The sequence below is a fragment of the Actinomycetota bacterium genome, assembly GCA_030019255.1.
Lineage (GTDB): Bacteria > Actinomycetota > Geothermincolia > Geothermincolales > RBG-13-55-18 > Solincola_A.
Map to the genome: position 1 here is coordinate 1 of JASEFK010000016.1, position 50,288 is coordinate 50,288.

At 64.7% G+C, this 50,288-nt stretch carries 47 protein-coding genes and 2 tRNA genes; 44 read left to right on the top strand and 5 right to left on the bottom strand.

From position 1 onward, the window contains the following. The 21 genes from QME84_11190 to QME84_11290 all read left to right on the top strand — a co-directional run. Window positions 1-790, top strand: a 790-nt coding sequence (locus tag QME84_11190; GenBank protein MDI6874828.1) for an AMP-binding protein, incomplete at its 5' end; no start/stop codon positions are given. A gap of 144 nt (window positions 791-934) precedes the next feature. Continuing rightward, on the top strand, window positions 935-1,564 hold the full coding sequence (locus tag QME84_11195; protein MDI6874829.1) for a DedA family protein: 630 nt from the start codon (window positions 935-937) through the stop codon (window positions 1,562-1,564). Between the two features lie 412 nt (window positions 1,565-1,976). Beyond that, window positions 1,977-2,516: a Na+/H+ antiporter subunit E gene (locus QME84_11200; GenBank protein ID MDI6874830.1), complete on the top strand. Its 540-nt coding sequence runs from the start codon at window positions 1,977-1,979 to the stop codon at window positions 2,514-2,516. Beyond that, on the top strand, window positions 2,509-2,781 hold the full coding sequence (locus tag QME84_11205; protein ID MDI6874831.1) for a monovalent cation/H+ antiporter complex subunit F: 273 nt from the start codon (window positions 2,509-2,511) through the stop codon (window positions 2,779-2,781). The genes QME84_11200 and QME84_11205 overlap by 8 nt, the downstream gene beginning before the upstream one ends. Before the next feature lie 2 nt (window positions 2,782-2,783). Continuing rightward, complete coding sequence (mnhG, locus tag QME84_11210) at window positions 2,784-3,110, top strand: monovalent cation/H(+) antiporter subunit G (GenBank protein ID MDI6874832.1); 327 nt, start codon at window positions 2,784-2,786, stop codon at window positions 3,108-3,110. Further along, window positions 3,094-3,339, top strand: a complete 246-nt coding sequence (locus QME84_11215; GenBank protein MDI6874833.1) for a DUF4040 domain-containing protein — start codon at window positions 3,094-3,096, stop codon at window positions 3,337-3,339. The genes mnhG and QME84_11215 overlap by 17 nt, the downstream gene beginning before the upstream one ends. Then, window positions 3,336-4,085 carry an MnhB domain-containing protein gene (locus QME84_11220; GenBank protein ID MDI6874834.1) on the top strand — a complete coding sequence of 250 codons (750 nt, stop codon included), beginning with the start codon at window positions 3,336-3,338 and terminating at the stop codon, window positions 4,083-4,085. The genes QME84_11215 and QME84_11220 overlap by 4 nt, the downstream gene beginning before the upstream one ends. Next, a complete protein-coding gene (locus QME84_11225) occupies window positions 4,069-4,452 on the top strand; it encodes a cation:proton antiporter subunit C (protein MDI6874835.1) in 384 nt (127 codons plus the stop codon). The genes QME84_11220 and QME84_11225 overlap by 17 nt, the downstream gene beginning before the upstream one ends. Before the next feature lies 1 nt (window position 4,453). After that, entirely contained in the window at window positions 4,454-5,938 is a 1,485-nt protein-coding gene (locus QME84_11230) for a monovalent cation/H+ antiporter subunit D family protein (GenBank protein MDI6874836.1), read from the top strand. Between the two features lie 19 nt (window positions 5,939-5,957). Beyond that, window positions 5,958-7,472 (top strand): proton-conducting transporter membrane subunit, encoded by a 1,515-nt coding sequence (locus QME84_11235; protein MDI6874837.1) that lies wholly within the window; start codon window positions 5,958-5,960, stop codon window positions 7,470-7,472. A 91-nt stretch (window positions 7,473-7,563) separates the two neighbouring features. Next, window positions 7,564-9,708: a complex I subunit 5 family protein gene (locus QME84_11240; protein ID MDI6874838.1), complete on the top strand. Its 2,145-nt coding sequence runs from the start codon at window positions 7,564-7,566 to the stop codon at window positions 9,706-9,708. Between the two features lie 4 nt (window positions 9,709-9,712). Then, a complete protein-coding gene (locus tag QME84_11245) occupies window positions 9,713-10,153 on the top strand; it encodes a hypothetical protein (GenBank protein MDI6874839.1) in 441 nt (146 codons plus the stop codon). A 124-nt stretch (window positions 10,154-10,277) separates the two neighbouring features. Beyond that, window positions 10,278-10,511, top strand: coding sequence for a hypothetical protein (locus QME84_11250; GenBank protein ID MDI6874840.1), 234 nt, complete (start codon window positions 10,278-10,280; stop codon window positions 10,509-10,511). 154 nt (window positions 10,512-10,665) lie between these two features. After that, window positions 10,666-11,094: a hypothetical protein gene (locus tag QME84_11255; GenBank protein ID MDI6874841.1), complete on the top strand. Its 429-nt coding sequence runs from the start codon at window positions 10,666-10,668 to the stop codon at window positions 11,092-11,094. A 26-nt stretch (window positions 11,095-11,120) separates the two neighbouring features. After that, complete coding sequence (locus QME84_11260; GenBank protein ID MDI6874842.1) at window positions 11,121-11,855, top strand: UPF0280 family protein; 735 nt, start codon at window positions 11,121-11,123, stop codon at window positions 11,853-11,855. Window positions 11,856-12,193: 338 nt separating this feature from the next. Beyond that, entirely contained in the window at window positions 12,194-14,194 is a 2,001-nt protein-coding gene (gene ligA / locus QME84_11265) for an NAD-dependent DNA ligase LigA (GenBank protein ID MDI6874843.1), read from the top strand. Between the two features lie 96 nt (window positions 14,195-14,290). After that, window positions 14,291-14,572, top strand: a complete 282-nt coding sequence (gatC, locus tag QME84_11270; GenBank protein ID MDI6874844.1) for an Asp-tRNA(Asn)/Glu-tRNA(Gln) amidotransferase subunit GatC — start codon at window positions 14,291-14,293, stop codon at window positions 14,570-14,572. Beyond that, on the top strand, window positions 14,565-15,284 hold the full coding sequence (locus QME84_11275) for a hypothetical protein (protein ID MDI6874845.1): 720 nt from the start codon (window positions 14,565-14,567) through the stop codon (window positions 15,282-15,284). The genes gatC and QME84_11275 overlap by 8 nt, the downstream gene beginning before the upstream one ends. Before the next feature lie 147 nt (window positions 15,285-15,431). Then, window positions 15,432-16,901: an Asp-tRNA(Asn)/Glu-tRNA(Gln) amidotransferase subunit GatA gene (gatA, locus tag QME84_11280; GenBank protein ID MDI6874846.1), complete on the top strand. Its 1,470-nt coding sequence runs from the start codon at window positions 15,432-15,434 to the stop codon at window positions 16,899-16,901. After that, window positions 16,901-18,358 (top strand): Asp-tRNA(Asn)/Glu-tRNA(Gln) amidotransferase subunit GatB, encoded by a 1,458-nt coding sequence (gene gatB, locus QME84_11285; GenBank protein MDI6874847.1) that lies wholly within the window; start codon window positions 16,901-16,903, stop codon window positions 18,356-18,358. The genes gatA and gatB overlap by 1 nt, the downstream gene beginning before the upstream one ends. Before the next feature lie 17 nt (window positions 18,359-18,375). Further along, entirely contained in the window at window positions 18,376-19,281 is a 906-nt protein-coding gene (locus QME84_11290) for a zinc ribbon domain-containing protein (protein ID MDI6874848.1), read from the top strand. A 381-nt stretch (window positions 19,282-19,662) separates the two neighbouring features. On the opposite strand, the gene gcvH is transcribed toward QME84_11290, so the two are convergent. Both gcvH and lpdA read right to left on the bottom strand, forming a co-directional pair. After that, window positions 19,663-20,046 (bottom strand): glycine cleavage system protein GcvH, encoded by a 384-nt coding sequence (gene gcvH, locus QME84_11295; GenBank protein MDI6874849.1) that lies wholly within the window; start codon window positions 20,044-20,046, stop codon window positions 19,663-19,665. Between the two features lie 166 nt (window positions 20,047-20,212). Then, on the bottom strand, window positions 20,213-21,622 hold the full coding sequence (lpdA, locus tag QME84_11300) for a dihydrolipoyl dehydrogenase (protein MDI6874850.1): 1,410 nt from the start codon (window positions 21,620-21,622) through the stop codon (window positions 20,213-20,215). 269 nt (window positions 21,623-21,891) lie between these two features. Here lpdA and QME84_11305 point away from each other — a divergent pair, with 269 nt between their 5' ends. From QME84_11305 to QME84_11410, 22 genes are all read left to right on the top strand, one after another. After that, window positions 21,892-23,145, top strand: coding sequence for a 3-isopropylmalate dehydratase large subunit (locus QME84_11305; GenBank protein MDI6874851.1), 1,254 nt, complete (start codon window positions 21,892-21,894; stop codon window positions 23,143-23,145). Between the two features lie 34 nt (window positions 23,146-23,179). Beyond that, a complete protein-coding gene (locus tag QME84_11310; protein MDI6874852.1) occupies window positions 23,180-23,677 on the top strand; it encodes a 3-isopropylmalate dehydratase small subunit in 498 nt (165 codons plus the stop codon). Window positions 23,678-23,775: 98 nt separating this feature from the next. Then, complete coding sequence (locus QME84_11315) at window positions 23,776-24,774, top strand: isocitrate/isopropylmalate dehydrogenase family protein (GenBank protein ID MDI6874853.1); 999 nt, start codon at window positions 23,776-23,778, stop codon at window positions 24,772-24,774. 194 nt (window positions 24,775-24,968) lie between these two features. Then, window positions 24,969-26,645, top strand: a complete 1,677-nt coding sequence (ilvD, locus tag QME84_11320; GenBank protein ID MDI6874854.1) for a dihydroxy-acid dehydratase — start codon at window positions 24,969-24,971, stop codon at window positions 26,643-26,645. A 192-nt stretch (window positions 26,646-26,837) separates the two neighbouring features. After that, complete coding sequence (ilvB, locus tag QME84_11325; GenBank protein MDI6874855.1) at window positions 26,838-28,592, top strand: biosynthetic-type acetolactate synthase large subunit; 1,755 nt, start codon at window positions 26,838-26,840, stop codon at window positions 28,590-28,592. Between the two features lie 24 nt (window positions 28,593-28,616). Continuing rightward, a complete protein-coding gene (ilvN, locus tag QME84_11330; GenBank protein MDI6874856.1) occupies window positions 28,617-29,093 on the top strand; it encodes an acetolactate synthase small subunit in 477 nt (158 codons plus the stop codon). Window positions 29,094-29,133: 40 nt separating this feature from the next. Continuing rightward, entirely contained in the window at window positions 29,134-30,129 is a 996-nt protein-coding gene (gene ilvC, locus QME84_11335; GenBank protein ID MDI6874857.1) for a ketol-acid reductoisomerase, read from the top strand. A gap of 177 nt (window positions 30,130-30,306) precedes the next feature. Next, window positions 30,307-31,482 (top strand): alanine--glyoxylate aminotransferase family protein, encoded by a 1,176-nt coding sequence (locus tag QME84_11340; GenBank protein MDI6874858.1) that lies wholly within the window; start codon window positions 30,307-30,309, stop codon window positions 31,480-31,482. 158 nt (window positions 31,483-31,640) lie between these two features. Then, complete coding sequence (serA, locus tag QME84_11345) at window positions 31,641-33,230, top strand: phosphoglycerate dehydrogenase (protein MDI6874859.1); 1,590 nt, start codon at window positions 31,641-31,643, stop codon at window positions 33,228-33,230. A gap of 19 nt (window positions 33,231-33,249) precedes the next feature. Then, entirely contained in the window at window positions 33,250-34,836 is a 1,587-nt protein-coding gene (locus QME84_11350; protein ID MDI6874860.1) for a 2-isopropylmalate synthase, read from the top strand. Window positions 34,837-34,868: 32 nt separating this feature from the next. Further along, window positions 34,869-36,134: a 3-isopropylmalate dehydratase large subunit gene (leuC, locus tag QME84_11355; GenBank protein ID MDI6874861.1), complete on the top strand. Its 1,266-nt coding sequence runs from the start codon at window positions 34,869-34,871 to the stop codon at window positions 36,132-36,134. Window positions 36,135-36,142: 8 nt separating this feature from the next. Then, a complete protein-coding gene (locus QME84_11360; protein ID MDI6874862.1) occupies window positions 36,143-36,655 on the top strand; it encodes a 3-isopropylmalate dehydratase small subunit in 513 nt (170 codons plus the stop codon). Window positions 36,656-36,773: 118 nt separating this feature from the next. After that, the gene (locus QME84_11365) at window positions 36,774-37,832 is read left to right on the top strand and encodes a 3-isopropylmalate dehydrogenase (GenBank protein MDI6874863.1); all 1,059 of its coding nucleotides are present in this window, start codon (window positions 36,774-36,776) and stop codon (window positions 37,830-37,832) included. Window positions 37,833-37,943: 111 nt separating this feature from the next. Further along, window positions 37,944-38,861, top strand: a complete 918-nt coding sequence (locus QME84_11370; protein MDI6874864.1) for a branched-chain amino acid transaminase — start codon at window positions 37,944-37,946, stop codon at window positions 38,859-38,861. 115 nt (window positions 38,862-38,976) lie between these two features. Further along, window positions 38,977-40,551, top strand: a complete 1,575-nt coding sequence (gene cimA, locus QME84_11375) for a citramalate synthase (GenBank protein ID MDI6874865.1) — start codon at window positions 38,977-38,979, stop codon at window positions 40,549-40,551. Then, window positions 40,548-41,318 (top strand): fumarylacetoacetate hydrolase family protein, encoded by a 771-nt coding sequence (locus QME84_11380; protein ID MDI6874866.1) that lies wholly within the window; start codon window positions 40,548-40,550, stop codon window positions 41,316-41,318. The genes cimA and QME84_11380 overlap by 4 nt, the downstream gene beginning before the upstream one ends. Before the next feature lie 516 nt (window positions 41,319-41,834). Next, window positions 41,835-43,073, top strand: a complete 1,239-nt coding sequence (locus QME84_11385; protein ID MDI6874867.1) for a hypothetical protein — start codon at window positions 41,835-41,837, stop codon at window positions 43,071-43,073. Between the two features lie 55 nt (window positions 43,074-43,128). After that, the gene (gene gltX / locus QME84_11390; GenBank protein ID MDI6874868.1) at window positions 43,129-44,568 is read left to right on the top strand and encodes a glutamate--tRNA ligase; all 1,440 of its coding nucleotides are present in this window, start codon (window positions 43,129-43,131) and stop codon (window positions 44,566-44,568) included. Between the two features lie 147 nt (window positions 44,569-44,715). Then, window positions 44,716-45,477: an MBL fold metallo-hydrolase gene (locus tag QME84_11395; GenBank protein ID MDI6874869.1), complete on the top strand. Its 762-nt coding sequence runs from the start codon at window positions 44,716-44,718 to the stop codon at window positions 45,475-45,477. A 221-nt stretch (window positions 45,478-45,698) separates the two neighbouring features. After that, a complete protein-coding gene (locus tag QME84_11400) occupies window positions 45,699-46,712 on the top strand; it encodes a YhdH/YhfP family quinone oxidoreductase (GenBank protein ID MDI6874870.1) in 1,014 nt (337 codons plus the stop codon). A 163-nt stretch (window positions 46,713-46,875) separates the two neighbouring features. Then, a tRNA-Gln gene (locus QME84_11405) sits at window positions 46,876-46,949 on the top strand. A gap of 20 nt (window positions 46,950-46,969) precedes the next feature. Further along, window positions 46,970-47,047 (top strand) — tRNA-Glu (locus QME84_11410). Between the two features lie 258 nt (window positions 47,048-47,305). Here QME84_11410 and QME84_11415 read toward each other — a convergent pair. Further along, a complete protein-coding gene (locus QME84_11415) occupies window positions 47,306-48,274 on the bottom strand; it encodes a carbon-nitrogen hydrolase family protein (protein ID MDI6874871.1) in 969 nt (322 codons plus the stop codon). Between the two features lie 128 nt (window positions 48,275-48,402). Between QME84_11415 and QME84_11420 the strand changes: the two genes are divergently transcribed. Then, window positions 48,403-48,585 carry a hypothetical protein gene (locus QME84_11420; GenBank protein ID MDI6874872.1) on the top strand — a complete coding sequence of 61 codons (183 nt, stop codon included), beginning with the start codon at window positions 48,403-48,405 and terminating at the stop codon, window positions 48,583-48,585. Between the two features lie 18 nt (window positions 48,586-48,603). Here QME84_11420 and QME84_11425 read toward each other — a convergent pair whose 3' ends face one another. Together QME84_11425 and QME84_11430 are read right to left on the bottom strand one after the other, a co-directional pair. Continuing rightward, window positions 48,604-49,347, bottom strand: coding sequence for a 3-oxoacyl-ACP reductase family protein (locus QME84_11425; protein ID MDI6874873.1), 744 nt, complete (start codon window positions 49,345-49,347; stop codon window positions 48,604-48,606). A gap of 40 nt (window positions 49,348-49,387) precedes the next feature. Next, window positions 49,388-50,134: a methyltransferase domain-containing protein gene (locus QME84_11430; GenBank protein ID MDI6874874.1), complete on the bottom strand. Its 747-nt coding sequence runs from the start codon at window positions 50,132-50,134 to the stop codon at window positions 49,388-49,390. Between the last annotated feature and the right edge of the window lie 154 nt (window positions 50,135-50,288).

A 50,288-nucleotide genomic window follows, 5' to 3' on the forward strand; every position in this document is an offset into this window, starting at 1 on the left:
CAAGTCCCTTCAGCACGAACAGGTCACCGTGTTCATGGGCGTTCCCACCATGTACGTCTATATCCTCAACCACCCCCTCATCTACCAGTACGACCTGAGCTCGGTGAGGCTGTGGACCTGCGGCGGTGCGCCTTTCCCGCGTGACGTCATGGAGCGCTGGAATAACGAGCTGGGGAGCCGCATCTATGAGGGGTACGGGCTGACCGAGACCGCTCCCCTGGTGACCATGCAGCCCCTGGAGGGGACCTACAAGCTGGGTTCCATAGGGGTGCCCCCGGAGGACGTCGAGGTGAAGGTGGTCGACGAGGAGGGTAGAGAGCTGGAGAGAGGAGAGGTCGGGGAGATCATCGTCCGCGGCCCCAACGTGATGAAAGGCTATTACAACAAGCCGGAGGAGACGGCCAAGGTCCTGAAGGACGGCTGGCTGTACACCGGGGACATGGCCTACATGGACAGCGACGGGTATCTGTTCATCGTGGGGCGCAAGAAAGACCTCATCATTCGCGGAGGCTTCAACATCTACCCGCGGGAGATCGAGGAGGTCCTCGTCTCTCATCCCCTCATCTCCGAGGCCGCGGTGGTGGGTGTGCCCAACAAGTACCTGGGCGAGGAGGTCAAGGCCTACGTAAAGCTCAAGCCCGGGTCCAACCTCACCGAGGAACAGGTCCTTGAATACTGCGAAGAGAAATTGCCCTATTACAAGACCCCCAAGTTCGTGGTCTTCGTCAAGTCCTTCAAGAAGGACCCCTCGGGACAGATCCTCAAGGACCTCATCGAGGAGGAGGGCTGAAAAGACGCCACGGGGATAGGTGCATAGCCCCTCTGTAAATCGCCGGGATGCTCGAGGCCTCTTCCAGTTCACGCCGGCAACGACGAAGGCCCTGAGGAGCTTCCCGGAAGGCCCCTTCCAGCGGATACCGTGTATAATGGGGGCATGCAAGGCTCCCTCGTCGACCGGATACTGGATTTTTTCATGCCCCTTTTCTCCTACTGGGGTTACGCCATCGTCTTCGGAGGGGTGTTTCTGGAGAGCCTCTTTCTCACTGGGTGGATCGCTCCCGGTACCATGGTACTCCTCCTGGCCGGCTTCTACGCCGCTCACGGGGAATTAAATCCGCTCATGGTCACCGCCACCGCCGTGGTGGCTGCCCTGCTGGGGGACCTGATAGGTTTCTTTATTGGGCGCCGCCTGGGACGGGGCCTCATATCCAGGTACCGGGACCGGCCCCGGGTAATGCTGGGCTTGGACAGGGGCCAGAGGTATTTCCGCCGCTATGGGGGCCTGACCGTTATCCTGGGCAGGATGCTCTCCGGGGTGGATGCCTTCATCCCGGTCACCGCGGGCATCAACCGGATGTCCCTCGGAGCCTATCTGGGTTTCGATATACCGGGCATCATCCTCTGGAGCGCCCTCTTCACCTGCCTGGGATATTTCCTGGGAACCCAATGGAGGACCATAGACCGCATCTTTGACGCCCTGGGCTGGGGCCTCCTGGCCCTCCTGGCCATGGTCGCCGCCGCCTGGTACCTGGCCCGGCGCCGGGCGGAACGGCTGACGGAGTAAACCGTCCCGCCGGACATCCTCCCGCGGGTCCTCCCGCGGGGCGGTATGCCCGGATGATTTCCGCGGAGGAAACCTGTCCCGCCTAGCGTCGTGAGCGGGCAAGAAGGGAAGAGGGGTTCCATTACCGCCCGTTCCGTTTATTCGCTGAGTATCCGTGGAGTGATCGCGCACGATAAGAAGGGGAAAGGTGAAGAAAGGTACCCTTGCTGAAGGTGTTGTCGGAAGGTATCCGCTACGGGTATTTACTGGTGCGCGCGTCTCTTCGTGGACGGGCGAGAAGGGAAACGGGGTACCCTTGCTGAAATTTTCGTTCGAAGCAGGAGCTTCGCCCGGTTGTTTTGCGCGGAGGGGGGCACCGTGTTAAAATATCGCCAATTTTAGGCGTCTCAGCGGGTTTCGGTCCAGATTTCGGATGAACATCGGGAGCAGGGAATTGACCAGCGGTCGCGCACTTCGAAGCAAGCTGCTTCTCTTCGTCCTTCTCCTGGCCTTCTGGATCGTCCTCACCGCCTCCCTGGCCCTGCATGAACTGGTCATGGGCGCGGTATGTGCGGCCTTCGTGGGGACCCTGACCGTCGCCCTTCTGGGTAGGGCCCTCGATCCGTGCATCACCCCCGCGGTTCTCCTCCGCCTCCCGGTCTTCATGGTGCGGCTGGTGTGGGAGATCATCAAGGCCAACATCGACGTGGCCAAGATAATCATCGATCCGCGCCTGCCCATCGATCCGCGCATCGTGGAATATCGAACCTATCTTCCCGGGGACCTCCCTCGCACGGTGTTCTCCGACTCCATAACCCTCACTCCGGGAACGGTGACCGTGGAGCTTGAGGGCGACGTCCTCAACGTGCATTGCCTCTGTCCTTACCACGAGGAAGGACTTGCCGGCCTGGAGGCACTGGTGGCCTGGCTCTTCGGGGTGAAGGGAATGAGTCAGGGGGAAGAAGATGGATAAGTTACTCACCGCCATCGCGCTGGTCATAGGCCTTAACGCCTTCATCTGCCTTTACCGGGCCGCGGTGGGGCCCACCACCCAGGACCGGGTGCTGGGGGTGAACATCGTGGGCACCAAGACCTTGGTGGTGGTCGTCCTGGTCACCTATATCCTGGCCGAGAACTACTTCCTGGACGTGGCCATCGTTTACGCCCTGCTGCTCTTCGTGGTCACCGTGGCCCTCAGCCGTTACCTGGAGGCGGAGGGCTGGAAGGAGGCGGGTTGAGGATGGCCAGGGATATCGTGGCCGGCGTCTTTTGCTGCATCGGGACCCTCTTTTTCATCCTGGGAACCACGGGACTTTTGCGTATGCCCGACCTCTTCACCCGCCTGCATCCCTCCACCAAGTGCGATACCCTGGGGGCCTGCTCGGTGATCCTGGGCATGGCGGTGCACAACGGGTGGTCCTGGGACCTGCTGAAGCTGGTGTTCATCGCCTGTTTCCTGCTGCTCTCCAGTGCCACCTGCGGGCACGCCATCGGCCGTTCCGCCCTGCGCCGGAACATACCTTACTGGAAGAAAAAGGAAGTGACGGAAGATGGGCACGGCGCTTAACCTGGTTCTCATCCTCCTGCTTCTGGCCACCGCCGTCCTGGCGGTTACCGCCAGGGATCTTTTGGCAGCGGTGATCATCTTCTCCGTGTACAGCCTCATCATGGCCCTCATGTGGCAGAGGCTGCAAGCTCCCGACCTGGCCCTCACCGAGGCGGCGGTGGGGGCGGGGGTGACCACCGTGCTCTTCGTCATCACCATCTTCAAGACCCGGAGGAGGGAGGAGGAATGAAGCGCGTCGCCTCCCTGCTCTTCATCGTCGCCCTGGCGGTACTGCTCCTCTACGTGGTGGCCGGCATGCCCCCCATGGGGGATCCGGACAATCCTACCGCCACCCACGTCATCCCCCGCTACCTGGAGAGGGCGGAGGAGGAGACCCATACGGTCAACGTGATAACTGGGATTATCCTTAATTACCGCGGATACGACACCATGGGGGAGGTGACGGTGATCTTCTGCGCCCTGGCCGCCGTGCTGGCCGTGCTGGGGAGGGAGAGAAGGGGGGTGATACACGGTTTCGTGGACCGTTCGGAGGTCCCCTCCTCCACCATCGTGAAGACCATGGTGCGCTTCATGGTCCCCTTCATCATCCTCTTCTCCGTGTATACCATCCTTCACGGCGAGACCTCGCCGGGGGGTGGCTTCCAAGGAGGTGCCGTCATCGGGGGAAGCATGATCATCTTCACCACCATCTTCGGGCTCTACGAATCCTCGAGGAGGATACCCCTCAAGGTGCGCGCTTCCCTGGAGGGGGCGGCGGTGATGGGCTTCTTCCTGGTGGGGGCCCTGGGGCTGGTGGGCGGGGGAAATTTCCTGACCTACGCCTGGCCAAGGGTGTCCCGGAGCCTGCACCCCTCGCTGGTGGTGTGGCTGACCGTTCTGGTGGAGGTGGGTATCGGCCTAGGAGGGGCCATGGTGCTCACCTCCATACTCTTCGCCATGATCCGGGAGGAGGAGGAAATTGCGCCTTCTTCATAACTATCATTACGCGGCGGCTATGATCCTCTTCTGCTTGGGGCTATATACGGTCATCGTGCGCCGCAACATCATCAAGAAGCTCATCGGCCTGAACATCATGGAGACCTCGGTCTTCTTCTTCTACATCTCCCTGGGATACCTGGATGGAGGCATCGCTCCCATCCGCACCGGCGGGGCCGACCCCTCCCGCATGGTCAACCCCATCCCCCAGGCCCTCATCCTCACCGGCATCGTGGTGGCGGTGAGCGTGACCGCCCTTGCCCTGTCCATGGTCATCCTCCTCTACCGCCAGTATGGCACCCTGGACGTGGACCGGCTCATGCGGGAGGAGGAGCCGGAGGCCGCGGAGAGCGGGAAGGGGGATTGAGTTGGGGGCCTGGAGGCACTTTCCCATCTTCATGATCACCGTGCCCCTCCTGGGGGCGGTGCTCCTGCCCTTCCTGGGATACGTGAGGGAGAGATGGGTTCCCTACGCCGCCCTCCTTCCCCTGGGGACATCCACCCTGCTGGGGATACTTCTCATCGGCCGGATACCTTCCGATGGTTATCTCAGCTATCACATGGGAGGATGGGAGCCGCCCTTCGGCATCGAGATCCGGCTGGACTACGTGGGCCTGTTCCTGATGCTGGTGGTGTGCGGCATAACCTTTCTGGCCCTGGTATATTCGCGACACTACATCGAAAAAGAGGTCAGCGGCGGACGGCGCACCGCCTATTACGTACTGTACCTGCTCATGTCCGGTGCCATGCTGGGTTTCGTGGCCACCGGGGACATCTTCAACCTCTTCGTGTTCATGGAGATCCTGGCCCTCTCCTCCTATGCCCTGGTGGCCATAACCGGCAACCGCAACGCGGTGCGCGCCGCCTTCAAGTACATCCTCATGGGGGCACCCTCCTCCATCATGGTCCTCCTGGCCATAGGGTTCCTCTATTCCGTCACCGGGACCCTGAACATGGCCGACCTGGCCGGGCGCATCGCCGAATCGGGTTACACGGAGGTGCTCATCGTCTCCTACATCCTCCTGGTGGTGGGATTCGGGGTCAAGGCGGCCCTTTTCCCCCTGCACATGTGGCTCCCCGACGCCCACTCCATCGCCCCCTCGCCCATCAGTGCCCTCCTCTCCGGGCTCTTGGTGGAGGTATGTGCCTTCGCCTTGGTGCGCATCACCTTCTCCATCTTCACCCTCCGGGCCTCGGACCTGGTGATGGGGACGGCGGACGCGGTGGGCGTGGCGGCGGCGGCGGCGGTCCTCTACGGGGGAATCATGGCCATCCTGCAGAAGGACCTTAAGATGATGATCGCCTATTCCACGGTGAGCCACATCGGCTACATATTCCTGGGCCTCACCGCCTTCACTGCGGAGGGGCTGACCGGGGCCATGTACCACATGCTGGATCACGGCCTGGCCAAGGCCTGCCTGTTTTTGTGTGCCGGAAACTTCATCTACCTGAAGGGATACCGGAGGATAGAGGATCTGAAGGGGGCCTGGAGCCAGATGCCCTGGACCTGCTTCGCCTTCGCCCTGGCCTCCCTTTCGGTCATCGGCATCCCTCCCACGGCGGGGTTCATCAGCAAATGGTACCTCATCCTGGGGAACGTGGAGGGGGGCAAGTGGCTGTACGCGGCGGTGCTGCTTGCGGGAAGCATCCTGGCGGCCGTTTACTGCCTCCGGGTCCTTTATTACATGTTTTTCCAGGCGGGTAAGGAGGGCGCCTGGGAGGAGTACTGGCATGACGCGCCGCCGGCCATGCTGGCGCCGGTCTGGGCACTCTCCCTGGCCACGCTCTTCTTCGGCGTCTTCTCCTCCCTGCTGATACCATCGTTGCTCAAGGCTGCGACGTATTTATTATGAGCGGATAAGGGGGTAGTCGATGCGAGAGAGCACCTTTTCGGTAGTCCCACTGGTAGCCGTTCTGCTGCCCTGGATTTCGCTGCTGGCCATCCTGGCCTTCCCCAAGCGGGCGGAAAAACTGCGGCTGTGGTTGTGTTTCCTGGGTTCGCTGGCCACCTTCGGGGTGGTGCTCTCCATACTTCCGGGCATCCTGGACGGCAACACCTACACCATCAAGCTGGCCAGCGTGGTGGAGAACCTGGAGATGCGCCTCACCGTGGACACCCTGGGATATTATTTCGGCCTCATCCTGGCCTTCCTGTGGATGTTGGCCACGGTTTACTCCATCAGCTACATAGACCACAAACACAACCGCTTCTTCGCCTTCATGGCCCTGTGCGAGTCCTTCATCCTGGGCTGCGCCTTTTCGGCCAACATGTTCACCTACTTCATCTTTTACGAGATGATGACCTTCGGGTCCTATCCCCTCATCATCCACGAGGAGACCACCATGGCCCGCCGTGCGGGCTACAAGTACCTGGTTTACGCCATTGCCGCGGGCACGGTGCTCTTCTTCGCCATCGTGGCCCATTATTTCTGGGGAGACGGGCAGCTGGCGTTCTCTAGGTACGGGGTGCTGAGCCTGGAGATGGCCTCCAAGGCGGCCCTGATGACCGTCTTCTTCACCTACCTCGCCGGATTCGGCGTCAAGGCGGCCATCATGCCCCTGCACGGATGGGTACCGGACGCCCATCCCGCGGCGCCCTCTCCGGCAAGCGCGCTGCTCTCGGGCGTCATCCTCAAGGCGGGAGCCTTCGGGATCATTCGGGTGTGCTTCAACGTCTTCGGGGTAGACCTGATGCGGGAGCTGAAGGTCTACCCGGTGATGGCCGTGCTGGCCTGCATCACCATCGTGGTGGCATCGGTCTTCGCCCTGACCCAGGACAACCTCAAGCGGCGCCTGGCCTACTCCAGCATCGGGCAGGTCTCCTACATCATCCTGGGGCTGTCCATGCTGGCCCACGACGGGGCCCTGGGCGGGGTTATGCACCTCACCCACCACGCCCTCATGAAGGGTTGCCTGTTCCTCTGCGCTGGGGTGATCCTGGTGAAGACGGGCAAGAAGAACATCAGTGAGATGGCCGGCATCGGTTACCAGTTGCCCATCACCATGATCTGCTTCTCGGTTTGCGCCCTGGCCATGATGGGTACGCCGCCCTCGGTAGGGTTCGTTACCAAGTGGCTGCTGGGAAGCGGTTCCCTGGAGGCGGGGCTTCCGGTGTACATTGTCGTGCTCCTGGTGAGCGCCCTGCTCAACGCAGCCTATTTCCTGCCCATTATCTACATCGCCTTCTTCCGTTGGGAGGGTGACGAGCTCGACGAGCACGGGGAGAGACACCATCCCAAGCTGGTCTTCGGCAAGGAGGCCGACCACAAGCTGGTGGTCCCGGTGGTCATCCTGGCCGCCCTGGTGGTCGTCGTGGGCATCTGGAGCAACGTGCCCGGCTTCCCCTATTCGCTGGTCAGCAAGGTGGTCAACATCATCTTCCGCTGAGAGGTGAGCTGCCTTGAACCTTTTCGACTGCGGAGCCGGAGAGAACCTGGGGGTTATCAACGGGTTTTTCGCTGAGGGGTGAGTTCCGGGAGTGCACGAGGAGAAGTTAGCCGTCCTGTCCTTCAGCCTCTTGCCAGCGCTGGCTTTGCTCCTCCCCCTCCTGGGGGCGGTGGGGGCGGCCGCGGGAGGAGAGAGGAAGCCCCGCTGGCGTAACTGGTCGGCGGTGCTGAGCACGGGAAGCACGGTGGCGGTGGTGGCTTCCCTCCTGGCGCGAGTGGTGGGGAAAGGTCCGGTCTACTTCGAGCTGGGCTTCCTGCGCCTGGGGGAGAAGTTCTCCTGTGGGCTGGAGGTGGACGCCGTGGGGGCTTTCTTCGCCTTCTTCGCCTCCATCCTGTGGTTCGCCGCCTCGGTGCACGCCTTCCGGTACATGGATCACGAGCACAAGCGTACCCGCTTCTTCCTCTTCATGCTCCTTACCGAGGCCGCCACCCTGGGGGTCTTCATGGTGCAGGATTTTTTCAGCCTTTATCTCTTTTTCGAGGCCATGGGCTTTCTGGCCTACCTCCTGGTCATCCATTCCGAGACCCCCCGGGCTCGAGCCGCGGCGGCCAAGTATATAGGCATGACCGTTATCGGGGGGCTGAGCCTCATCGGGGGCATATTCCTCTACCTGGGGTATGCGGGGACCACTTCTTTCCGGCCCCTCGTGGAGAGCGCCTGGCTCACCGGTCCCTTCAAGGTGGTGGCCCTCGTCCTGCTCATCGCCGGCTTCGGGGTCAAGGCGGGCATGGTGCCCCTGCACATCTGGTTGCCCGACGCCCATCCCGCCGCGCCCTCTCCGGCCAGTGCCCTGCTCTCCGGGGTGATGATCAAGGCGGGTGCCTACGGCATCCTGAGGACGGTGCTCAGTTTCCTGCAATCACCGGCAGCCCACGGTGCTGAGGGGCACGCCGCGGCGGGGCATGGGGCGGAGGGAGCCGTCCACACCGCCGGTGGCCTGGCCGCCGACGTGCGCATGCTGGGGTTCGCCGTCATCTGGATCGCCGTGGCCACCATGTTCATCGGCATGCTCCTGGCCCTGGTGCAGAGGGACATCAAGCGCACCCTGGCCTATTCCAGCGTCAGCCAGATGGGCTACATCCTCTTCGGACTGGGATGCCTGGGGTACCTGGGCGCGGAGGGGGCCATGGGCATGGGTGGAAGCCTTTACCATATCATCAACCATGCTTTCTTCAAGGGCTGTTTCTTCCTAGCCGCGGGTTCCGTCCTCTTCTGTGCCCACGAGCTGGACATGTTCAAGCTGGGCGGACTCTGGAGGCGCATGCCCCTGACCACGCTCTTCTGGTGTATCGCCGCCCTGGGCATCATGGGCATACCCCTGGGAAACGGGTTCGTCTCCAAGACCCTGCTCCACCACGCCATACTCGAGTCCCACCACCTGGCGGAGGGCGCCCGCCTGGCCACCGCGGGTTGGGTGAAGGCCGCTGAAATCATGTTCATCATTACCAGCGGCGGTACCATCGGCTACATCACCAAGATGACCTACTACACCTTCTTTCGGAGGCCGGACCCGGAGCACGCCTCCCACCTGGAGCACGTCCGGGAGGCCCCTGGGTGGATGCTGGCCGGCTCGGGGCTGCTGGCGGCGGGGGTTCTCTTCAACGGGCTTTTCCCGGGCCTGCTCCTGCGGCGGCTGGTGGGACCGGCGGCGGGCACGGTGCCGGGCCTCGACGCCCACTACGTGGAACACTTGGCCCATACCCCCATCTTCCTGTGGTCCAACATCAGGGAGATCTTCATCCCCTTGGCCATCGGCCTCGGCGTCTTCGTGCTGGGGGCCTGGCCGGACCTGCTGAAGGTGCGCAGGCGGGGACCGGACCTCTTCCAGTTCCGGCTGCCGCGCTGGCTGGGAGTGGATTTCTGGTACCTGGCCGCGGCACGGGGTTCCCTGAGACTCCTCTTCTGGGGAAAAAGGACCTACGCGCCGGTGAAGGAGGGCGTTGTCTCCCTGTGCAGGAGGGGTGCCGAGGCCGCCGTTTACGCGGTGAGGGAGGTTATCTATCCCTCACTGACCGCGCGTCCGGTCTCCTGGGTGAGCCGGCAGGCGATCCAGCTATACGGGAACGCACGGAGGGAGCTCTTGCCCCGCATTCGCGAGTACCAGGGGGACATCGCCGTGGGCGCCCTGGTCATAGCCGTATCCCTCACCCTCTTCTTGATCATGCGCCTGATGTGAAAAAATGACAATGGTGGAGGAGACCATGCGGGCCATGTTGGGATTGACGGCGACCAACAACCTGGGGAGGGACCTTTTCGCGGCCTTCATCGCCGCCCTGGCCGGGATGGCGGTGCTCCTCTACGCCGCGGCTTCCGATCTCTTCGACCTGAAGTTCTTCAAGTTCGACCCCTTTTCCCTGCGCTATCCCCGGGAGGCGCGTATCGAGTACTGGTACGTGCGGGCGGCCAGGAGATTTCAAGCCTTCCTGGCCAGCGGGGGATGGAGTTATGCCAAATTCAAGAAGAGGGCCAAGGTGGCCTTCAAGAGAGACTGGAGGAGGTTCCGGCGAGAGACGCGCCGCATGCTGCCCGAGGCCGCCCGGCGGTTGAACCGGGACATCGCCCTGGGCGCCCTGGCCATAGCCGTGGCCCTGGTGGCCTTGCTGATCATGAGGCTGGTCTGAACGGCTGAAGAAATAAATCGCCGGTCGCTTCCAGAGATCATTTCATTAATTGCCATGAGGGTGGCCTGAAGGGCCGAGGAAGGAGATTCGGGGGACGAAGAAAGGGATGACGTGGAGGGTGATCATGGGCAAGAGAGTCGCGGTTCTGGTTCTCGCGGTCGTCCTGCTGCTCGTGGCCGGCCTTTCCGTGGCGCAGGCGGAGGGGAAGGAGGCCGGAGAGGGCGAAGGAGGGGGCTCGGTAAAGCTGGTGGTGACCATAGCCGCCATCTGGCTGGCCATCCTGGCCGCGGTGATCACCGTGGTGGTGGTCACCCGGCGCAAGGCGGGAGAGGAAGACCGGCAGAGCAAGGAAGGATGAGGGGGTTAAACCTTTGTAGTTCCGCATTAAATGGCTTGACCGGAATGGTTTAAGCAATACCCGCATAAGGGACTGAACCTTTACAGCTGTGGATTCAACGGCTTGAGCCCAGTGTGATACGGTTGGAAGGTTAGATCCGAGGGAGGTATAGGAAATGAACGACAAGCAATCCGGCGCGGCGCGATGGCTGACCGCCCTGGCGGTGGTCTTCATACCCCTGTCCATCATCATCCTCATCTCCGGTTCCTGGCTGGCCAATTTCACCTCCAACCAGTGGACGCGCTACCTCCTCTTCGCCTCCTGGGTAACCCTGACCCTCTCCATCGTCCTGGGGGTGGTGAACATGGTGGGCCGCGCTGGAGACGGCAGCCCTTCTGCGGGAACGGAGGAGAGCGAAGGAGAGGGGGGAGGTGAGGGGGAAACCGTATCCGGCGCAGCCCCCTCGGGCATGGACATGGAGAGATACAGGGTGGAACAGGCTCTGCTCCTGGGCCAGGCCACGGCCTTTCTCCTGGGCCTCTTCCTCTACGTGGCTTTCATCTCCTGGATGGTCCTCCCCAAGATCGGCTTGGCCGGCCTGTGAGATCCAGGGCATGAAAGAACCAGGGCATGAGGGAATATATCCACCGCTTTTACCGCCGGCAAATGTGGGCGGAAGGCCTGGTCTCCTTTCAGGTCAGGATAAAGGAGAGCGACCTTTTCATCTGGGCGGTGCGCGATCTGCGCCGGGAGGCCCGTGACTCGCTACTGCGGCATCGCTCCCTGTTGGAGGAGTTCATGGCCCGCCAGCCCCCCTTCGCCACCACCTTCCTCCCTTACCCGGTTCCCGAGGACGCCCCGGGTATCGTGCGGTGCATGGCGGAGGCGGCGGCCCGCGCGGGCGTGGGTCCCATGGCCGCCGTGGCGGGTGCGGTGGCCGAGATGGTGGGCCGGGACCTCCTGCCCCTGTCGCCGGAACTGATGGTGGAGAACGGCGGGGATATCTTTCTCCGTTCGAGGATGGAGAGGCGCATAGGCGTCTTCGCCGGGGAATCCCCCTTCAGCGGGCGCCTGGCCCTGGTGGTGGGACCCACGCCTCCCGAAGGGCTGGGGATATGCACTTCCTCGGCCACCGTGGGGCCGTCGTACAGCGCCGGGGCAGCCGACGCCGCCCTGGTGGTGGCGGAAACCGCCAGCCTGGCTGACGCTGCCGCCACCGCCCTGGGAAACCGGGTCAAGTCTCCCGAAGACATGGAGGAGGCTCTGGCATACGTGGCCGGCCTGGAAGGGGTATCAGGCTGCCTGGTCATCATGGGGGACAGGCTGGGGGTCAGGGGAGACCTCCGGCTGGAAAAAACCGGATAGACGAAGGGCCATGTTTTCCCACTGCAGACTATTATTGGGTAGAGTTTCCATGGGGTTAAGCCGAAGCGATATGCCTTCGCGGGCTCGGGTCCGCGTATACGAATCCGGCCATGCATTCTCGCGCTCTCGACCTGGTGGAAGTGAATCGAGCTGAAATCACCGTCATTGCAGGTGCTTCCCCTTGCTCTTCCTTGGTGTAGCGGGTACCCGTACATTGGGGTTGTGCGCCGTCCACGCAAACCCCGAAGACGGTGCCTTTTCGACCCACGTAAACTGCGGTAGCTCTCCTTATGGTGTATAAAATTAATGGATACGGCGGATTCGGTAGGGGGGAAGCGATGAGCTTGGAACGGGCAGAGGCGGAAAGAAGGGCGGAGGAGCTGCGCCGGGAGCTCAACTACCACAATTACCGCTACTACGTGCTCGACGACCCGGTGATCAGCGACGAGGAATACGATCGCCTGATGCGCGAGCTGGTGGAGCTGGAGGAGAGATACCCGGAGCTGGTCACCCCCGATTCCCCCACCCGAAGGGTGGGTGCCCCCCCGGCGGAGGCCTTCCAGCCGGTACAGCACCGGGCACGCATGATGAGCCTGGACAACGTGTTCGACGAGGAGGAGCTGCGGGCCTTCATCCGACGGGTGGAAAATCAGGTGGGGAAGACGGATTACGTCTGCGAGCTGAAGATAGACGGGGCGGGCATCGCCCTGACCTACGAGGACGGGGTCTTCGTGCGCGGGGCCACCCGCGGCGATGGCGTGACCGGGGAGGATGTCACCGCCAACCTACGGACCATCAAGTCCCTTCCCCTGCGGTTGCTCGGGGAGCGTCCGGTTCCCTACCTGGAGATCCGGGGTGAGGTCTTCATGCCCAAGGAGGCCTTCCTGGAGCTCAACCGGCAGCGGGAGGAGGAAGGGCAGCCTCCCTTCGCCAACCCGCGCAACGCGGCCGCCGGCTCCCTGCGCCAGCTGGATCCCCGCGTTACCGCCTCCCGCAACCTGGACCTCATCTGCTACGAGATCGGGTATGTGGAAGGATGGGAATTCCGCACCCACCGCGAGGTGCTGGAGCAGATCGCCGCTTGGGGGTTCCGCGTCAGCGAGCATTGGAAGCCGGCTGACGGGGTGGAAGAGATCCTGGATTTCTGCCAGCATTGGATAGCCAGGAGAGACGAGCTGGCCTACGAGGTGGACGGAGCGGTCATCAAGGTCAACCCCTTGGAAGTGAGGGAGAGGCTGGGGGCCACCAGCAAGGCCCCGCGCTGGGCGGTGGCCTACAAGTTCCCCGCCGAGGAGAAGACCACCCGTCTCCTGGACATCGTGGTCAACGTGGGTCGTACCGGGGCACTGACCCCCACCGCGGTGCTGGAGCCGGTCTTCGTGGGGGGCTCCACGGTCTCCCGGGCCACCCTCCACAACGAGGACGAGATACGCCGCAAGGGGATAAAAATAGGCGACGTGGTCCTGGTGCACAAGGCAGGGGACGTCATCCCCGAGATCATCAAGCCCATCGTGGAGCTGCGGGACGGGACGGAGCGGGATTTCGTCATGCCCGACCGCTGCCCGGCCTGCGGGGGGAAGGTGTACCGCCCGGAGGGGGAGGTGGTGGCCAGGTGCGTGAACGTGGACTGCCCGGCCCGGCTCTTCGAGAGCCTCCTCCATTTCGCCTCCCGGGGGGCTATGGACATCGAGGGACTGGGCCCGGCCACCATCCGGGAGCTCATGGACAAGGGTTACGTGCGCTCCGTGGAGGACATCTACTACCTGACCGAGGAACAGCTCTACACCCTCACCGGTTTCAAGGAGAAGTCGGTCTCCAACCTCATGAACGCCATACGCCAGAGCAAAAAAAGGCCGCTCTCACGCCTGCTCTTCGCCCTGGGGATCCGCCACGTAGGTGCCCACGTGGCCGAGGTGCTGGCCAGGCGTTTCCGGAGCATGGACGAGCTGGCGCGGGCCGGGATGGAGGAGCTGCTGTCCGTGGAGGAGATCGGCCCCACTATTGCCGAGAGCGTGCGGGCCTTCTTCGACGAGCCACGCAACCTGGAACTCATCCGGCGCCTCAGGGAGGCCGGGGTGAATATGGAGGAGGAGGTGGAGGAAGGTCCGCGCCCCCTGGAGGGCTTGACCTTCGTCCTCACCGGGGCCTTGTCCTCCATGACCCGGGAGGAAGCACGGAGGGCCATAGAGGAGAGGGGGGGTAGGGTCAGCTCCAGCGTGAGCCGCAAGACGGACTACGTGGTGGCTGGGGCCGACCCGGGGAGCAAGTACGAAAGGGCGCGTGAGCTCGGGGTGAGGATAATCGGGGAGCAGGAATTCCTCGAGCTCTTGCGGGAGTAGCCGCGCGGGCGACCGGGGTATATCATGGGCCTGAATGTAAGCGAGCCCCCTTATTTCATGGGAATCGAGGCGATGTAAGAAGCGGAGGATGTTTCGATGATCACCGAGAAGGACGTGGAGTACGTGGCCTGGCTGGCCCGCCTGGAGCTGACCGCGGAGGAGAAGGAGCGGTTCACACGGCAGCTGGGGCAGGTCCTGGAGCACGCGGAAAAGATAAAATCGCTTGATACCTCGGACGTTGAGCCTACCTCCCACGTGGTTCCCCTGCGTAACGTCATGCGTGAGGACGTCGTGGAGCCGGGGCTGACGCAGGAGGAGGCCCTCTCCAACGCTCCCCGCCGCGAGGGCGGGTACTTCGTGGTCCCCAGGATTGTATGAGGTGGTGGGGAGGCCGGTGAGCCCCATCCTGCTCCTCGCCACCGCCTCGGTGCTGGCGGGAATCGCCCTCTGGTTCCGCTTCCGGAGCGGGGTCAGGGGGGAGATCGGCCTCTGGTTTCTGCTGTGGCTCCTGGCCGCCGCCCTCTCCGCGGTTTTCTCCGCGGTGTCCTGGTGGGTCGGGGACCGGACGGTGAGCCTGTCCTTTTTCCAGGCCACCTCGGTGCTCATGGTGGCGAGCGCCTTCTTCGTCTTCCTCTTCGCGCGTTCCTTCGGGAGGAACGTCGATTACCGGGCCTATTTCTGGTCCCTGCCCTTGCAGCTGGCCGCCGCCGCCGCGCTGGCAAACGGGCATTCCATGTTCTCCCGGCGGAGCCGGGCCTGGGTCCTGGACAACTCCTCTCCGGCGGCCTGGATCGTGGCGGCGGCGCTCCTTATATATTCATTGCTGGCCATCTATTATATAGCCGTCCTCCTCAGGGAACTGCGCCGGGAGGGTCACGGCGAGGAGGCCCAGAGGATGGGCGTCATCCTGGCCGCGCTGCTCATCCTCTTTTATGCTAATGTCCTGGGCGGCATCCTGGGGGCTCGGGGATGGTGGGAGGCGCGCGTGCCCCTGGTGGAGCTGGCCGACCTGGCGGGGGCGCTGGTCCTCGCCTGGGGGGTGGCGGGAAGGCGGTGGAATCGGAGCGAGTCCACGGAGTCGATGGAATAAAATGGTAGAATCATGCGAGATGTCCCGTGAATTGCATGGCTTCCACCTTCACGGGAACGGAAGCGGTGGGATTAAATGGTAAAGCCATACGATGCATCTTTTAGGTGGTGTGCTTCCTTCATGTCGAAGGCGGAGGCGAGGGGATAAATGGGAGAACTGTACGAAGCCAAGGCTTGGGAACTGAAAGAAATGCTTCGCCGGAGGGAGGTCTCCGCCGTGGAGATCTTGCGCTCGGTGAAGACTCGCGTGGAGGAGGTGGAGGAGCGCGTCCGTTCCTACATCACCCTCACCCTGGAGGAAGCGGAGAAGGCGGCGCGGGAGGTGGACGCCGCCCTGGCCGAAGGTCGGGATCCCGGACCGGCGGCGGGAATCCCCATGGCCGTGAAGGATGTGCTCTGTACCCGGGGCATCCCCACCACCTGCGGCTCTCGCATCCTGGAGAATTACGTCCCGGTCTACGACGCGACGGTGGTCCACCGCCTGCGCCAGGAAGGCCTGACCATGGTAGGCAAGGCCAACATGGACGAATTCGCCATGGGGTCCTCCACCGAGAATTCCGCCTTCGGCCCCACCCGCAACCCCTGGGACCTGGAGAGGGTGCCCGGCGGCTCCAGCGGCGGCTCGGCGGCGGCGGTGGCCGCCGGCGAGGCAGTCTGGGCCCTGGGCTCGGACACCGGTGGGTCCATCCGTCAGCCGGCCTCCTTCTGCGGCCTGGTGGGGTTGAAGCCCACCTACGGGCTGGTGTCCCGGTACGGGTTGGTGGCCTTCGCCTCCTCCCTGGACCAGGTGGGTCCCATAACCCGGGACGTGCGAGACTGCGCCCTGCTCCTGTCCCTCATCGCCGGGCACGATCCCCGGGACTCCACCTCCCTCCAGGTCGAAATTCCCGACTACCTGAAGGGCATCGAGGGAGGCATAGAGGGGATGAGGGTGGGAGTGCCGCGGGAGCTCATGCAGGAGGGCCTCACCACCGGGGTGAGGGAATGCGTGGAGCGCTGCCTGGACATTTTCCAGGAACTGGGAGCCGAGGTGGAGGAGGCCACCCTGCCCCACCTGGATTACGCCCTGAGCGCCTATTACATCATCGCCCCCGCCGAGGCCAGCTCCAACCTGGCCCGCTACGACGGGGTGCGTTACGGGCTGCGGGTAGAGGGGGAGGACATGCTGGAAATGTACGGAAAGACCCGGGCCAGCGGTTTCGGGGCCGAGGTGAAACGGCGCATCATGCTGGGCACCTACGCCCTTTCCGCCGGGTACTACGAGGCCTATTACGGCCAGGCCCAGAAGGTGCGTACCCTCATCCTGGGCGATTTCCGAAGGGCCTTCGAGCGCTACGACGTCCTGGTAAGTCCTACCTCCCCCACCCCGGCCTTCCGCCTGGGGGAGAAGGTCGAGGATCCGCTGGCCATGTACCTCTCCGACGTGTACACCATACCTGTGAACCTGGCGGGCATCCCGGCGGTGAGCATCCCCTGCGGCCTGGAGGACGGCCTCCCCGTGGGGCTCCAGATCATGGGCAAGGTTCTGGACGAGGCCACCCTGCTCCGCGTGGCTTGGGCCATGGAGGAGGCCATCGGTTTCCGGGAAAGGCCGCCGGCCGGAAGGGGGGTGGGATGATGGGCGATTACGAGGCGGTCATAGGGCTGGAGATCCACGCCGAGCTGAAGACGCGTTCCAAGATGTTCTGCCCCTGCGACGCCTCCTTCGGAGGGGAGCCCAACACCAAGACCTGCCCGGTATGCCTGGGCCTTCCCGGTGTCCTTCCGGTGCTCAACCGGCGGGCGGTGGAGCTGGCCGTGCGCCTGGCCCTGGCCCTCAACTGCCGGATAGCCGACCGGTGCATCTTCCACCGCAAGAACTACTTCTATCCCGACATGCCTAAGAACTACCAGATATCCCAGTACGATCTGCCCCTGGGCGTCGGCGGTTACCTGGACTTGGAGACGGAGGACGGACCCTTCCGGGTGGGCATCACCCGGGTGCACATGGAGGAGGACACCGGCAAGACGGTGCACGCCAGCGAGAGCGGGCGCATCCACGGCTCGGAGTACAGCCTGGAGGATTTCAACCGGGCCGGGGTGCCGCTCCTGGAGATCGTCACCGAGCCGGACATACGCACCCCGGAGCAGGCCCGCCTCTTCATGCAGGAGCTGAAGAGCATCATGGAGCACCTCGAGGTGTCCGACTGCAAGATGGAGGAGGGAAGCCTGCGCTGCGACGCCAACATCTCCCTCCGCCCCAGGGGCTCTTCGGAGCTGGGGGTCAAGACGGAGATAAAGAACATGAATTCCTTCCGGGCCCTCTACCGTGCCCTGGATTACGAGATTTCAAGGCAGAGGGAAATACTGGAAAACGGCGGCGAGATCGTCCAGGAGACCCGCCACTGGGACGCGGACGCCAACGTGACCACGCCGCTGCGGACCAAGGAATACGCCTACGACTACCGCTACTTCCCGGAACCCGACCTGGTCCCCCTGGAGCTGGATCGCGGGTTCATCGAGGAGGTGAGGTCCTCTCTCCCGGAGCTTCCGGCGGAAAGGCGCCGCCGTTTCCGCGAGGAATACGGGCTTCCCGTACATGACGCCGCCCTCCTCACCTCCTCCAAGGCCATGGGAGATTACTTCGAGTCCACCGTGGCCGCGGGAGCCCCGCCCAAGGCGGTGAGCAACTGGATGATGGGCGAGATATCCGCCTTCCTCAACGCGAGGGCCCTGGAGATCGGGGACCTCAAGGTGACGCCGGACCGGCTGGCGGAGCTCATCTTCCTGGTGGAGAGGGGGACGGTGAGCGTCACCATGGCCAAGTCGGTGCTCGAGGATATGCTGGAGAGTGGCCGGCGTCCCATGGAGGTGGTGGAGGAACGGGGCATGGCCCAGATAAGCGACCGCGGGGAGCTGGAGCGCCTGGTGGAGGAAGTATTGGTAGAAAATCCCAAGGTGGTCGAGGATTACCGCAAGGGCAAGGAGAAAGCCCTGGGCTTCCTGGTGGGCCAGGTCATGCGCAGGACAAAGGGCAGGGCCAACCCGCAGATGGTGAACGAGATCCTGGCCGTAAAACTAAGGGAAGACGGATGAAGCATATGAGGTAGAGGATGGATAGGGGCAGGTTCTGTCCACGCTGCGGAAAGGAAGCCCGTGAAGGAGATTCCTTCTGTACCGCGTGCGGTGCCGACCTTCGGGGGGGTGGAGATGACCGGCCGGCCGAGGCTGAGCGGGCGGCGGTAGCGAAGCAGGCAGTGGATGGGGGAGATTCGTCGCTTGCCCGGCCCCTGGGAGCGGAGGCGGCGGCCGCGGCTCCCGGCGTCGCCCCCGGCGCGTCGGGGAGGAAGCGCCTGGCCCTGGTCCTGGGAATGATCGGTGGGGTGCTCCTGGTCGCGGGGGCCGTGCTCCTGGTGCTTTACCTCGCCCTTTGGAGGGGAGGAGGCGACGTCGGAGACCCGTTATCCCTGGCTCGGAAATACATGCGGGCCCTGGAGGAAAAGGACGTCGAGGCCATGGAGGAATGTTTCGACCCGTATTATTTGACCGCCGAGGATCGAGCGAACCTGGAGGATTTGGGGCTGGATACGCGTGGAGTGTTCGAATGGGCGATGTCCTTGGTGAAGGTCAGCTTTTCGGACGTGAAGTTGAGGGTGGAACACGAAGATGCCCAGAACGCAGTGGTGGTCACCACCGCTGGGAGCCTTTCCTTCTCCGTCTTGGGTTGGAACAAGGATTTCGACCTGGGAGTGGATCCCATGCGGTTCAGAATGACGAAGAGGGAGGGCAGTTGGTACCTCACCGAGGACCCCATCAACGAGATCATGGATGAGAATCTAAGTCCCGAAGAGGAAATGGAACTGTTCGAGGATTCCGATATCCGGGGGCTTTTGGAAGAGCTGATGAAGGATATGGGTCTCGACGACCGGGAGCTTCAAGATCTTAAGGAACTGTGGCGGGAGATGGAGGAACGGCTGCAGGAAAAGGATGAGGGAAGCCCCGCGGAAGTGGTCACCTGAGGAAACCCCCCTCATCATGCCCGGCACGCTCCCGGGCTTTGAATGGATCTTGGTTGCTCCGCCTTTACCTCCCGTGCGCCATCCGCCACGGTCGCCGGAAGTGACCCCTACCTCGGTTGGTCGGTCCATGCTTTTTAATGCGTTTCCAGCCCGGCCCACTGGGTTCCGGAAGCGGGGAAACGCATGAGGACCGGCTTCTCCGCATTGCGAAACGCCGAACCCACCTGGCCCGCCGGGTGCCGTGGGAGTGGAAACGGCGGACAAGGGCATGAAGCGGAGATAAAGGAAGGCGGGCGCGCGCCCGCCTTCTCTATCGCCTCCTGGTTTAACGGATCCCGGGGATGGAGTCGCCTGGAGGCAACTCCCTCTTGCCCGGAGGGTTCAGCTTTCCTCGGAGACCAGCTTCTCATAGGCCGCGGCGTCCAGGAGGTCATCAACCCCGGAGGGGTTGCCGAGCTTCACCTTGACCATCCACCCGGCGCCATAACAGTCCTCGTTGATGATCTCCGGAGCCTCCACAACTTCCTGGTTGACCTCCTCGATAACCCCGTTCACCGGGCTGTAGACGTCGGATACCGACTTCACCGACTCGATCTCCGCGTAGGGCTCACCGGCCTTGACCTCCGTGCCCACCTCGGGAAGCTCGAGGAAGACGATCTCGCCCAGCTGGTCCTGGGCGTAGTAGGTGATACCCAGGGTGGCCATGTCTCCCTCGATCCTGGCCCACGCGTGCTCGGGATGGTACTTCAGATCCTCCGGGTACATCTGTCTTCACCTCCAGTCCGTACGGTTACGACGATGCCATCATATCCCAACCTCATTCTCCGCGCCACATCTTTTCCGGGTAGCTGGGCGGGTTCGGGTGGAGGGGTGGATATCCGCCGATGACCCCGCCGTCGTCGACGCCGACGCCCGGGATGATCACGCCTGCCTACTTCCTTGCGGGAGCGGCGTGGATGGCGCGGTCGTGGGCCGCCTCCGCCGCCTCCATGATGGCCTCGGCCAGGCTGGGGTGGGCGTGCACCGTGCGCCCCATGTCCTCCGCCGTGACCCCCATGCGGATGGCCAAGGCCACTTCGTGGATGAGGTCCGAGGCATGGGGCCCCATTATCTGGCACCCGAGGACCTTGTCCGTGGAGGCGTCCACCACCAGCTGGACGAAACCCTGGCCCTTGCCCATGGCCAGCGCCTTGCCCAGGCCGCCGAACATGAAGCGGCCGATGCGGGTTTCGATGCCCCGCTCCTCCGCCTTGGCCGGGGTCAGGCCCACGCTGGCTATCTCCGGCTCGGTGAATATGCAGGCTGGCACCACGTCGTAGTCCATCCTGGATTCCAGACCCATGGCGTTCTCCGCGGCGCAGATGCCCTCAAAGGAGGCCACGTGGGCCAGGAGTATACCTCCCACCACGTCGCCGATGGCGTAGACGCCGGGTACGCTGGTCTCCATACGCTCGTTGACCACGATCTCGCCCCGCTTGCCCAGCTCTACGCCGACCTCCTCCAGGCCCAGGCCGGAGGAGTTGAGAGAGCGACCGATGGAGACCAGGAGCTTCTCCGCCTCCAGTATATCGCCGGTGGAGAGCCTGGCCTTCACGCCGTCGGGACGGTACTCCACCATCTCCTCGATGGTCACCTCGGTCAGGATCTCGATGCCCTTCTTGTTGAGGATGCGCTTCATCTGCTGGGAGATGCGCTCGTCCTCGGTGGGCAGGATGCGGGGCATGAGCTCCACCATGGTCACCTTGGTCCCCAGGGCGTTGTAGATGGTGGCGAACTCCGAGCCCACCACCCCGCTGCCCACGATGATCAGGGACTTGGGTATCTCGGTGAGCTCCAGCCCCTCCGTGGAGGTGAGGATGGCCGGCTGGTCGAAGTCGAAGGTGGGAAGCCGGGCGGGCTCGGAGCCGGTGGCGATGATCACCTTCTCGGTCTCGATGATCTTTTCCCCTTCCTCCGTCTCCACGATGACTTGGTTGGGGGAGGCGAGCCTTCCCGTGCCCTTCACCACCTCCACCTTGTTCGCCTTGAGCAGCTGGGCGATACCGTTGCGTAGCTGGGCGCTGACCTTGTCCTTGCGTTCCACCATGGCCTTAAGGTCAGGGACGGGTTCGCCGACCCGGACCCCGTACTCGTGCGCTTCCCTTATGGTCTCCACCACCTCGGCGCAGGCCAGCATGGCCTTGGTGGGGATGCACCCCCGGTTGAGGCAGGTTCCTCCCAGGAGGTCCTTCTCCACCAGGACCACGCCGCTTCCCAGCTGGGCCGCCCGGATGGCCGCCACGTAGCCCCCGGGGCCCCCGCCGATGATCACCAGTCTGGCCTGTTGCTTCTCGGCTGCCATGATCTCCTCCTTCGGACATAGTTCCGGCTGACGGGAAACGGTCCTTGTATCGCGTGCGCCCCCGGTTCGCGTCCGGGCGCGCATCCAAGCTATTTTATCACGCGGAAAAGGGAAAATGGCCACCGGAAGCGGGTTCGGCGGCCCGCCTGCGGAGAGGCGAAGCCCTTGGCAAAAAACCGGCGGTCATGAATAATGTGGGGGAACGTTGGGGAACGCCGTGGACGCCGCAAGGGCGTCGGAAGTCGCGAGGATCGCCGGAGGACACCAGGATGGGTTTGACCATCACCGAGAAGATCTTCTCCGCCCACCTGGGGCGCGAGGTGCGCGCCGGGGAGCTGGTGGTGGCCGAGGTGGACTTCATGATGGGCCAGGACGGCACCTCCCCCTTGGCCATCCGGGCCTTCGAGGAGATGGGGGGTCGCAGGGTGCGGCATCCCTCCCGGGTGGTGCTGGTCATCGACCACAGCGCTCCCAGCCCCCTGGAAGGAGTTTCCAACCTGCACGCCATGATGCGCCGCTTCGCCGCCGAGCAGGGGGTGGGCCTCTACGACGTGGGATGCGGGGTGTGCCACTGCCTTCTCCCGGAACAGGGTCACGTGGTTCCGGGGGACATCGTGGTGGGGGCGGATTCCCACACCACCACCTACGGGGCCATTAACGTCTTCTCCACTGGGGTGGGGTCCACGGACCTGGCCGCGGCCATGCTCAGCGGGAGCCTGTGGTTCAAGGTGCCGGAGACCCTGAGGCTGGAACTGCGGGGAACCCTGAAGCCGGGGGTCTACTCCAAGGACGTGGCTCTCTTCCTGGCTGGGAAGCTCACCGCCGACGGGGCCACCTACCTGGCGGTGGAGTACGGGGGCGAGATCGTCTCCTCCCTGTCCGTGGAAGCCCGTTTCACCCTCTCCAACATGGCCGTGGAGATGGGAGCCAAGGCCGGCCTCATGGAAGCGGACGAGAAGGTCATGAAATGGCTTTCCGGCAGGGCTTCGCGAGCCCCGCGCCCGGCATCGCCTGACCCCGACGCCTCCTACCGGGAGGTCCTGGAGTTCGACCTCTCGGACCTCGGTCCCCAGGTGGCGGTGCCCCACCGGGTGGACAGCGTGAAACCGGTGGAGGAGGTGGAGGGCATACCCATCCAGGAGGCGGTTATCGGGACCTGCACCAACGGAAGGCTGGAGGACCTCGAGGAAGCGGCGCGCATCCTGGCCGGGAGGAGGGTGAGCCCGGAGGTCCGTCTGGTAGTGGCCCCGGCATCGCGCCAGGTGCTCCTGAGGGCTATGGAGAAGGGCGTCATCCAGAGGCTGGTGGAGGCGGGGGCGGCCCTGGTGACCCCGGGCTGCGGGCCCTGCGTGGGTACCCATAACGGGGTGCCCGCCGACGGGGAGAACGTCATCTCCACCGCCAACCGCAACTTCAAGGGGCGCATGGGCAACGCCAAGGCCTTCATCTACCTGGCCAGCCCGGCCACGGTGGCCGCCAGCGCGGTGGCAGGGAAGATAACCGATCCCCGGCGCATGTTGTGAGGAGAAGGGCGGGTGTCTTGAGATGGCCGAGAACCTGGTCTTGCGGGGCAGGGCCCACGTCTTCGGGGACGACCTCAACACCGATTACATCATCTCCGGTAAGTACAAGTTCAAGACCCTGGACATGGACGAGCTGGCCCGCCACTGCATGGAGGACCTGGACCCGGAGTTCGTGAAGAAGGTACGGCCCGGGGATTTCATCGTCGCCGGGAGCAACTTCGGGTGCGGTTCCTCGCGGGAGCAGGCTCCCCTGGTCATCAAGCACGCCGGGGTGGCCGCCGTGCTGGCTCGTTCCTTCGCCCGCATCTTCTTCCGCAATGCCATCAACAAGGGATTGCCGGTGGTGGAATGCGACACCTCGGGCATCCGGGACGGGGACGAGCTGGAGGTGGACCTGGGGGCGGGGAGGGTGACCAATCTCACCCAGGGAACGACCATGGACGTCGTGCCCCTGCCCCCGGTGATGATGGACATCCTCCGCGAGGGGGGGCTTACGGCCTACCTCAAGAAGCACAGCGGATTCAAGCTGTGATATTCTCATATCCTTCGTTTTACCTTCCCCGGGCTGCCTAAGCGGGGGAGGCCAGGGTGGCCGGAAGAGAGGCCGCTTCGGGACAAGGGAGGTTCGAGGTGGCGAGGAGAGTGACCTTGATCCCCGGCGACGGGGTCGGACCGGAGATCGTGGAGGCCTGCCGCAGAGTCATCGAGGCCGCGGGGGTGGATATCGAGTGGGACGTCCAGGAGGCGGGCGCCGTAGTCATGGAAAAATATGGAACACCGCTTCCGGCCCACGTGCTGGATTCCATCCGTGCCAACGGGGTGGCCTTGAAGGGGCCCATCACCACGCCGGTGGGCTCCGGCTTCCGGAGCATCAACGTGGCCCTGCGCCAGGAGCTGGACCTTTACGCCAACTTGCGCCCCGCCCGCAGCCTGGAGGGGGTGCGCTCGCCCTACCGGGACATCGACCTGGTGGTGGTGAGGGAGAACACCGAGGACCTTTACGCGGGCATAGAACGCAAGCTGGATGAGGACACCGCGGAGAGCGTCAAGCTCATCACTCGCCGGGCCTCGGAGCGCATCTGCCGCTTCGCCTTCGAGTATGCACGCCGCGAGGGGCGGCGCAAGGTCACCGCGGTGCACAAGGCCAACATCCTTAAGTTCACCGACGGCCTCTTTTTAGAGACGGCCCGCGCCGTGGCCGCCGAATACCCGGACATCGAGTTCGAGGACCGCATCGTGGACAACATGGCCATGCAGCTGGTGCAGAAGCCGCACCTCTACGACGTGCTGGTGATGCCCAACCTCTACGGGGACATCATCTCCGACCTCTGCGCCGGGCTGGTGGGGGGGCTGGGGGTGGCTCCCAGCGCCAACATCGGGGACCAGATCCAGGTCTTCGAGCCGGTGCACGGCAGCGCCCCCAAGTACACGGGCATGAACAAGGTCAACCCCACGGCCCAGATACTCTCCGGGGTGCTCATGCTCCGCCACCTCGGGGAGACGGAGGCCGCGGAGCGCATCTACCGGGCGGTGGCCGAGGTCATCCGGGAGGGCAAGCGGGTCACCTACGACCTGGGAGGGGAGGCCGGGACCTCGGAGATGGCCGATGCCATCATAGAAAAGCTTTGAGGCGGCGCGGGGAACGCCGTGGGGTACAGACCAACGCCTTCGGTGTCTTCACGCCGGAGCAGAGTCCGGGAAGGATCTGCGGCCCGAAGGGAAAGAATGCCTTGACGGTTCCCCGCAATATCTAAATAATACAAAGAACAACCACTTTTACGTGGACTCGCGGTATTTCATACCCTCTTTCCAGGAGGAAAACCTTGGAACTCAGGAGCCAAGCCGTAAAGAAAGGCTTATCCAGGGCTCCCCACCGGTCGCTTCTCAAGGCCGACGGCTTCATCGACCGGGAGATAGACCAGCCCTGGGTGGGCGTTGCCTGCGCCGCCAACGAGGTGGTGCCGGGGCACCTGCACCTGCAGCAGGTGGCCGAGGCGGTGAAGGCCGGGGTGCGCATGGGCGGGGGGACCCCCATGCAGTTCGGGATCATCGGCATATGCGACGGCATCGCCATGGGACACGCGGGCATGCGCTATTCCCTGCCCTCCCGGGAGGCCATCGCCGACAGCATCGAGCTCATGGCGCAGGCCCACGGCTTCGACGCCTTGGTGCTCATTCCCAACTGCGACAAGATCGTCCCCGGCATGCTCATGGCCGCGGCCCGCCTCAACCTCCCCACCGTGGTGGTGAGCGGGGGACCCATGCTGGCCGGGAGGCATGCCGGCAGGGACGTGGACTTCATCACCGTCATGGAGGCCCAGGGCGCGGTGGAGGCGGGACTCATGGATTCCGCCGAGCTGGCCCGCCTGGAGGAGGCGGCCTGCCCCGGGTGCGGGAGCTGCGCCGGGCTTTTCACCGCCAATTCCATGAACTGCCTCACCGAGGCGGTGGGGCTGGGACTGCCGGGGAACGGGACGGTGCCCGCCCCCCATGCCCGCCGCATACGGCTGGCCAAGGAGGCGGGATTGGCGGTGATGGAGATGCTGCGCAAGGACCGGCGTCCCCTGGATATTATTACCAAAGCCTCCCTGCGCAACGCCCTGGCCGTGGACATGGCCATCGGCGGTTCTTCCAATACCATCCTCCACCTCCTGGCCCTGGCCTACGAGGCGGGAGTGGAGATCGACCTGCGGGAGATCCAGGAGGTATGCGACGCCGTCCCCAACCTGGCGCGCATAAGCCCCGCCGGCGGGGGCCGTTATCACATGCAGGACCTGGACGAGGCGGGAGGCATCCCGGCGGTGATGGGGGAGCTTTTAAAGAAGGGGCTTATAGACCCCGAGGTTCCCTGCGTGGCCGCCGATCGCTTGGGGGACCTCCTGGAGGGGAAGGGCACCCTGAACCCGGAGGTCATCCGCCCGGTGGAAGATCCTTACATGCCCACGGGGGGGCTGGCCGTCCTGTGGGGGAACCTGGCCCCGGAGGGGGCGGTGGTCAAGCAGTCGGCGGTGCCAGACAACCTCCTGCGCCACCGCGGCCCGGCCCGGGTCTTCGACGCCGAGGAGGAGGCCGTGGAGGCCATGCGTTCGGGAAGGATACGGGAGGGCGATGTGGTGGTCATCCGCTACGAGGGCCCGCGGGGAGGTCCGGGCATGCGGGAGATGCTCAACCCCACCGCCACCCTGGCCGGCATGGGGATGGCGGAGAAGGTGGTGCTGGTGACCGACGGCCGCTTCTCCGGGGGAACGCGAGGCGCGGCGGTGGGGCACGTGTCCCCCGAGGCCGCCCAGGGAGGACCCATCGCCCTGGTGAAGGAGGGGGACGTCATAGAGCTGGACATCCCCGCCCGGGCCATACGGCTGGAGGTTCCGGAGGAGGAGCTCGAGGAGCGCCGGAAGGCCTGGAACCCGCCGCAGCCGCGCGTTCGCACGGGATACCTGGCGGAGTACGCGCGCCGGGTCTCCAGCGCCAGCCGGGGTGCCGTCCGGCTGAGGGAATAGAGCGGCGGGATAACCGTATGACAACTTTTTCCAGTTGGAGAAGCGCCGAGGAGGAGCTGGTAGCGGAGTCGCGCCGGATGGTTTTGCGGGCGTTAAGCCGGGGGGAGGAAGACAGGGAGGGAAGGAAGAGGTTTGACCGGAGGCCCGCCGGGAGGCGCGGGACGGAAAGCGGAGAACGCTGACGGGAAGGTGATGCAGGTGAAGATGACCGGGGCCCAGGCGTTGGTTCGCTCCCTGGAGGAGGAGGGCGTGGAGATCATCTTCGGGATACCCGGAGGGGTCCTCCTGCCCGTCTTCGACGTGCTCTACGACTCCCCCATCCGCAAGGTGCTCACCCGGCACGAGCAGGGAGCCGCCCACGCCGCCGACGGGTACGCCCGGGCCACGGGCCGGGTGGGAGTATGCATGGCCACCTCCGGTCCCGGAGCCACCAACCTGGTCACTGGAATCGCCACCGCCTACATGGATTCCATACCCCTGGTAGCCATCACCGGGCAGGTGGCCACCAACCTCATCGGCACCGACGCCTTCCAGGAGGCGGACACCACGGGGATCACCATGCCCATCGTCAAGCACAACTACCTGGTCAAGGACCCCGCGGACATCCCCGACGTAGTACAGGAGGCCTTCTACATCGCCCGCACCGGACGCCCGGGGCCGGTGCTCATCGACCTGCCGGTGGACGTATCGCGGGGAGAACTGCAGTACCGGCGCCGTGAGCACCCCGTGCTTCCCGGCTACAAGCCCACCCTCAAGGGGCACAAGAAGCAGATCCGCCTGGCGGCGCGGGCCATCCTCGAGGCCCGCAACCCGGTCATCTACGCCGGGGGCGGGGTCATCACCTCCGGGGCCTCCGCCGAGCTCAAGAAGCTGGCCGAGGAGAACGGCATCCACGTTACCCACACCCTGATGGGCAAGGGGGCCTTCCCGGAGAGCCACCCCCTTTCCATGGGAATGCTGGGCATGCACGGCACGCGCTGCGCCAATTACGCCATGTGCGAGACGGACCTGGTCATCGCCGTGGGGGCCCGCTTCGACGACCGCATCACCGGCAAGCTCTCCGAGTTCGCCCCCAAGGCCCGGGTCATCCACATCGACGTGGACCCGGCGGAGATAAGCAAGAACGTGCGGGCCCACATCCCCATCGTGGGGGACGCCAGGCAGGTCCTCAAGGACCTCAACGCCGCTATCCGGGAGATGCGTTCCGAGGTGCAGGCCCCGGACCGCTCGGAGTGGAACGCCCTCATCGAGGGATGGAAGAAGAAGTATCCCCTGACCTACGACCGCGACTCCGGGACCCTCAAGCCCCAGTACGTGGTGGAGAGGATACATGCCCTCACCCGGGGGGAGGCCATCGTGTGCACCGAGGTGGGTCAGAACCAGATGTGGGCCGCCCAGTACTACAAGGTGGACAAGCCCCGCCGCTTCATCTCCTCCGGGGGGCTGGGGACCATGGGTTTCGGCCTCCCGGCGGCCATCGGTGCCCAGCTGGGAAAGCCTGGGGAGGTGGTCTTCGACATCGCCGGGGACGGGAGCGTGCAGATGACCATCCAGGAGCTGGCCACGGCGGTGCTGGAGGGCGCGCCGGTGAAGGTGGCTATCCTCAACAACGGTTACCTGGGGATGGTCCGCCAGTGGCAGCAGCTCTTCTATCACGGCAAGTATTCCTGTTCCTGCCTGGAGAGGGAGAGGACCCCGGATTTCGTGCTCCTGGCCGAGGCCTACGGGGCCAAGGGTATCCGGGTCAAGGACCCGGAGATGGTGGACCAGGCCATCCTGGAGGCCCTGGAGGCGCCCTGCCCGGTGCTCATCGACTTCTGGGTGGACCCGGAGGAGAACGTCTATCCCATGGTGGCTCCCGGGGCGCCCCTCTACGACATGATCGGGGACCTGCTCTACCCGGTGGAAAAGGTGCACCCCGAAAAGGCCGAGGAGCCCTTCCTGTAAGGCAATAAGGGGGAGGCGGAGGCGATGAAACATACCTTGTCCGTGCTGGTGGAGAACAAGCCCGGAGTGTTGGCCAGGGTGGCCGAGCTTTTCGCCCGCCGCGGCTTCAACATCGACAGCTTGGCGGTGGGGACCACGGACCGGCCGGACATCTCCCGCATGACCATCGTGGTGGACGTGGCGGAACACTCCCTGGAGCAGGTGCGCAAGCAGCTGCACAAGCTCATCAACGTCATAGAGATAGTGGACCTGGACCCCGAGACCTCGGTGGCCCGGGAGCTGGTGCTGGCCAAGGTCAAGGTGGACAAGGACACCCGCTCCGAGGTCATCGAGATCGTGGACATCTTCCGGGGAAACATAGTGGACGTCTCCCCGGAGAGCATCATCGTGGAGGTCACCGGGAGCTCCCAGAAGCTGCAGGCCTTCGAGGACCTGGTGCGCCCCTACGGGATAAGGGAACTGGTGCGCACGGGCAAGGTGGCCCTGCCCAGGGGCAAGTGAGCGGAGGACGGAGAACGGAATCGGAGCCGGGAGGTTGGAGATGGCGGAGATCTACTACGATAAGGACGCGGACCTTTCCCTCCTGGAGGGCAAGACGGTGGCGATCATCGGCTTCGGGAGCCAGGGACACGCCCACGCCCTGAACCTGCACGACTCCGGGGTCAGGGTGGTGGTGGGCCTGCGCGAGGGAAGCCCCTCGCGGGAAAGGGCCCGGGAGGCGGGCCTGGAGGTGGCCGGCATCGCCGAGGCGGCGGAGGCCGGGGACATCGTCATGATGCTGGTCCCCGACCAGGACCACCGCGAGGTCTATGAAAAGGGCGTGAGGCAGGGGCTCAGGGAGGGCAACGCCCTCTTCTTCGCCCATGGCTTCAACGTCCACTACTTCCAGGTTATTCCACCCGGGTACGTGGACGTGGTCATGGTGGCCCCCAAGGGCCCGGGTCACATGGTGCGCCGCATGTTCCAGCAGGGCAGCGGCGTGCCCTCCCTGGTGGCCGTGCACCAGGATTACACCGGGCAGGCCCTGCAGCTGGGGCTGGCCTACGCCAAGGGGCTGGGAGCCACCCGGGCGGGGGTCATCAGGACCACCTTTAGGGAGGAGACGGAGACCGACCTCTTCGGGGAGCAGTGCGTGCTCTGCGGCGGGGTTACCGAGCTCATCCGCGCCGGTTTCGATACCCTGGTGGAGGCGGGTTACCAGCCGGAGATCGCCTACTTCGAGTGTCTCCACGAGCTGAAGCTCATCGTGGACCTCATCTACGAGGGAGGCATCTCCTTCATGCGCCATTCCATCAGCGACACCGCGGAATACGGGGACATGACCCGGGGGCGGAGGATAATCACCGGGGAGACGCGCCGGGAGATGAAGCGCATCCTGGAAGAGATTACCAGCGGGGAGTTCGCCCGGGAGTGGATACTCGAGAACCAGGCCGGGAGGCCGGTATACAACTCCCTGCGCCGCCGGGACGCGGAACACCTCATCGAAAAGGTGGGGAAGGAGCTGCGTTCCATGATGAGCTGGCTCCGGGAGAAGTGAGTGGAAGGAACGCCGGATACCAGAGGGATCGGGGAAACGGAGCGGACAAGGTCTTTAAGGGGTTCGGGAATTCGGCGGCGTCAAGGGCCGTGTACCGCGTGGTGGAGCCCGAGGTTCGGGTTGCCGGAATTCTCAAGGTATCCTGGAGGGAGAAGAACGGAAAGGACGTGAGAGAAGATGATCCGCAAGGAGTACCTGCTCACCCCGGGGCCCACCCCCATACCCTCCGAGGTGAGCTTAGTGCAGGCGGAGCCCATCATCCACCACCGAACCCCAGCCTACACCGAGCTCTTCGTGCGCCTGGTGGAGGGCCTTAAGAAGGTTCTGCTCACCGAGAACGACGTCCTCATCTTCGCCGCCTCGGGGACCGGAGCCATGGAAGGGGCGGTGGCCAACTGCTTCAGCCCGGGAGACCGGGTGCTGGTGGCCGCGGGGGGCAAGTTCGGGATGCGCTTCGCGGAGATAGCCAGGGTCTACGGACTGGAGGTGGAGCTCTACGAGTATCCCTGGGACGAGGCGGCGGACCCGGAGGTCATCGCCCGTTACCTCCGGGAGAAGCCGGACATCAAGGGGGTCTTCGTGACCCACAGCGAGACCTCCACCGGAGTGGTCAACGACATACGGGCCGTGGGGGAGGTGGTGAGTGGGACACCGGCCATCCTGGTGGTGGATTCCATAAGCGGGGCCGGGGCCCTCGAGCTGCGCACCGACGAATGGAAGGTGGACGTGCTGGTCACCGGGTCCCAGAAGGCGCTGATGACCCCGCCCGGGCTGGCGGCGGCGGCGGTGAGCCCCAAGGCCTGGGAATACGTGGAAAGGGCGGAGTCGCCGGCTTATTACTTCTGTTTCAAGAAGGCCCGCAAGAAGTACCTGTCCGATTCCCCGGAGACCCCCTTCACCCCGGCGGTGAGCTTGGTCAAGGCCATGTCTACGGCGGTGGACCTGCTTCTTTCCGAGGGACTGGAGGCGGCCTGGGAGCGCCACCGCGTTCTGGCCCTGTGCACCCGCGCCGCGGTGCAGGCCCTGGGCCTGGAACTCTTTCCCAAGGTCCTGGAACGCGCCTACGCGGTCACCGCGGTCAAGGTCCCGGAGGGCATCAAGGGCGGGGACATAGTCCGCCACATGAACCGGGTGCACGGAGTGATCATCGCCGGCGGGCAGGACCGCCTGAAGGGCAAGATCTTCCGGTTCGGGCACGTGGGATACTACCACTTCTTCGACATGGTGACGGCGGTGGCCGCCCTGGAGCTCACCCTGAGGTCCCTGGGGTATCCCGCGGAGCCGGGCTCGGGCGTGGCGGCCATGGAGAAGCTATACTGGGAGTTGACGGAGGGAAGAGCTGGCTCCGGTTGAGAGGCCGCTTTAGGCCGGCGCTCCGCGGGGCATCCGCCTGGAGCTTCCGCGGGCGGAGGCGGGCAGGCGCCAGGGGCCGGGCCGCAAGGCGGCTGAAAGCGGGGATAAGAACGATGGAAGGTATACGCAGTTCATAGGGAGGTACGGAAAAAAGGAGGATGGGTTTGGCTCGCGTCCTGGTCAAGGAGAAGATCGCGGAGAGCGGGATCGAGCTCCTGCGCAGGGATTTCGAGGTGGATTATCTCCCGGACATGTCGCGGGAGGAGATGCTCCGTCGCATCGGGGAGTACGAGGCCCTCATCGTGCGTAGCGCCACCAAGGTGGATGCCGAGGTCATCCAGGCGGCGGAACGCATGAAGGTCATCGGCAGGGCCGGTGTGGGCGTGGACAACATCGACGTTGAGGCAGCCACCAAGAGGGGCATCATGGTCATCAACGCCCCCCAGAGCAACATCATCTCCGCCGCGGAACAGACCATGGCCCTCCTCCTAGCCATGTGCCGCTACATCCCCGACGCGGTCAACTCCCTGCGCGAGAGGTGCTGGGACCGCAAGAGGTTCGAGGGCGTGGAACTCTACCAGAAGGTCATGGGTATCATCGGCCTGGGGCGCATCGGGACCCTGGTGGCCCAGAGGTGCCTGGCCTTCGGGATGCGGGTGCTGGCCTACGACCCCTACATCTCCGAGGAGAAGGCGCGGCGCCTGGGGGTGGAGCTGGTCTCCAGTCTGGACGAGCTGCTGGCCCAGGCGGACTTTATCTCCGTCCACCTTCCCAAGACCAAGGAGACCTACCATCTCCTCGGCGAGGAGGAGTTCGCCAAGATGAAGGACGGCGTGCGGGTTCTCAACGTGGCCCGTGGGGGGATAATCGACGAGGACGCCCTATACCGGGCCCTGGAGTCGGGGAAGGTGGCCGGGGCAGCCCTGGACGTCTTCGAAAACGAGCCGGCCACGGAATGCCCTCTGGTGGTACACCCCAAGGTCATCGCCACCCCGCACCTGGGAGCCTCCACCCAGGAAGCCCAGGACCGCGCCGGGGTGATGATCGCCGAGCAGGTGGCGGCGGCCCTCAAGGGGGAGTTCGTGCCCAACGTGGTCAACCTGCCGGTGCCCGCAGAGGTGGACGAGACGGTGCGCCTCTTCCTGCCCCTGGCGGAGAAGCTGGGCCTGCTCCTCACCCACCTGGTGGAGGGCCACGTGGACGAGATAGAGCTGGAGTACCTGGGCGAGCTGGCCAACCACGAGACCGGGGTGCTCACCGTGGCCACCCTCAAGGGCTTCTTCGAGAAGATCGTCTTCGAGCCGGTCAACTACGTGAATGCGCCCCTCTTCGCCAAGGAGAAGGGGATAGCCGTGCGGGAAACCAAGTCGGAGCAGACCCGCGATTACGTGAATCTGATCATGGTGCGCGGCCGCCGCGACGGGAGCGAGGTGGCGGTGGGGGGGACGCTGGTGGGCCTCTCCAACGCGGAGCGCTTCGTCCACGTCTACGAGTACGACATCGACCTGGGCCCCTCGCGGTACATGGCCTTCTTCCGCTACGCGGACGTCCCGGGGATGATCGGAAAGATTGGCACCATCCTGGGCGATCACAACATCAACATCGCCCACATGCAGGTGGGAAGGAAGAAGATCGGCGGGGAGGCGGTGATGGGGATAAACGTGGACGTCCCCATCCCCGACGAGGTCATGGAGGAGATCCGGCGCGTTCCCAAGGTGCGGGATGGAAAGTTCATCCAGTTGTGGTGAGGACGGGGAGGAAAACCAGATGGCCGAGAGAATCTACATTTTCGATACCACCCTGAGGGACGGTGAGCAGGCGCCGGGTATCAGCCTCAACCAGCGGGAGAAGGTGGAGATCGCCGAGCAGCTGGCCCGCCTGGAGGTGGACGTCATCGAGGCCGGTTTTCCCGTCTCCAGCCCCAGCGAATTCGAGGCGGTGAAGGCGGTGGCCAAGACGGTCAAGGGACCGGTCATCTGCGCCCTGGCGCGCACGGAGCGCAACGACATCGACTGGGCCTGGGAGGCCATCATGTTCGCCGAAAGGCCGCGCATCCACACCTTCATCTCCACCTCCGAGTACCACATGAAGTACCAGCTGAAGAAGACGCCCAAGCAGGTGCTGGAGCTGGCCCGGGACGCCGTGGCCTACGCCCGCAAGTACGTGGAGAACGTGGAGTTCTCGGCCATGGACGCGACCAGGAGCGACCCCAAGTTCCTCTACCAGGTGTACGCGGCGGCCATCAAGGCGGGGGCCACGGTCATCAACATCCCGGACACCGTGGGCTACGCCCTTCCCGACGAGTTCGCCGAGCTGGTGAAGGGGATCATGGAGAACGTCCCGGGCATCGAGAACGTGCTGGTCAGCGTGCACTGCCACAACGACCTTGGGCTGGCGGTGGCCAATTCTTTGGCCGCGGCACGGGTGGGGGCCCGCCAGATCGAATGCGCGGTGAACGGCCTGGGGGAGCGGGCGGGCAACGCTTCCCTGGAAGAAATTGTCATGATCATCAACACCCGCAAGGACTACGTGGACCTCACCACCGGGGTCAACACCCGGGAGATCTACCAGACCTCCCGCCTGGTGTCCATGCTCACCGGCTACAACGTGCAGCCCAACAAGGCCATCGTGGGGGACAACGCCTTCGCCCACGAGTCGGGCATCCACCAGGACGGGGTACTCAAGCACCGCGTGACCTACGAGATCATCCACCCCGAGGATGTGGGCCTGGTGGAATCCGAGATCTACCTGGGCAAGCATTCCGGCCGCCACGCCCTGAAGGCCAAGCTGGAGGAAATGGGCTTTTACCTGGACGACAAGGGGCTGGAGAGGGCCTTCATCCGCTTCAAGGAGCTGGCGGGGAAGAAGAAGGAGATCACCGTCAAGGACCTGGAGGCCATCGCCCTGGACGAGATCCGCACCCTGGAGGAGCTCTTCCAGCTGGAGTACATGCAGTCCTCCTCGGGGACCGGGGCCATCCCCATCGCCGCCGTGAAGCTGAGCCGGGAGGGCAAGAGCTACGAGGCCACGGCCACCGGGGACGGGCAGGTGGACGCGGTGTGCAAGGCCATCGCCAAGGCCACCAAGGTCAAGGCCAAGCTGGTCTCCTACCAGGTGCAGGCCATCACCAAGGGGCTGGACGCCATGGGGGACGTGACCATCAAGCTGGACATCGACGGGCACGAGGTGGTGGGCCGGGGGGTGAGCCCGGACATCATCGAGGCCAGTGCCCGCGCCTACATAAACGCCATCAACCGCGGCATCCAGAAGGGCCTCCTGGAGAAGAAGAAGCTGGCCCGCAAGGCCAAGGCGGGCACGCGGAGCAGGACGGCGAGTAAGAAGGCCGGTTCCTGACCGGCCGGGATGCCGCACCGCGCGAGGAGATCATGGGTCAGACCATCACCGAGAAGATACTCGCCGCCCACGCCGGCCGGGAGGAGGTCCGGCCGGGGGAGCTCCTCAACGTGGCCGTAGACCTGGCCCTGGCCAACGACATCACCGCCCCCCTGGCCATCGAGGCCTTCCGGTGCATGGGGGCGGAGAGGGTCTTCCACCCCGGGAAGGTGGTGCTGGTGCCCGACCACTTCACCCCGGCCAGGGACATCGCCGCGGCGCGCAACTGCGCCCTCCTGCGCGAGTTCGCCCGCGAGCAGGGGCTGGAGTTCTATTACGAGATAGGCCGGGTGGGAATCGAGCACGTGCTCCTGCCCGAACAGGGACTGGTGCTTCCTGGGGACCTGGTGGTGGGGGCCGATTCCCACACCTGCACCTACGGTGCTTTGGGAGCTTTTTCCACCGGGGTGGGCTCCACCGACCTGGCTATGGCCATGGCCCTGGGGGAGATCTGGCTGAGGGTGCCGGAGAGCATGCTCTTTGAGTACGTGGGCGAGCTGCCGCGGTGGATAGGCGGGAAGGATCTCATCCTGCACACCATCGGGATCATCGGTGTGGACGGGGCGCGCTACCGGGCCATGGAGTTCACCGGGCCGGCGGTGGAAGCACTTTCCATGGATTCCCGCTTTGCCATGGCCAACATGGCCGTGGAGGCGGGGGCCAAGAACGGCATCTTCAGGGCGGACGGCAGGACCTTGGCCTGGCTGGAGGGTAGGGCGCGCCGCTCCTTCCAGGTTCTGGAAAGCGACCCCGACGCCCATTACGTGGAGCGACTGACCATAGACGTGAGCGCCCTGGAGCCCCAGGTGGCCCTGCCCCACCTCCCCTCCAACGTGCGCCCGGTATCCGAGGTGGGGGAGGTGGAGGTGGACCAGGTGGTCATCGGCTCCTGCACCAACGGGCGGCTGGAGGACATGGAGGTCGCCGCCTCCATCCTCCGGGGGCGCAAGGTGCACCCCCGGGTGCGGGCCATAGTCTTCCCGGGGACCCAGGCCGTTCTCCTGGAGATGGTGCGCCGCGGCTGGATGGAGGACTTCCTGGAGGCGGGAGCGGCGGTGAGCACCCCCACCTGCGGGCCTTGCCTGGGAGGGCATATGGGGGTGCTGGCCGAGGGGGAGAGGGCGGTGGCCACCACCAACCGCAACTTCGTGGGGCGCATGGGGCACCCGGGAAGCGAGGTCTACCTTTCCGGTCCGGCGGTGGCCGCGGCCTCGGCGGTGGCGGGAAGGATAGTCCACCCGGAGGAGGTGGCGGGATGAGCGAGGGAATGGTCCTGGAGGGCGACGCCTGGCGCTACGGGCGGGACATCGACACCGACGTGATCATACCCGCCCGCTACCTCACGGCTACCACCGCGGAGGAGCTGGGGGCCCATTGCCTGGAGGACCTGGACCCGGCCTTCGCGCGCAAGGTGAAGCCGGGGGACATCCTGGTGGCGGAGGAGAACTTCGGCTCCGGGTCCTCGCGGGAGCACGCCCCGCTGGCCATCAAGGGATGCGGCGTCTCCTGCGTCATCGCCTCCTCCTTCGCTCGCATCTTCTACCGCAACGCCATCAACGTGGGGCTGCCCATCCTGGAGTGCCCCGAGGCGGTGGCGGACACCAGCACCGGGGACCGGCTTCGAGTGGACCTGGAGGCGGGCACGGTGGAAAATCTAACCACTGGTAATAGATTCCAGGCCCAGCCCTTCCCGGATTTCATGCAAGAGATCATCTCCCGGGGCGGCCTGGTGGAATACGTGCGGGAGCGCCTGCAGGAGAGGAAAGCGGGAGGCGCCTGAAAGGAGCAACGGGAGGGCGAGAAGCGAGAGGTTGATAGCGGGGCGGCCTGGTGGAATACGTGCGGGAGATAGGAATCGAAGGCCCCATATAGGAAACGAGGAAAGGAAAGCAGAGGTCATGTACAGGATAGCGGTGATCCCGGGTGATGGCACCGGACCGGAGGTGGTGCGGGAAGGAGTGAAGGCCCTGGAGGCGGCGGCGGAGGTGGCCGGATTCGACTTCCAGACCACCTTCTTCGATTTCGGGGGGGAGCGCTACCTGCGCACCGGCTTAACCCTCACCGACGAGGAGCTGGAGGAGCTGCGCACTTTCGATGCCATCTTCCTGGGGGCCATTGGGCACCCGGACGTGAAACCCGGTATCCTGGAGCAGGGCATCCTCCTGAAAATACGCTTCGGCCTGGACCAGTACATCAATCTCCGTCCGGTCAAGCTCTACCCGGGGGTGGACTGCCCCCTCAAGGACAAGGGCCCGGAGGACATCGATTTCGTGGTGGTGCGGGAGAACACCGAGGGCCTCTACGCCGGGACGGGTGGGTTCCTGCGCAAGGGGACCCCGGACGAGGTTGCCGTGCAGGAGAGCGTGAACACCCGCAAGGGGGTGGAGCGCTGCATCCGTTTCGCCTTCGAGTACTGCCGGCGCCGGGACAGGGAGCGCAAGGTCACCTTGTGCGGGAAGACCAACGTGCTCACCTACGCCTGGGACCTGTGGGAGCGGACCTTCCACGAGGTGGCGGCGGAATACCCGGACATCTCCACGGACTACGCCCACGTGGACGCCATCTGCATGTGGTTCGTCAAGAACCCGGAGTGGTTCGACGTGGTAGTCACGGACAACATGTTCGGCGACATCATCACCGACCTGGGGGCCATCATCCAGGGGGGAATGGGCATCGCCGCCGGGGGGAACCTCAACCCCGAGGGCGTCTCCATGTTCGAGCCCATCGGGGGCTCGGCCCCCAAGTACACCGGCAAGAACGTCATCAACCCCCTGGCGGCCATCTGCGCCGTGCAGATGATGCTGGACCACCTGGGGGAGAGGGAGGCCGCGGAGCGGGTGGAGCGCGCCGTCATGCGGGTCTGCGAGCGGGACCTCCTCTCCCTGTCGGCGGGGAAGATGGGCAAGTCCACCACGGAAGTGGGAGATCTTGTCGTAAAATACATCCGTGAAGGTTGAGCCGGCGGGGGCCGAGATCGAATCCCGGCCGGTTGGGTTATCCCGTGGGAAGCGGCGCCGTGGGAGACCCGGAGAAAGGACGCCAGGATCAGGTAGCGGAAGGAGTAGCCTATGCCCATCCCGGAAGTGGAGAAGATCTGGATGGACGGGGAACTAGTGGACTGGAAGGAGGCCAAGGTCCACCTGCTTTCCCATTCCCTGCATTACGGCTCGGGGGTCTTCGAGGGCATCCGCGCCTACGAGACCCCGCGCGGGGCGGCAGTATTTCGCCTCACCGACCACCTGAAGAGGCTCTTCCGCTCCGCCGCCATCTACCGCATGTCCATCCCCTATTCCCTGGAGGAGCTGGTGGAGGCCACCAAGGTGGTCATACGGGCCAACGGCCTCAAGAGCTGCTACATACGCCCCATCGCCTTCCGCGGGTACGGGGAGATGGGGCTGCATCCCCAGGCGGCGCCGGTCAACGTGGCCATCGCCGTGTGGCCCTGGGGCGCCTACCTGGGCGAGGAGGGGATAAGGAACGGCGTGCGGGCCAAGATCTCCTCCTTCCGCCGCAACGACCCCAACGCCATACCCCCCGCGGCCAAGGCCACCGGCCAGTACCTCAACTCCATCCTGGCCAAGATGGAGGTCACCGAGGCCGGCTACGACGAGGCCATCCTCCTCAACCAGCACGGGTTCGTGGCCGACGGAGCGGGGGAGAACGTCTTCGTGGTGCGCAACGGCTTCCTCTACACCCCGCCCACCTCCTCGGGGGCCCTGGAGGGCATCACCCGGGACTCGGTCATCCGCATCGCCGAGGATTTCGAGATCCCCTTCCGGGAGAAGGAGCTGGTGAGGACGGACCTCTATCACGCCGACGAGGCCTTCTTCACCGGAACGGCGGCGGAGATCGTGCCCATCCGCGAGGTAGACGACCGACCCCTGGGTGAGCCGGGCCCCGTCACCCGGCGCATCCAGGAGAAGTTCTTCGCCATCGTCAAGGGTCAGGACGGGGATTACGACCACTGGCTGGAATACGTGGATTGAGGGCCGGCCATAGCCGGGAAGGAGGCGGGACGGCCTCGGGTCGACAGGACGGGATGTACGAGCCGGGCCGGAGACCATCACCCCGGCGGCCGCTTATGATTCCGGGAAAGCCATGATGGAAAAAACGGTTAAGCTGTACGACACCACCCTGCGTGACGGAGCCCAGATGGAGGGGGTATCCCTCTCCGTGGAGGACAAGCTCAAGATCCTCCATCGCCTGGACGAGTTCGGCGTGCACTACGTGGAGTGCGGTTACCCGGGCTCCAACCCCAAGGACGAGGAGCTCTTCCAGCGCCTCAAGGGGGTGGACCTGAAAAATGCCGTTCCCGTGGCCTTCGGTTCCACCCGCAAGGCCATGATCGGCGCGGACAAGGACCGCCAGCTGGAGGACCTACTGCGGGCCGACACGCCGACGGTGTGCATAGTCGGAAAGACCTGGGAACTTCACGTGCGCACCGCCCTGCGCACCGGGCTGGACGAGAACCTCTTCATGATTGCCGATTCCGTGGAGTACGCCAAACACCACGGCCGGGAGGTCATCTACGACGCGGAACACTTCTTCGACGCCTACAAGAGCAACCCCCGCTATGCCATGGATACGGTGCGGGCGGCGGTGGAGGCCGGGGCGGACTGGGTGTGCCTCTGTGACACCAACGGGGGGACCCTGCCCTGGGAGGTGCAGCGGATAATCTCCGAGGTCAGGGACAAGATCCCGGTGCCCATCGGCATCCACGCCCACAACGACAGCGAGTGCGCCGTGGCCGTCAGCCTCACGGCGGTCATGGAAGGAGCTTCCATGGTGCAGGGCACGGTGAACGGTTACGGGGAGCGCTGCGGGAACGCCAACCTGTGCTCCATCATCCCCGCCCTGGTGCTCAAGATGGGCATCCCCGCGGTGTCCATGGAGAGCCTGGCCGGGCTGACCGAGCTCTCCCACTACGTGAGCGAGATCGCCAACATCAAGCCCGATTCCCACCAGCCTTACGTGGGCCAGAAGGCCTTCGCCCACAAGGGGGGCCTACACGTGAGCGCGGTGATGCGCGACCCGGAGACCTACGAGCATATCCGCCCCGAGTTGGTGGGCAACATGCAGCGCATCGAGGTCTCCGAGCTCTCCGGGAAGTCCACCATCATCATCAAGGGGAAGGAGCTGGGCTACGACCTCGGCCGTCACCCGGAGAAGGTGCAGGAGATCCTGGACATGATCAAGGAGATGGAGCACCGCGGTTACCACTTCGAGGCCGCCGACGGCTCCTTCGAGCTGCTCATGCGCCGCGCCCTGGGGATGCACAAGGTCTTCTTCCGGCTGGAGAGTTTCCGGGTGATCATGGAGAAGCGCGAGGACGGAAAGGTGGTCACCGAGGCCACCATCAAGGTGCACGTGCGGGGGAAGCGCATCATCGCCACCGCGGAGGGGAACGGCCCGGTCAACGCCCTGGACAACGCCCTGCGCCTGGCCATCGGACGGGCCTACCCGGAGCTTCAGGACATCGACCTCCAGGACTACAAAGTCATCATCCTCAACCCGGAGAAGGCCACCGCCGCCGTCACCCGGGTACTCATCGAGACCGGGGACGGGGAGAAGACCTGGGGGACCATCGGGGTCTCCGAGAACATCATCGAGGCCTCCTGGCAGGCCCTGGTGGATTCCATCGAGTACGGACTTTTGCACAAGAAAGCCCAACCATGAAGATAGCCAGGTACCTGCACAAGGGACATACACATTTCGGGATCCTGGAGGACGGCCTGCTCCACGAGCTGGAACGCACACCCTTCACCGGCATAAAGGAGGTGGGGAGGACCTGCCGCCTGGAGGAGGTGGAGCTCCTCGCCCCGGTGTTTCCCCAGAAGATAATCGCCGTGGGCCTGAATTACCGCGACCACGCCGAGGAGCTGGGTATGCCCATCCCCGACGAGCCGGTGCTGTTCATGAAGCCACCGTCCTCGTTGCTCGCCCATGGCGGGGAGATCGTCTATCCCTCCATGAGCAGGAGGGTGGATTACGAGGCGGAACTGGTCCTGGTGTGCGGGCGGGAATGCCGTAACGTGAGCGTCGAAGAGGCCACCGCCTGCATCCTCGGTTACACCTGTGGCAACGACGTTACCGCCCGCGACCTGCAGGCCAGGGACGGGCAGTGGACGCGGGCCAAGAGCTTCGACACCTTCTGTCCCCTGGGGCCCTTCATCGAGACGGAGGTGGATCCCGCGGAGCTCACCGTGGAGCTGCGCCTCAACGGGGAGGTACGCCAATCGTCTCCCGCCTCCAACATGATCTTCTCCCCGGCGGAACTCCTCAGCTTCACCTCGCGCGTCATGACCCTCTACCCGGGGGACGTGATCATGACCGGCACCCCTCCCGGGGTAGGGGAGATGCGCCCCGGCGACGTGGTGGAGGTGGTCATCGAGGGCGTGGGGACCCTGCGCAACACGGTGATCTCCGCATCTGATTCCCGGTGATCCGGAAGGCTTCGAGGATCACGCCGTTCCGCCTCCCTTAGGACCTCCGATCGGGAGCGGGTTGGCCGAATCCCTGGCACTTTTTCGTCCTCGGAAATGGCATGGCTGATGTGCATGACGCCGGAAGCGCCCGCTGCACGATCTAGGCATGGTAAATATTCCCTACCTTCATGAATTGAGCTTGATCGTGTCGTTCATTCCAGCCCCCCGGTTTCCGCCGGCGAAAACTGGGAAAGCCGGGCGATCCATGTACGCCACGTTGGTGGAGGTGGCCGGTCCGCGGGAAAGGCGGCAGGAGAAGCCGGTGCCGTAGAGAAGCAACCTGTCATGGTCCCCTTCGTCTTTCCTTACTCCCTTCCGGCGAGGTCGAAAATATGGGCGCCGGAACTTGTCGCTCGAAAGCGGTGAAGCCCTCGTCCCGATCTTCCTTCCCGGATTTCGAATAACGATTCGTGGATTAATATAAAGCGGATGGTATGGATGCACCGGGAGAATTTAGGTGAAGGAAGGGTCGGATTGAGAAACGGGGGGCGCAAGCCGGGAATACCAGAAAACGGCAATTTCAGCGGCGAACTGTCTTCCGGCCGTGACGGAGGATCGTGGAGGCTTGCCATCCACCTGGCCCGGCGGGAGAAGCGACTCTGGCCGGCGGCCATTCTCCTCTCCGTGGGCCTTTCCGAGAGCTGGCGCGTTCTCTTCGGCTGGGAGCCGCAAGGAGTGGGAGAGACGGCGGCCAGATGGGTTAGGAGCGGGGCGGGGAAAGGATTCCCGGACGCGGCCGTCCTGGTGCTCGTGAGCCTGACCATTTTCGTTTTCCTGCGGGCGGGTGGTTACCTAGGGGAGGCAGTGCTGATACGACAGATTGCCGGTTCCGGGGGTGCCGCTGGCGGGAACTCTCCTCCCGGGTATGGCGTGGGTGCGCCGGGAGGTCCTCCTTCTCGGATGGGGAGGGAGGAAGGTAAGGGAGGCGCCTCTCGGGCGGAACCGGGGGGAATTCACTCGGGTGAGGTGGAAACCTTTTTCTGGATCGACCGCATGCCCGGCGCGGAGCGGGGCAATGAAGTTCGGTTCGGCGGCGCGGAGGAAACAGCCGCGGAATGCGGTAGGGCTCTTTTCGGAGCGCCGGGCGAGGAGTTCGCTTCCTCCGAAAAACGGGGCGTCGATCTTACTTTCAAGGATGCCTTGCGCCGGAGCAGGAAGCGTTTGCCTGAACTGGCCCTCACCTTGTTGCCCTGGGATGCCGCCCGGGTGGCGGTCGTTTCCCTGGCATCACTCCTGGTCCTCCTCTGGGGCAGGTGGGATCCCCATCTCCACTTAATATTTCCGTATCTCCTGGCCCTTTTCCTCTGGTTGGTGCTTTTGCTGGCGGTGTACGTCCCCCTGGGAATCCCAGTGATCCTGGCCGCGCGCCAGGTGGTAATAAATGGAATGAAGCCCCCGCAAGCTTGGAGGGAGGGGTGGAGCCTTTTCCGGAACGAGACGCCACGCTGCCTTTTGGTGTGGCTGCAGGCCCTGGCCGCGGATGTCGCCTTCCTTGCCCTGGCCTGGCCCCTTTCCCTTTTGTTGATCTGGGCGGCGGAAAGGGCGGCGGAGGCACTCAACCCCTCCATCCTGGAGTGGCTGGCCCGAGCTCCCCTCTACCTCATCCTGGCCGCCGCCCTACTGCTGGGCCAGGTGGTGACAAAGACCTATAAATCCTCCCTATGGACCATATTTTTCCTTTCCAGATCATCATCTGCGCCTGTGGTATCATAAATCCCGTCGCGCGAACCATTTCATCGCATGTCTTCAGACAGGAGGTGGACGAGGATTGCGCCTGCGTTTCGCGCCCAGCCCCACCGGTTACCTGCACGTGGGAGGGGCCCGCACGGCCCTCTACAACTGGCTGCTCGCCCGCCAGTCGGGAGGTTCCTTCATCCTGCGCATCGAGGACACCGACCTCTCCCGCTCCACGGAGGAGGCCATCGAGGCTATCATGACCGACCTGCGCTGGCTGGGGCTGGACTGGGACGAGGGCCCGGACGCCGGTGGCGACCACTGGCCCTATCGCCAAACAGGGCGCTACGCCCTGTACCACGACGCAGCCCGCCGGCTGCTCCGGGAGGGCTACGCCTACCGGTGCTTCTGCTCCCCGGAAGAGCTCAAGGAGAGACGGGAGAAGGCCTTGCGCGAGGGGCGCAACCCCATGTACGACCGCCGCTGCCGCCGCATCCCCGAGGAGGAGGCACGGCGCATGGAGGAGGAGGGGCGTCCCTACGCCCTGCGCTTCCGGGTCCCGGAGGAGGGGGAAACGACGGTGCACGACCTGGTGCGGGGGGAGGTGGTCTTCCGCAACCGGGAGATCGAGGACTTCGTGCTCCTGCGTAATGACGGCACGCCCACCTACAACCTGGCGGTGGTGGTGGACGACATCGACATGCACATCACCCACGTGGTGCGGGGGGATGATCACCTCTCCAACACCCCCAAGCAGCTCCTCATCTACCGCGCGCTGGGGAAGGAACCCCCCGCCTTTGCCCACCTCCCCATGATCGTGGGCACGGACGGGAAGCCGCTCTCCAAGCGGCATGGCGACGTGGCCGTGGGATACTACCGGGAGGCCGGTTTCCTCCCCGAGGCCATGCTCAATTTCCTGGCCCTCCTGGGGTGGTCGCTGGACGATTCCACTACCCTCATGAACCTGGACACCCTGGTGACCAACTTCAGCCTGGAGCGGGTGTCCTCCAAGCCGGCGGTGTGGGACACGGACAAGCTTTACTGGATGAACGCCCAGTACATCATGGCCATGGGGGACCACGAGCTGGCGGAGGCCATGCGACCCTTCCTGGTGCGGGAGGGGCTGCTCGGGGAGGACGACCGGGAGGGCATGGAGAGGCTGCGCCGCGCCGCTCCCCTCGTCCGGGAGAGGATAAAGGTGCTCTCCGACGCGGTCCCCCTGCTGGCCTTCCTCTTCCGGGAGGTGGAGACGGCGGAGGATTCCCTGGGGTTCCTGGAGGGAGAGGAGAACCGCGCCGTGCTGCGCGAGGCGGGAAAGCGCCTGCTGGAGCTGGAAGATTTTAACGCCCGGGACATCGAGGCCCTCCTGCGTTCCATGGTGGAGGAGATGGGGCTGAAACCCCGCAAGGCCTTCCAGCCCATCCGGGTGGCGGTCACCGGAAGCAGGGTGAGCCCGCCCCTCTTCGAATCCATGGAGCTGCTGGGGCGGGAGAAGTGCCTGCAGCGCATCGCCCGTGCCCTGGACCGTTCCTGAGAGGAAGCGACTTCCACGTCAAGGCCTGGAGGGCCTCCCGCCTCGCGGGTTTGGGAAATCCCCGGCCGGGGAAGGAGCCCCGGGAGCGGGAATTCTGCGGGGGATTCGGCCGGGACCTGTTTTTCGGATGTTAAGAAGGAGAGCCGCATGCGTTACCGGTGGTTGGGAACGGCCGGGTTCGAGCTTCTCAGCGGAAGGACCAGCATCCTGATCGATCCCTACCTTACCCGGAACCCGAGGGCCCGCCCCGAACAACCGTTCCGACCCGAGGACCTGGGGCACGCGGAGGCTATCTTCCTCACCCACGGCCACTTCGACCATACCCTGGACGTTCCAGAACTGGTGGATATTTCCAGGGCCGTCGTTTACGCGTCGGCCGCGGTATGCGCTTCCCTGGCCGCCCGGGGCGTGCCCTGGACCCGGCTGCGCGTCCGGTGGCCCGGGGAAGCGGCCGAGGTGGCCCCCTTCCGGGTGACCGCCGTCCCCGCCTGCCACGTCACCTTCGATGCGCGGCTGGTTCTTACCACCCTGTGGAGGTGTCGCATGGAACTGGTGGACCTGGCGCGCCTGGGAACCTCCCGTTATCCCACCGGTGAGGTGCTGGGCTGGCTGGTGGAGGCGGAGGGCAGGACCCTCCTCCACCTGGGAAGCGCCTGCATGACCTGGATTCCCGACTGCAGGGTGGACGCCTTCCTGGTGCCGGTGCAGGGAAGGACGGACATCTGTTCCGTGGCCGCAGGCCTGGTGGACCGCGTGCGACCGGCCACGGTCATCCCCCACCACCACGACGATTTTTACCCGCCCCTCAGCCAATACGTGGACCTGGAGCCCTTCCTGGCGGAGATGCGAAGGAGGCATCCGCGGGCCAGGGTGAGGATCCCGGTCATCAACCGGCTCGAGGAATTGTAATCCTTTCACGGCCGAAAACGCCGTTTTTGACCACGCGTCCCGCAGCGGGGATAATGTAATTGCGCCGGGTTCGGTGCACACGGCGCAAGGAAAGGGAAACCGGAGAGTCCGGCCGGGAAGTGCCGCCGCTTCCGGGCGTCGGCGCGAGGGGTTCGGAAAGGGCGGTAAGAGTTCGAAGACGTTATAAGTTCAAGGACGCGGAAAGGTAGAGGAGGGGTGAGATGGGCAAGACATTCCGGGCCATCGTGGTTCGCGAGCAGGAGGACGGGACCTTCACCCGCAGCATCGAGACCAGGGACACCGACGAGCTCCCCCCGGGCGAGGTGTTCATCCGGGTGCACTATACCTCGGTGAACTACAAGGACGCCCTCTCGGCCATAGGTAATCGCGGGGTGACTAAAATTTATCCCCACACCCCAGGCATCGACGCCGCCGGGGTGGTGGAGGAGAGCTCCAGTCCAAACTTCAAGCCGGGGGAGGAGGTCCTGGTCACCGGCTACGACCTGGGCATGAACACCTCGGGAGGGATGGCCGAGTATATCCGCGTCCCCGCCTCCTGGGTGGTCAGGCTTCCGGCCGGGTTGACCCTGAAGGAATCCATGATCTATGGCACGGCGGGCTTCACCGCCGCTCTCTCGGTATACAAGCTCACCGGGGCCGGGGTCGGACCGGATGCCGGCGAGGTGCTGGTGACCGGCGCCAGCGGGGGCGTGGGCTCCCTGGCCCTGCGCTTTCTGGCCAAGCTGGGCTACCAGGTGGTGGCCGCCGCCGGGCTGGTGGACGAGTCCGAGTATCCCCAGGTGGAGGAGAAGCTTAAGTCCCTGGGTGCTTCCAGGGTCATCCCCGCCTCGGAGGTGAACGACACCTCGGGCAAGCTCCTCCTCAAGGGGATTTGGCCCGGCGCCGTGGACACGGTGGGCGGCAACGTCCTGGCCACGGTGGTAAAGCAGGCCGCCTACCTTGGGGTGGTGACCACCTGCGGGAACACCGGCGGGCACGAGCTGAACCTGAACGTGTATCCCTTCATCCTGCGCGGGGTAACCCTCATCGGCATCGATTCCGTGGAATGTCCCATGGACCTGCGCCTCAAGGTGTGGGAGAAGATGGCCGGGGAGTGGAAGCCCGACAATCTGGAGGATTTCGCCACCGAGATAACCCTGGAGCAGGTGGAGGAGAGGTTCCAGCTGCTCCTGAACAAGAAGTCCCAGGGACGCGCCGTGGTGCGGGTCCAGTAGTTCCCCCGGATGGAAGGCGGCCTCTCTCGGCGGAAGGCAAGGGAGAGCGCAAGGAAGGACTCGGTGCGCGGTATCGTTTCCACCTGAGAGGTGTCGTAGGATGCCGTATCACGGCGGTTGAGAGGAAGCAGTGCTTGTGTTATCATATCCCCCGGAATTTAGTTGGGGGATCGTCTAATGGTAGGACGCGAGACTCTGGATCTCGTTGTGAGGGTTCGAATCCTTCTCCCCCAGCCAGAACTGAATATGGAATGCGTGGCGCATTAGTCTAGTTGGCCTAGGACGCCGCCCTCTCAAGGCGGAGATCGCGGGTTCGAATCCCGCATGCGCTACCAAGTCCAAGGCCCCAGAAGGGGCCTTATATTTCCTCGGAATAAACCATGGCTATCTCCGGGAATGCGCGCGGCCGTTTGGGACACAAGCGAAAGAGGCGGACGGTGTCCCTTACGGGTGATGACTCGGACGGCTTCGGGGAAGAAGGGGCAGGGCACGGCTACTCGACAAGGGGTCGGAAGGCGGGAGAAGTTTCCACCCGCCTCGTAGGCCACCATATCCGGGAAGACCGCGTAGCCCCCATGCACATTATATCCTGCCTAGCAGGCCATGTCGGCGATATGGCGGGCGCGGCGGCGGCGCTCCCGGCTGAGGCGGTAATAGACCCGCCCCACCGCTTCGATGAGGCGGAACTGGTTCATGGCCCAGGGAACCGGGAAGGCCCAGCGCCCCCCGGCTGGATGGACCTCCCCTTTCCGGCGCGCGGGGTCCATCCGCACCTCCTCCACGATGACCCCTTCCTCGTCACCCAGCCGGGCGAGGATGGAGCCGTCGGAGTCCGCAATGCAGGTGTAGCCGGGGAAGGAAGACCTCTGGGTGAGGAAGGGGAGCCCCGGTATGGGTGAGACCCAGGGCCCGCGCTTGTTGACCATGACCACCGGGATGCCCAGCATGCGGGCATAGAAAGGCGCCAGTTCCCTCAGGCGCCGGTTGTATTCCTCCACCGACCGGCGGGGGAAAAGGGGGTTGGGCATGGGGGAGGGCGCGGAGTGGGGCATGAGCAGGAGGTCCGGCTGGACCGTGCACATCAGCCGGGGCAGGTAGGAGAGCTGGTTCTCGTAGCAGATTCCCACTCCCAGGCGCCCCAGCCCGGTTTCGATGACGTGCGGACCGGCCTCCCCCCGGGTGAAAAAGGCCTCGGCGAAGGCCGGGGTCTGCTTGCGCACCCGGCCCGCCTCTTCCCCATCCGGGCCGGTGACCACAAAGCTGTTGTAGAAGTCCTCGCCCTCCGCCTCCAGGTAGCTGGTTCCCAGCCAGACGCCCAGCCTCCGGGATGTCTCCCGCAGCCAGTGCATGGTGGGCCCCTCCCGGGGCTCAGCGACCTCCCATATCTCCTTCGTGTATACGTATCCGGTGGGCATGAACTCCGGGAGGACCACCAGCCGGGCCCCGCGCTCCGCGGCCTCCTCCACCAGGCGAGTGGCCCGCTCCAGGTTCCCCTCCAAGTCCCCGTTGGCCGATTCCATCTGCACCGCCCCCACCCGAAGTGTCCTCGCCTGCATCCCCATGACTAACCTCCCGTTGACGATGAGCCAGTTTCCGTATACCGCGATTCACAAGAACCTACGTCGGATTTTTCGCCGATCATCGATCTTCTCCCTCGACTGAATTCCAGGCGCCGGGTGGAAGCTCCCGCATGCCGCTCATCTCAACTTGTATAACGGGCATCCGGCCCGCCCTGGAGGAGGAGGTAAGGTTGGGGAAACCGGCGGTGATCGATGCGGTCATCGACTACCAGGTGAACCTGGAGCCGCCGATCTTCCAGACCTACCTCGAGGTGGCCCTCATGGGATGCGATCTTTCCGGCTGCAACCCCTGAACCTACCTCGCCTACGGTTCAGTCGATCATGATGCCGCCGTCCAGGATGAGGGTCTGGCCGGTCATGTAGGTAGCGTCCTCGATCAGGAAGGCCACCGCCTTGGCTACCTCCTCCCCGGTCCCGAAGCGGCGCATGGGAATGCGGGGGATGACCTTGGCCTTGTAGTCCTCGGGCATCCAGCCGATCATCTCCGTCTCTATGTAACCGGGGGCGATGGCGTTCACCCGGATGCCGTGGCGGGCCACCTCCCGGGCCAGGCAGACGGTGAAACCGCTGACCCCTCCCTTGGAAGCGGCGTAAGCTGTCCCCCCGGCCATACCGATCATGGAGACGATGGAGGAAATATTTACCACGCAGCCCGGGGCCTGCCTGCGCAGCATGTCGGCGATGCAGTGCTTGGCCATGTAGAAGTAACTGAAGAGGTTGACGCGCAGGACCCTCTCCAGGTCCCGGTTCTCCAGGGACTGGATGGGGGAGAGGTGGATCATGCCCGCGTTGTTCACCAGGATATCCACTCCGCCCAGCTCCTCTACGCAGCGCTCTACCACCAGGCGGGCGCCCTCCTCGGTGGCCAGATCGGACTGCACCATCAGCGCCCGCACCCCCATGGCCTCCGCCCGTTCCCGGACCTCGTTGGCGGCGTCCACCCGGCTCTGGCAGCAGACCACCACGTTGGCCCCGCGTTCCGCCAGGTGCAGGGCTATGGCCCGGCCGATGCCCCGGGAGGAACCGGTGACGATGGCGTTGCTTCCCCGTATCATCATACGCTCCTTTCTGGTCTACCTTCCTAGACGGATAATATTAAACCTTGCGGGCCAGAGCGGTGAGGGAACTGCCCAGGGGAAGACCCGTCCAGGAGGCCATGCGGGCCTCCAATTCCAGCAGGCGGGCGAGGGCCCGGTTGAGGGGCGGCGGTGGGAGGAAGAGGTCGGAGGCCGCTTCCTCCTCGGGGAGGCCGCGGGTCAGAAGGCGGCGGACGGCGATCACCGGCAGCAGGAAGAAGACGAAGTAGGTTGCCTTTATCAGCCGTAGCTCCGCCGCCTCCAGCATTTCCAGGAGCCGGGAACGCGTGTAACGCCGGGCTCCGCCCACGGCCAGGTCGTGGCCCCCGCGCAGGAAAGGAAGCGCGGGCAGGTTGAGAAGGAGGTACCCGCCGGGAGCCAGGACCCGGCCCATCTCCCGCAGGGCGGCCAGGTCGTCCTTCACCTCGCGGTGGTAGATGACGTTCAGGGAGAGCACCAGGTCGAAGGAGGCGTCCGGGAAGGGCAGGTATTCCACCGAGCAGCAGAGCAGCTCCTCCAGCCCCCTTTCCCCGCAGCGCATGAGGGCCGCTTCGCTGGCGTCCAGGGCCACCAGCCGCCGGGGCCGGTAACGGTTCCGCAGCCAGGCGGTCAGGCCGCCGGTGCCGCATCCCGCATCCAGGACCCTTCCCCGCGCCGCCTCCGGGCAGTGGGCGTCGAGGAGACGGGCGTAGAGCGAGCGGTGCCCCAGGTACCACCAGTGGGTGTCTTCCAGCCGGTAGAGAGCCTCGTATTCCTCCTTCTTCAAGGCCGCGCTCCTTCGCTTGGTGGACGTTCCGAAGAGGCGGTTCGTGTAGCCTCGCGACGGCGCATGGTGTGACCCGGTTGGTTTCCGCCTCCCGGGACACCGGTAGCGTCAAGGATTTTGTGTCAGCCACCTAGCCTTCCTCCTCCCATCCCAG

Coding starts and splice junctions, on each gene's coding strand:
- QME84_11420 (MDI6874872.1), top strand. CDS start 48,403: ATGCCGCTCATCTCAACTTGTATAACGGGCATCCGGCCCGCCCTGGAG.
- QME84_11215 (MDI6874833.1), top strand. CDS start 3,094: ATGGGCACGGCGCTTAACCTGGTTCTCATCCTCCTGCTTCTGGCCACC.
- gatC (MDI6874844.1), top strand. CDS start 14,291: ATGATCACCGAGAAGGACGTGGAGTACGTGGCCTGGCTGGCCCGCCTG.
- QME84_11200 (MDI6874830.1), top strand. CDS start 1,977: ATGAACATCGGGAGCAGGGAATTGACCAGCGGTCGCGCACTTCGAAGC.
- QME84_11290 (MDI6874848.1), top strand. CDS start 18,376: ATGGATAGGGGCAGGTTCTGTCCACGCTGCGGAAAGGAAGCCCGTGAA.
- gcvH (MDI6874849.1), bottom strand. CDS start 20,046: ATGTACCCGGAGGATCTGAAGTACCATCCCGAGCACGCGTGGGCCAGG.
- cimA (MDI6874865.1), top strand. CDS start 38,977: ATGGAAAAAACGGTTAAGCTGTACGACACCACCCTGCGTGACGGAGCC.
- lpdA (MDI6874850.1), bottom strand. CDS start 21,622: ATGGCAGCCGAGAAGCAACAGGCCAGACTGGTGATCATCGGCGGGGGC.
- QME84_11380 (MDI6874866.1), top strand. CDS start 40,548: ATGAAGATAGCCAGGTACCTGCACAAGGGACATACACATTTCGGGATC.
- QME84_11360 (MDI6874862.1), top strand. CDS start 36,143: ATGGTCCTGGAGGGCGACGCCTGGCGCTACGGGCGGGACATCGACACC.
- mnhG (MDI6874832.1), top strand. CDS start 2,784: ATGGCCAGGGATATCGTGGCCGGCGTCTTTTGCTGCATCGGGACCCTC.
- leuC (MDI6874861.1), top strand. CDS start 34,869: ATGGGTCAGACCATCACCGAGAAGATACTCGCCGCCCACGCCGGCCGG.
- QME84_11205 (MDI6874831.1), top strand. CDS start 2,509: ATGGATAAGTTACTCACCGCCATCGCGCTGGTCATAGGCCTTAACGCC.
- QME84_11245 (MDI6874839.1), top strand. CDS start 9,713: ATGACAATGGTGGAGGAGACCATGCGGGCCATGTTGGGATTGACGGCG.
- QME84_11365 (MDI6874863.1), top strand. CDS start 36,774: ATGTACAGGATAGCGGTGATCCCGGGTGATGGCACCGGACCGGAGGTG.
- ilvN (MDI6874856.1), top strand. CDS start 28,617: ATGAAACATACCTTGTCCGTGCTGGTGGAGAACAAGCCCGGAGTGTTG.
- QME84_11255 (MDI6874841.1), top strand. CDS start 10,666: ATGAACGACAAGCAATCCGGCGCGGCGCGATGGCTGACCGCCCTGGCG.
- QME84_11195 (MDI6874829.1), top strand. CDS start 935: ATGCAAGGCTCCCTCGTCGACCGGATACTGGATTTTTTCATGCCCCTT.
- QME84_11395 (MDI6874869.1), top strand. CDS start 44,716: ATGCGTTACCGGTGGTTGGGAACGGCCGGGTTCGAGCTTCTCAGCGGA.
- QME84_11340 (MDI6874858.1), top strand. CDS start 30,307: ATGATCCGCAAGGAGTACCTGCTCACCCCGGGGCCCACCCCCATACCC.
- QME84_11220 (MDI6874834.1), top strand. CDS start 3,336: ATGAAGCGCGTCGCCTCCCTGCTCTTCATCGTCGCCCTGGCGGTACTG.
- ligA (MDI6874843.1), top strand. CDS start 12,194: ATGAGCTTGGAACGGGCAGAGGCGGAAAGAAGGGCGGAGGAGCTGCGC.
- QME84_11235 (MDI6874837.1), top strand. CDS start 5,958: ATGCGAGAGAGCACCTTTTCGGTAGTCCCACTGGTAGCCGTTCTGCTG.
- QME84_11260 (MDI6874842.1), top strand. CDS start 11,121: ATGAGGGAATATATCCACCGCTTTTACCGCCGGCAAATGTGGGCGGAA.
- QME84_11415 (MDI6874871.1), bottom strand. CDS start 48,274: ATGGGGATGCAGGCGAGGACACTTCGGGTGGGGGCGGTGCAGATGGAA.
- QME84_11250 (MDI6874840.1), top strand. CDS start 10,278: ATGGGCAAGAGAGTCGCGGTTCTGGTTCTCGCGGTCGTCCTGCTGCTC.
- QME84_11305 (MDI6874851.1), top strand. CDS start 21,892: ATGGGTTTGACCATCACCGAGAAGATCTTCTCCGCCCACCTGGGGCGC.
- QME84_11400 (MDI6874870.1), top strand. CDS start 45,699: ATGGGCAAGACATTCCGGGCCATCGTGGTTCGCGAGCAGGAGGACGGG.
- ilvB (MDI6874855.1), top strand. CDS start 26,838: ATGCAGGTGAAGATGACCGGGGCCCAGGCGTTGGTTCGCTCCCTGGAG.
- serA (MDI6874859.1), top strand. CDS start 31,641: ATGGGTTTGGCTCGCGTCCTGGTCAAGGAGAAGATCGCGGAGAGCGGG.
- gatB (MDI6874847.1), top strand. CDS start 16,901: ATGGGCGATTACGAGGCGGTCATAGGGCTGGAGATCCACGCCGAGCTG.
- ilvC (MDI6874857.1), top strand. CDS start 29,134: ATGGCGGAGATCTACTACGATAAGGACGCGGACCTTTCCCTCCTGGAG.
- QME84_11425 (MDI6874873.1), bottom strand. CDS start 49,347: ATGATACGGGGAAGCAACGCCATCGTCACCGGTTCCTCCCGGGGCATC.
- QME84_11370 (MDI6874864.1), top strand. CDS start 37,944: ATGCCCATCCCGGAAGTGGAGAAGATCTGGATGGACGGGGAACTAGTG.
- QME84_11350 (MDI6874860.1), top strand. CDS start 33,250: ATGGCCGAGAGAATCTACATTTTCGATACCACCCTGAGGGACGGTGAG.
- gatA (MDI6874846.1), top strand. CDS start 15,432: ATGGGAGAACTGTACGAAGCCAAGGCTTGGGAACTGAAAGAAATGCTT.